The 57,671-nt window shown below is 64.5% G+C and carries 48 protein-coding genes and 1 pseudogene (1 of these 49 running past the window's edge); 18 read left to right on the forward strand and 31 right to left on the reverse strand.

The window, feature by feature from the left end; all coding sequences use genetic code 11:
- The 5 genes from DIE16_RS19120 to DIE16_RS19145 form a co-directional block, all read right to left on the reverse strand.
- On the reverse strand, nt 1–917 hold a 917-nt coding region (locus tag DIE16_RS19120; protein WP_148091649.1), incomplete at its 3' end, for a methyl-accepting chemotaxis protein.
- Nucleotides 918–1,040: 123 nt separating this feature from the next.
- Nucleotides 1,041–2,174, reverse strand: a complete 1,134-nt coding sequence (locus DIE16_RS19130) for a hybrid sensor histidine kinase/response regulator (protein WP_044847544.1) — start codon at nt 2,172–2,174, stop codon at nt 1,041–1,043.
- 506 nt (nt 2,175–2,680) lie between these two features.
- Nucleotides 2,681–4,264: a Na+/H+ antiporter gene (locus tag DIE16_RS19135; RefSeq protein ID WP_044847545.1), complete on the reverse strand. Its 1,584-nt coding sequence runs from the start codon at nt 4,262–4,264 to the stop codon at nt 2,681–2,683.
- Nucleotides 4,265–4,508: 244 nt separating this feature from the next.
- The gene (locus tag DIE16_RS19140) at nt 4,509–5,942 is read right to left on the reverse strand and encodes an aldehyde dehydrogenase family protein (protein WP_044847546.1); all 1,434 of its coding nucleotides are present in this window, start codon (nt 5,940–5,942) and stop codon (nt 4,509–4,511) included.
- 28 nt (nt 5,943–5,970) lie between these two features.
- Nucleotides 5,971–7,611 (reverse strand): acetolactate synthase large subunit, encoded by a 1,641-nt coding sequence (locus tag DIE16_RS19145; RefSeq protein ID WP_044847547.1) that lies wholly within the window; start codon nt 7,609–7,611, stop codon nt 5,971–5,973.
- A gap of 380 nt (nt 7,612–7,991) precedes the next feature.
- Between DIE16_RS19145 and DIE16_RS19155 the strand changes: the two are divergent.
- Nucleotides 7,992–8,310, forward strand: a pseudogene (locus DIE16_RS19155) (type II toxin-antitoxin system RelE/ParE family toxin).
- Between the two features lie 3 nt (nt 8,311–8,313).
- Nucleotides 8,314–8,613: an addiction module antidote protein gene (locus DIE16_RS19160; RefSeq protein ID WP_124893182.1), complete on the forward strand. Its 300-nt coding sequence runs from the start codon at nt 8,314–8,316 to the stop codon at nt 8,611–8,613.
- A gap of 48 nt (nt 8,614–8,661) precedes the next feature.
- On the opposite strand, the gene DIE16_RS19165 is transcribed toward DIE16_RS19160, so the two are convergent.
- From DIE16_RS19165 to andAc, 5 genes are all read right to left on the reverse strand, one after another.
- On the reverse strand, nt 8,662–9,948 hold the full coding sequence (locus DIE16_RS19165; RefSeq protein ID WP_124893184.1) for a DUF445 domain-containing protein: 1,287 nt from the start codon (nt 9,946–9,948) through the stop codon (nt 8,662–8,664).
- 164 nt (nt 9,949–10,112) lie between these two features.
- On the reverse strand, nt 10,113–11,333 hold the full coding sequence (gene andAa / locus DIE16_RS19170; protein WP_124893186.1) for an anthranilate 1,2-dioxygenase system ferredoxin--NAD(+) reductase: 1,221 nt from the start codon (nt 11,331–11,333) through the stop codon (nt 10,113–10,115).
- Complete coding sequence (gene andAb / locus DIE16_RS19175; protein WP_044847551.1) at nt 11,323–11,649, reverse strand: anthranilate 1,2-dioxygenase ferredoxin subunit AndAb; 327 nt, start codon at nt 11,647–11,649, stop codon at nt 11,323–11,325. The genes andAa and andAb overlap by 11 nt, the downstream gene beginning before the upstream one ends.
- A 25-nt stretch (nt 11,650–11,674) precedes the next feature.
- Nucleotides 11,675–12,160 carry an anthranilate 1,2-dioxygenase small subunit AndAd gene (gene andAd / locus DIE16_RS19180; RefSeq protein WP_044847552.1) on the reverse strand — a complete coding sequence of 162 codons (486 nt, stop codon included), beginning with the start codon at nt 12,158–12,160 and terminating at the stop codon, nt 11,675–11,677.
- A gap of 17 nt (nt 12,161–12,177) precedes the next feature.
- Nucleotides 12,178–13,449: an anthranilate 1,2-dioxygenase large subunit AndAc gene (andAc, locus tag DIE16_RS19185; RefSeq protein WP_044847583.1), complete on the reverse strand. Its 1,272-nt coding sequence runs from the start codon at nt 13,447–13,449 to the stop codon at nt 12,178–12,180.
- Nucleotides 13,450–13,659: 210 nt separating this feature from the next.
- On the opposite strand from andAc, the gene andR reads away from it, so the two are divergent.
- Nucleotides 13,660–14,616, forward strand: a complete 957-nt coding sequence (gene andR / locus DIE16_RS19190) for an anthranilate 1,2-dioxygenase regulatory protein AndR (RefSeq protein WP_124488772.1) — start codon at nt 13,660–13,662, stop codon at nt 14,614–14,616.
- Nucleotides 14,617–14,811: 195 nt separating this feature from the next.
- On the opposite strand, the gene DIE16_RS19195 is transcribed toward andR, so the two are convergent.
- Nucleotides 14,812–15,702 carry a LysR family transcriptional regulator gene (locus DIE16_RS19195; RefSeq protein ID WP_044847554.1) on the reverse strand — a complete coding sequence of 297 codons (891 nt, stop codon included), beginning with the start codon at nt 15,700–15,702 and terminating at the stop codon, nt 14,812–14,814.
- A gap of 91 nt (nt 15,703–15,793) precedes the next feature.
- On the opposite strand from DIE16_RS19195, the gene DIE16_RS19200 reads away from it, so the two are divergent.
- From DIE16_RS19200 to catC, 3 genes are read left to right on the forward strand one after another with little or no spacing between them, the layout of a single operon-like run.
- Complete coding sequence (locus tag DIE16_RS19200; RefSeq protein ID WP_124893188.1) at nt 15,794–16,927, forward strand: muconate/chloromuconate family cycloisomerase; 1,134 nt, start codon at nt 15,794–15,796, stop codon at nt 16,925–16,927.
- A 36-nt stretch (nt 16,928–16,963) separates the two neighbouring features.
- The gene (gene catA / locus DIE16_RS19205; protein WP_044847556.1) at nt 16,964–17,866 is read left to right on the forward strand and encodes a catechol 1,2-dioxygenase; all 903 of its coding nucleotides are present in this window, start codon (nt 16,964–16,966) and stop codon (nt 17,864–17,866) included.
- A 41-nt stretch (nt 17,867–17,907) separates the two neighbouring features.
- Nucleotides 17,908–18,198 (forward strand): muconolactone Delta-isomerase, encoded by a 291-nt coding sequence (gene catC, locus DIE16_RS19210; RefSeq protein ID WP_044847557.1) that lies wholly within the window; start codon nt 17,908–17,910, stop codon nt 18,196–18,198.
- A gap of 134 nt (nt 18,199–18,332) precedes the next feature.
- Here catC and tssJ read toward each other — a convergent pair whose 3' ends face one another.
- From tssJ to tssB, 15 genes are all read right to left on the reverse strand, one after another.
- A complete protein-coding gene (gene tssJ, locus DIE16_RS19215) occupies nt 18,333–18,866 on the reverse strand; it encodes a type VI secretion system lipoprotein TssJ (RefSeq protein ID WP_124893190.1) in 534 nt (177 codons plus the stop codon).
- Nucleotides 18,867–18,879: 13 nt separating this feature from the next.
- Entirely contained in the window at nt 18,880–20,037 is a 1,158-nt protein-coding gene (gene tssG / locus DIE16_RS19220; RefSeq protein ID WP_409364458.1) for a type VI secretion system baseplate subunit TssG, read from the reverse strand.
- The gene (gene tssF / locus DIE16_RS19225; RefSeq protein WP_124893194.1) at nt 20,001–21,815 is read right to left on the reverse strand and encodes a type VI secretion system baseplate subunit TssF; all 1,815 of its coding nucleotides are present in this window, start codon (nt 21,813–21,815) and stop codon (nt 20,001–20,003) included. The genes tssG and tssF overlap by 37 nt, the downstream gene beginning before the upstream one ends.
- 9 nt (nt 21,816–21,824) lie before the next feature.
- On the reverse strand, nt 21,825–23,408 hold the full coding sequence (gene tssA / locus DIE16_RS19230) for a type VI secretion system protein TssA (RefSeq protein ID WP_124893196.1): 1,584 nt from the start codon (nt 23,406–23,408) through the stop codon (nt 21,825–21,827).
- Between the two features lie 8 nt (nt 23,409–23,416).
- Complete coding sequence (locus DIE16_RS19235; RefSeq protein WP_409364459.1) at nt 23,417–27,082, reverse strand: ImcF-related family protein; 3,666 nt, start codon at nt 27,080–27,082, stop codon at nt 23,417–23,419.
- Between the two features lie 91 nt (nt 27,083–27,173).
- Entirely contained in the window at nt 27,174–28,475 is a 1,302-nt protein-coding gene (locus tag DIE16_RS19240; RefSeq protein ID WP_124893200.1) for a hypothetical protein, read from the reverse strand.
- Nucleotides 28,476–28,478: 3 nt separating this feature from the next.
- Nucleotides 28,479–28,736, reverse strand: coding sequence for a PAAR domain-containing protein (locus DIE16_RS19245; RefSeq protein WP_124893202.1), 258 nt, complete (start codon nt 28,734–28,736; stop codon nt 28,479–28,481).
- A 65-nt stretch (nt 28,737–28,801) separates the two neighbouring features.
- Nucleotides 28,802–31,039 (reverse strand): DUF2235 domain-containing protein, encoded by a 2,238-nt coding sequence (locus tag DIE16_RS19250; protein ID WP_124893204.1) that lies wholly within the window; start codon nt 31,037–31,039, stop codon nt 28,802–28,804.
- Nucleotides 31,040–31,056: 17 nt separating this feature from the next.
- Nucleotides 31,057–31,818: a DUF3304 domain-containing protein gene (locus DIE16_RS19255; protein ID WP_185735484.1), complete on the reverse strand. Its 762-nt coding sequence runs from the start codon at nt 31,816–31,818 to the stop codon at nt 31,057–31,059.
- A gap of 106 nt (nt 31,819–31,924) precedes the next feature.
- Nucleotides 31,925–32,689: a hypothetical protein gene (locus tag DIE16_RS19260; RefSeq protein WP_185735485.1), complete on the reverse strand. Its 765-nt coding sequence runs from the start codon at nt 32,687–32,689 to the stop codon at nt 31,925–31,927.
- A gap of 106 nt (nt 32,690–32,795) precedes the next feature.
- On the reverse strand, nt 32,796–33,560 hold the full coding sequence (locus DIE16_RS19265; RefSeq protein ID WP_124893210.1) for a DUF3304 domain-containing protein: 765 nt from the start codon (nt 33,558–33,560) through the stop codon (nt 32,796–32,798).
- Nucleotides 33,553–34,545: a DUF4123 domain-containing protein gene (locus tag DIE16_RS19270; RefSeq protein WP_124893212.1), complete on the reverse strand. Its 993-nt coding sequence runs from the start codon at nt 34,543–34,545 to the stop codon at nt 33,553–33,555. Before DIE16_RS19270 ends, DIE16_RS19265 begins: the two co-directional genes overlap by 8 nt.
- A complete protein-coding gene (locus DIE16_RS19275) occupies nt 34,545–36,896 on the reverse strand; it encodes a type VI secretion system Vgr family protein (protein WP_124893214.1) in 2,352 nt (783 codons plus the stop codon). Before DIE16_RS19275 ends, DIE16_RS19270 begins: the two co-directional genes overlap by 1 nt.
- Nucleotides 36,897–36,974: 78 nt before the next feature.
- Nucleotides 36,975–38,525: a type VI secretion system contractile sheath large subunit gene (gene tssC, locus DIE16_RS19280; protein WP_124893216.1), complete on the reverse strand. Its 1,551-nt coding sequence runs from the start codon at nt 38,523–38,525 to the stop codon at nt 36,975–36,977.
- Nucleotides 38,526–38,598: 73 nt separating this feature from the next.
- Nucleotides 38,599–39,111 carry a type VI secretion system contractile sheath small subunit gene (gene tssB / locus DIE16_RS19285; protein ID WP_124893218.1) on the reverse strand — a complete coding sequence of 171 codons (513 nt, stop codon included), beginning with the start codon at nt 39,109–39,111 and terminating at the stop codon, nt 38,599–38,601.
- A 575-nt stretch (nt 39,112–39,686) separates the two neighbouring features.
- On the opposite strand from tssB, the gene tssK reads away from it, so the two are divergent.
- The 6 genes from tssK (at nt 39,687) to tssE (ending at nt 47,404) form a co-directional block, all read left to right on the forward strand.
- On the forward strand, nt 39,687–41,036 hold the full coding sequence (gene tssK, locus DIE16_RS19290; RefSeq protein WP_124893220.1) for a type VI secretion system baseplate subunit TssK: 1,350 nt from the start codon (nt 39,687–39,689) through the stop codon (nt 41,034–41,036).
- Between the two features lie 80 nt (nt 41,037–41,116).
- Nucleotides 41,117–41,791: a DotU family type IV/VI secretion system protein gene (locus DIE16_RS19295; RefSeq protein ID WP_124893222.1), complete on the forward strand. Its 675-nt coding sequence runs from the start codon at nt 41,117–41,119 to the stop codon at nt 41,789–41,791.
- A gap of 98 nt (nt 41,792–41,889) precedes the next feature.
- Complete coding sequence (locus tag DIE16_RS19300; protein ID WP_260434417.1) at nt 41,890–43,551, forward strand: OmpA family protein; 1,662 nt, start codon at nt 41,890–41,892, stop codon at nt 43,549–43,551.
- A gap of 94 nt (nt 43,552–43,645) precedes the next feature.
- On the forward strand, nt 43,646–44,131 hold the full coding sequence (locus tag DIE16_RS19305; protein ID WP_006479553.1) for an Hcp family type VI secretion system effector: 486 nt from the start codon (nt 43,646–43,648) through the stop codon (nt 44,129–44,131).
- A 139-nt stretch (nt 44,132–44,270) separates the two neighbouring features.
- Nucleotides 44,271–46,985, forward strand: coding sequence for a type VI secretion system ATPase TssH (gene tssH, locus DIE16_RS19310; protein ID WP_124893226.1), 2,715 nt, complete (start codon nt 44,271–44,273; stop codon nt 46,983–46,985).
- Nucleotides 46,982–47,404: a type VI secretion system baseplate subunit TssE gene (gene tssE / locus DIE16_RS19315; protein WP_124893228.1), complete on the forward strand. Its 423-nt coding sequence runs from the start codon at nt 46,982–46,984 to the stop codon at nt 47,402–47,404. The genes tssH and tssE overlap by 4 nt, the downstream gene beginning before the upstream one ends.
- 10 nt (nt 47,405–47,414) lie before the next feature.
- Here tssE and DIE16_RS19320 read toward each other — a convergent pair whose 3' ends face one another.
- A complete protein-coding gene (locus DIE16_RS19320) occupies nt 47,415–48,200 on the reverse strand; it encodes an NAD(P)H-dependent oxidoreductase (RefSeq protein WP_124893230.1) in 786 nt (261 codons plus the stop codon).
- 86 nt (nt 48,201–48,286) lie between these two features.
- On the opposite strand from DIE16_RS19320, the gene DIE16_RS19325 reads away from it, so the two are divergent.
- Together DIE16_RS19325 and DIE16_RS19330 are read left to right on the forward strand one after the other, a co-directional pair.
- Nucleotides 48,287–49,180, forward strand: coding sequence for a LysR family transcriptional regulator (locus DIE16_RS19325; RefSeq protein ID WP_124520323.1), 894 nt, complete (start codon nt 48,287–48,289; stop codon nt 49,178–49,180).
- Nucleotides 49,181–49,499: 319 nt separating this feature from the next.
- Entirely contained in the window at nt 49,500–49,910 is a 411-nt protein-coding gene (locus DIE16_RS19330; RefSeq protein ID WP_044847560.1) for a DUF2471 family protein, read from the forward strand.
- Between the two features lie 25 nt (nt 49,911–49,935).
- Here the strand turns inward: DIE16_RS19330 and DIE16_RS19335 are convergent, their stop codons facing one another.
- Nucleotides 49,936–51,969: an NADPH-dependent 2,4-dienoyl-CoA reductase gene (locus DIE16_RS19335; RefSeq protein ID WP_124520324.1), complete on the reverse strand. Its 2,034-nt coding sequence runs from the start codon at nt 51,967–51,969 to the stop codon at nt 49,936–49,938.
- Nucleotides 51,970–52,045: 76 nt separating this feature from the next.
- On the opposite strand from DIE16_RS19335, the gene DIE16_RS19340 reads away from it, so the two are divergent.
- Complete coding sequence (locus tag DIE16_RS19340; RefSeq protein ID WP_124893232.1) at nt 52,046–53,128, forward strand: AraC family transcriptional regulator; 1,083 nt, start codon at nt 52,046–52,048, stop codon at nt 53,126–53,128.
- 63 nt (nt 53,129–53,191) lie between these two features.
- Here the strand turns inward: DIE16_RS19340 and DIE16_RS19345 are convergent, their stop codons facing one another.
- The 3 genes from DIE16_RS19345 to DIE16_RS19355 form a co-directional block, all read right to left on the reverse strand.
- Nucleotides 53,192–53,641: an aconitase X swivel domain-containing protein gene (locus DIE16_RS19345; RefSeq protein WP_124893234.1), complete on the reverse strand. Its 450-nt coding sequence runs from the start codon at nt 53,639–53,641 to the stop codon at nt 53,192–53,194.
- A complete protein-coding gene (locus DIE16_RS19350) occupies nt 53,634–54,881 on the reverse strand; it encodes an aconitase X (RefSeq protein WP_044847565.1) in 1,248 nt (415 codons plus the stop codon). Before DIE16_RS19350 ends, DIE16_RS19345 begins: the two co-directional genes overlap by 8 nt.
- A gap of 65 nt (nt 54,882–54,946) precedes the next feature.
- Nucleotides 54,947–55,375: a MarR family winged helix-turn-helix transcriptional regulator gene (locus DIE16_RS19355; protein WP_044847566.1), complete on the reverse strand. Its 429-nt coding sequence runs from the start codon at nt 55,373–55,375 to the stop codon at nt 54,947–54,949.
- A gap of 112 nt (nt 55,376–55,487) precedes the next feature.
- Between DIE16_RS19355 and DIE16_RS19360 the strand changes: the two genes are divergently transcribed.
- The 3 genes from DIE16_RS19360 to DIE16_RS19370 form a co-directional block, all read left to right on the forward strand.
- Entirely contained in the window at nt 55,488–56,408 is a 921-nt protein-coding gene (locus tag DIE16_RS19360; RefSeq protein ID WP_044847567.1) for a LysR family transcriptional regulator, read from the forward strand.
- A 107-nt stretch (nt 56,409–56,515) separates the two neighbouring features.
- Nucleotides 56,516–56,947: a MarR family winged helix-turn-helix transcriptional regulator gene (locus tag DIE16_RS19365; RefSeq protein ID WP_044847568.1), complete on the forward strand. Its 432-nt coding sequence runs from the start codon at nt 56,516–56,518 to the stop codon at nt 56,945–56,947.
- Nucleotides 56,948–57,008: 61 nt separating this feature from the next.
- On the forward strand, nt 57,009–57,671 hold the 5' portion of the coding sequence (locus DIE16_RS19370) for an HlyD family secretion protein (RefSeq protein WP_124520327.1). Its footprint extends 426 nt past the window's final position; only the first 663 of its 1,089 coding nucleotides appear in the window; it begins with the start codon at nt 57,009–57,011; its stop codon lies off the right edge, out of view.

A 57,671-nucleotide genomic window follows, 5' to 3' on the forward strand; every position in this document is an offset into this window, starting at 1 on the left:
GCGGTCGCCTGCTGCTCGCGCGACGTCGCCGCGATTTCGGCGACCGACGTCGTCACCTGCAGCGACGACTGCTGCGCGCGCGCGACCAGCTCGGTCAGCTCGTCGGCCATCCGGTTGAAGCCCGTCTCGAGCGTGCCGAATTCATCGCGGCGGCGCAGGTCGAGGCGGCGCGTCAGGTTGCCGGTACGCATCACGTCGTGCACCTCGACGAGCCGCGTCATCGGCACGGTGACGGAACGGTACAGCCCGTAGCCCAGCCCCAGCGCGGACAGCAGCACGATCGCCAGCGCGGTCGCGAGCACGACCTCGGTGTCCTGCACGGATTCGCGGATCAGCTTCGCGGACTGGTCGGCGAACTTGCGGTTCTCCTGCACCAGGATATTCGCGTTGCGCACGACCTCGGCCCATGAAGGCTGCACCTTCGCATAGGCGGCGACGGCCTCTTCGCGCGACACGCGACTCTTCTGCACCGCGTCGTTCAGCAGCGGCAGGTAGCGGTCGAAGGCGCCTCGAAACGTCGCGAAGCGCTGGCGGTCGTCATCGCGGAACGTCGTGTTCTGGTAGTCGACCGACAACGACTCGACCTCCTTGAGCGCCTCGCCGATCTTCGCGAAATCGCGCTGCACGAGTTCGGGATCGGTGTCGACGAACGTCGCCTGCTGCAGCGCCGTGAACGATTCGTTGACCGCGCCGCGCAGCGACGCCGCGAGATAGACGCCGGGCAGCGAATCGCGTTCGATGCTGACGGCTTCGCTGTTGATCGCGCGCAGGCGCTCGTAGGACACGCCGGCCATCACCAGCATCAGCACGAACAGCACGCCGAAGCTGATCAGGATACGGTTGCCGAGCGTCAGCCGGGCGGCGCCGCTCGTCGTGTGCAGGCTTTCATTGGTCGCGCGGGGCGTCACGGTGGCCATGTTCGTTATGGGCTTTCTAAAATCAGCGTTGAAAAAATCCGCGCCCGCCTGCGCGCCGGACGGCGCGCCACGAGCGCATCGGGGTCTGCGGGCAACGCGGCACCGGCGGGCCGCGCCGCGAAATCATCGCTCCGCTTGTGCCGGCAGCCGAAGCGCGACCATGAAGCCGCGCGCCGTATTGCGCATCAGGATCTGGCCGCGATGCCGCGCGGCCGTCGCGCGGACGAACGCAAGCCCGAGGCCGAAGCCGCCGCGCGCCGCGCCATGCGCGGATTCGAGCCGCACGAACGACTCGGTCGCGGCCGTGCGCTGCTCGGGCGCGATGCCGGAGCCGGCGTCCTCGACGCCGATCAGCCAGGCACCGTCGTCGTCGCTCAGCGTGCAATGCACGTCCGTACCGGCCGGGCCGTATTTCAGCGCGTTGTCGATCAGGTTCGCGACCGCGCGCGTGAGCATCATGCGGTCGCCCATCGTCACGCACTCGGTGCCGGGCACGTGGGCAACGACCCGGCTGCCGAATCCGGCCGCCTTCTCCCACAGCTGGTCGACCGCGTCGAGCACGATCTCGTTGAGGCTCAGGACCTCGTGCGCGCGGCGTTCCGACTGCGCGCGGGTCAGGTGGATGAAGCCGTCGGCGAGCGCGAGCGCGCGCCGGGCGTGGCCGGCAATGCGCTCCATGATCGCCGGCATGTCGCCGTGCTCGGTCCGGTAGACCTCGAGCAGCGCGAGAATCGAGGTCTGCGGCGAGCGCATGTCGTGCGACAGGAAATCCAGCGCTTCGTCGCGCTGCCGCGACATCAGGTACGAATTCGAGTGATAGCGGATGCGCGCGGTCAGCTCCATCGCGTCCGGGAGCTTCACGAGATAGTCGTTCGCGCCGGCGATGAATGCCTCGCGCTTGACGATCGGCTCTTCCTTCGCCGACAGCACGATGATCGGCACGCGTGCGGTGTCGGCGTTCGCGCGCCACGCGCGAACGAGGTCGAGGCCGTCGATGTCCGGCATCACGAGATCCTGCAGGATGACCGTCGGCTTCACGTCGCGCGCGACCGCCATCGCCCGGTGTGCGTCGGTGCACACATGCAGGTCGATATCGTGCTCGCTGCGCAGCGCGCGACGGATCACCTCGCCGACGAACGGCTGATCGTCGACGAGCAGAACCGATAGCCCCGATTCGAGACAATCCGGCGCATTTTCACCGCTGGATTCTTTCATAAATACCGTTTCAAACGCCAAATCTCCAATTGATTCTTTCATAGGAGTTGTTTATCCGACTTGGACGCCATCTTAAAACATGGCGGCAGAGAAATCCGCCTGTGTTGCCGATCTGGCCTGTCGGCATTGCCTCGCGGGGATCCGAACGTCGAATTCACCCCGACGACGGTCGCATTACCTCCGCGCGCTTTCTCTCAATAAAGATAACCGGCTGATTCTAAATGAAATTAGAACACAGCATCTATCTCCTTCCGGTTTAGTTTTGCCAAATATGGTGAGAGAGCGGAATTCAGATAAATCAGATCATTTCCTGGCGCGAAAGACGACAACGTTTGCGAAGCCGCCGCCATGAGGTTTGCATGCGCTGCAAGGCCGCCCGTCGAACGTATCGGGGCCGGATTTCGATGCGACGGAATGGGGGAAGGTGGAGAGGAGAAAAGCGCGCGCCGCCACCGGATCGGCCGCGACGCGGCACGCATCGAACGCCGCCGGCCGGCGCCGGTGGCGCAGCAAGGCGGCCGTGCGCTCACGCCCGGCCGCGCGGCCGGTTACCCGCGCGCGTGCTGCGCGGACACTTCCTGCAGGTCGAGATCGCGCTCGACCATGTGCAGCATCTCGTCGTGAATGCGGCCCGTACGATGCAGGCGCAGCAGCTCCGCGCGCCCGGCCTTGATCGCGGCCAGCACGACGTCGTAGTGCGCGACGCGGACCTCCGCCGGATATTCGGGCTCGTTCTTCGCCCGCTCGGTCAGCTCCGCACGATACGTGTATTGCTCCAGCAGGCGCGGATGAATCACGTTGCCGCTGTCGTCGCGCACCAGCGGCTGGATCGCCGCGAGCTGCGCTGCCTCGATATGCGCCCACGTCTGCGGCTCGGTCAGGTGATGCGCGGCGCGCTCTTCGCGTTGCGGCAGGCGCAGCAGCCGGATCAGCGGCCCGATGGTCGTGCCCTGCAGCAGCACGGTGACGAGGATCACCGCGAACGACGCGACCAAGATCACGTCGCGGCCCGGCAGCGCCTCCGGCAACGACAGCGCGATCGCCAGCGTCACGACCCCGCGCATGCCGGCCCAGCTCATGACCGTCGCGGCCTTCCAGTCGGGCGCGCCGCCGCGCCGCACGATCCCGCGCACCGGCCACTTCAGCACCTCGACGGCATAGATCCACACGAAGCGCGATACGATCACGGCCGCCAGCACCGCGAGCACGGCCGGCATCATCGTGGCGAGCACCTGCTCGAAGCCGCCGAGCCGGTGGATCGCGCCGCGCAGCGACAGCCCGATCAGCACGAACACCAGCGCTTCGAGCAGGAACACGATGACCTGCCAGAACGCGGTGCCGCGCGTGCGCACGGCCGCCGAGAACACCTCGTGCTGATGCCAGCCGACGATCATGCCGGTCGTGACCGTCGCGATCACGCCCGACACCTCGGCCATCTCGCCCGCGATGTATGCGATCCAGCCGGCGATCACCGCGACGGTGACCACCAGGTAGTCGTCGTCGAGCAGCTTCAGGAACCACACGACGAGCTTGCCGACCAGGAAGCCGACCACGACGCCGCCGAGCCCGAGTTCCGCGAAACGCACGACCGCGTGCTCGAGGCTGAACGCGCCCGTCAGCGCGGCGGCGACCGCGAAGCGGAACAGCACCAGGCCCGCCGCGTCGTTCAGCAGGCTCTCCCCTTCGAGCAGCACCATCAGACGGCGCGGCAGCGCGACGCGTTCGAGCACCGCCTTCGCGGCCACCGCATCGGGCGGCGACACGATCGCGCCGAGCGCAAAGCACGCGGCCCACGGCAGCGACGGCACGACCCAGTGCACGGCGAAGCCGACCGCGAACGTCGTGAACACCACCGCGCCGATCGCGAGCAGCAGGATGCCGCCCACATTGCGCTTGAACTCTTCCCACACGGTGAAATACGCGCCGTCCATCAGCAGCGGCGGCAGGAACACGAGCAGCACGAGCTCCGGATCGAGGTTGATCGGCGGCAGGCCGGGAATGAACGCGATGCCGATTCCGCCGATCAGCAGCGCGGCCGCTGGCGGCAACCGCAACCGCTTGGCGATGTATTCGAGCGCAACGATCGCGAGGAATGACAACAGAACCAGCTTGAATGCCGAGACGGGGGACATGAATCGACCTCGTGAGGAATGAATGCGCACGCCAGCCGGTGTCGTACCCCGGTTGGCCATTTCGCGCGATTACATCACGATGCGATGCGTGCAGTCGAGCGCGTTCGGCCGGCGCGGCCCGCATTGCCACGACGATGGCGCACGGCGGACATCGCCGCGATCCGTCGGTGTGCGCCGAAACGAAAACGGCACGCGGGCCGGCGCGATGCGCCCGCCCGCGTGCCGTCATGCGGCACCTCTCGCGCTAGCGGCGCCGCACGACCATCAGGCGCGGCTCGGTCATGTCCTCGATCGCGTAGCGGATCCCTTCGCGGCCGAGCCCCGAATCCTTCACGCCGCCATACGGCATGTTGTCGACGCGGAACGACGGCACGTCGTTGATCACGACGCCGCCCACCTCCAGTTCGTCCCATGCGCGCTGCGCATGCGCGAGCGAATCGGTGAACACGCCCGCCTGCAGGCCGAAGTCGCTGTCGTTGACGCGCGCGAGCGCATCGTCGAAGCGCTCGAACTTCTCGAGGATCGCGACCGGACCGAATGCCTCCTTCCGGTAGAGGTCCTGTTCGCGGCCGACGTTTTCCAGCAGCGTCGCCTCGAACATCGCGCCGTCGACCTTGCCGCCCGCGACGATCTTCGCGCCCGCCGCGACGGCCGCATCCATCCAGCCCGACAGGCGGCGCGATTCGGATTCCGAGATCATCGGGCCGACGAACGTCGACGGATCCTTCGGATCGCCCATCTTCAGCGAACGCGTCTTCGCGACCAGCTTGTCGCGCAGCGCGTCGTACAGGTCCGCATGCACGAGGATCCGCTGCACGCCGATACAGCTCTGGCCCGACTGGTAATACGCGCCGAACGCGAGACGCTCGACCACGTAGTCGAGCTGGTCGCGCTGGTCCGCGTCGACGATCGCCGCCGCGTTGCCGCCGAGCTCCAGCACGACTTTCTTCTTGCCGGCCTTCTCCTTCAGCGCCCAGCCCACGGCGGGCGAGCCCGTAAACGACAGCAGCCTGAAGCGCTCGTCGGTCGTGAACAGGTCCGCGCCGTCGCGATGCGCGGGCAACACCGAGAATGCGCCCTTCGGCAGGTCGGTTTCGGCGAGCACCTCGCCGATGATCAGCGCGCCGATCGGCGTGCGGCTCGCGGGTTTCAGCACGAACGGACAGCCAGCGGCCAGCGCCGGTGCGACCTTGTGCGCGGCGAGGTTCAACGGGAAGTTGAACGGCGAGATGAACGAGCACGGGCCGATCGGCACACGCCGCGTATAGCCGGTGTAGCCTTGCGCGCGGGCCGAGATCTCGAGGTTGATCACTTCGCCGTCGATGCGCACCGACTCCTCGGACGCGACGCGGAACGTATCGATCAGCCGCGTCACTTCGCCCTTCGAATCGTTGATCGGCTTGCCGGCCTCGATGCACAGCGCCTCGGCCAGCTCGTCGAAGCGCTCGCGAAAGCGCGCGACACAGTGGTCGAGCACCGCCTGCCGCCTGTAGGCCGGCAACTCGCGCATCGGCTTCGCGGCGTCGACCGCCGCGCCGATGGCCGCATCGATCGCCTTCGCGTCGGCCAGCGCGACGCGGGTCGCGACCTTGCCGCTGAACTTGTCGGTGACTTCTAGATCGGTGTTCGCGTAGACGGCCTCGTTGGCCAGATAGTACGGATAGGTATCCTTCAGCATGGAACGCTCCTTCCGGTGAACGGCGGATTCAGAGTTGCGCCGACAGGCGCTTGATTTCGCGGTTGAGCACGCGCTCGTTGTCCGAATAGTCGATCGGCACGTCGATCACGTGCACGCCCGGCGTCGCGAAGCAGTCGCGCAGCAGCGGCCCGAGATCGTCGGCCGCTTCGACGCGATGCCCGTGCGCGCCGTAACTCTGCGCATACGACACGAAATCGGGGTTCTTCAGCGTCATCGCGAAATCGGGGAAGTTCATGTTTTCCTGCTTCCAGCGGATCATCCCGAACGCATCGTCGCGCAGGATCATCACGACGATGTCGAGCTTCAGCCGCACGGCCGTTTCGAGTTCCTGCGAATTCATCATGAAGCCGCCGTCGCCGCAGACGGCGATCACCTTGCGCTGCGGATGCACGATCTTCGTCGCGATCGCCGACGGCAGGCCGGCGCCCATCGACGCGAGCGCGTTGTCGAGCAGCAGCGAGTTCGGTTCGTGCGCGCGCCAGTAGCGCGCGAACCAGATCTTGTACATCCCGTTGTCGAGACAGACGATCCCGTCGACCGGCAGCGCGTTGTACAGGTCGTTCACGATCCGCACCGGGTACATCGGGAAGCGCGGATCGTGCTGGCCCTTCTCGAGGTGCGCGTCGAAATGCGCCTTGATCATCTTGAAGCGCTCGAAATCCCAGTGCGATTGCGGCGTCACCGCTTCCTTCATCTGCCACACCGCGTTCGCGATGTCGCCGACCACTTCGATCTGCGGGAAGTAGACGGGATCGACCTGCGCGCCGAGGAAGTTCACGTGGATCACGGTCTTGTCGTCCGTGCGCATGAAGAACGGCGGTTTCTCGATCACGTCGTGGCCGACGTTGATGATGCAGTCCGCGTGCTCGATCGCGCGGTGCACGAAGTCGCCGTCGGACAGCGTCGCGTTGCCGAGCCACAGCGGATGCGTTTCGTCGATCACGCCCTTGCCCATCTGCGTCGTGAAGAACGGGATGCCCGTCTTGTCGACGAATTCGAGCAGCATCTTGCAGGTCGTCTTGCGGTTGCCGCCCGCGCCGATCATCAGCAGCGGGTGACGCGCGGCCTGGATCGCGTCGACCGCGTGCGCGACCGCCTTCTCCTCCGCCACCGGCCGCCGGCTGTAGCTGCGCGGAATCGGCTTGCCGTCGCCCTCCTCGTGCGCGATGTCTTCCGGCAGTTCGAGGTGCGCGGCGCCCGGGCGCTCCTCCTCCGCGCGGCGGAACGCCTCGCGCACCGCCGACGGAATGTTGCCGATCGACACGATCTGCCGCGTGAACTTCGTGAGCGGCTGCATCATGTCGACGACGTCGACGATCTGGAAGTGGCCCTGCTTGCTGGACTTGATCGGCTTCTGCCCGGTGATCATCAGCATCGGCATGCCGCCGAGCTGCGCATACGCGGCGGCCGTCACGAAGTTGGTCGCGCCCGGCCCGAGCGTCGCGAGACACACGCCGGTGCGGCCCGTCAGGCGACCGTAGGTGGCGGCCATGAACCCGGCCGCCTGCTCGTGCCGGGTCAGCACGAGCTTGATCTTCGAGCGCCGCAGCGATTCGAGCAGATCGAGGTTTTCCTCGCCGGGAATGCCGAACACGTACTCGACGCCTTCGGCTTCCAGCGCCTTCACGAACAGATCCGATGCTTTCATGGGGGACTCTCGGTTGATGCCGCCTGCCCGGCTTACGGGCGCGCGACGTTCAGAACGCGCGCCGGCCTACGGCACGCGGACGCTTTACCTACTGGACACTGACCACGGCACTGCCCGCCGTGCAACGCACGGCGGCGCCTCCCTGTGCAGGAGGACAAACGGATTCACCCGCGCGCGGCAAGCACGCGCGGGCGGCAAGGACGTTTTTGATTGTAGACGGATTCGCGGAATTCCGACTTCGGCCGAATGGCCGGGTCCGGCCGCGCGAAAGGGTCGGCTGACGGCCAATTCGACCTCAAGCGGCGCGCGCGGCCCTATCGTCGGGGGCAAGCCGATTTCATTCATCGAACATGTGAACCATGGTTTACATACCGAGATCCATGCCCTACAGTGCCCCTACGTTCAGTATCCGGACCACCGATGTCTTCGACGCGTGGTTTGCCGGCCTGCAGGATCGCGTCGCCAGGCGGCGCATCCAGGCCCGCATCGACCGCCTGTCGATGGGCAATCCGGGCGACTGGAAATCCGCCGGCTCGCCCGGTCGTCGAAATGCGTATCGACCACGGCCCCGGTTATCGCGTCCACTACGTCAGGCGCGAAACGATATGGGTGATCCTGCTCTGCGGCGGCGACAAGTCGACGCAACAGGCGGCCATCCGCGCCGCCCACGCGATGCTCGAGCGGCTCGATCTGGAGTAACCGATGGACAAGATCAAGACCCGGCCGTGGGATTCGGCCGAACACCTGAAGACCGACGACGACATGGCCGACTACTTCGAGGCCTGCCTGCGGGAAGCCGGCGACGACCCGGCCTTCATCGCGCATGCGCTCGGCGTGATCGCCCGCGCGCGCGGCATGTCGCAGGTCGCGCGCGACGCGGGCGTGTCGCGCGAAGGGCTGTACAAGGCGCTGTCGCACGACGGCAATCCGAGCTTCGGCACGATCCTGAAGGTGATCAAGGCGCTCGGCCTGCAACTGCACGGCGCGAAAGCGCACGCGTGATGCGGCGGCACACGATGCCGCGCCACATGCTCGACGCTCGGGGCCGCATCAATGCAGCCACTCCGCGGCCCAGCGCGGCACCAGCGACACCAGATACAGCCCGAGCCCGATCAGCCCGCCGACCAGCGTGCCGTTGATGCGGATGTACTGCAGGTCCTTGCCGATGTTCAGCTCGATCTGCCGCGACATCTCGCGCGCATCCCAGTTGCGCACCGTGTCGCGGATGTGACGCATTAGGAAATCCGCGAAATCCGGCGCCATCTCGTGCACGGCCTTCTCGATGTGCTCGTTCAGCGACGCGCGCAGCGCCGGGCTCTCCGCGAGCCGCGCGCCGAGCCAGCCGCCGAGCGTCGCGGCCTGCCGGTGCAGCGTCGAATCGGGCCGTGCGAGATCGGCCTTCAGCCATGCGCGCAACTGGTTCCACAGATCGCGCACGTAGTCGTTGAACGCGTCACCATCGCGGATGTAGCGCTTGATCTCGTCGCCCTTCGCGATGAACGCCGGGTCGTGCTTCAGCCGCTCGGTCAGCCGCACGACCGTGCGGTCGAAGCGCTGCCGAAGCTCGTGTTCGGGATCGGCCGCCACGCCCTCGAGCACGCGGCTCACCGCGCTCGCCAGCATGCGCGCACCGTTCTCGCCGAACCACTGCGTCGGCATGATCTTCTCGATCTTCGGGTATTGCGTCTTCAGCCATTCGACGATGAAGCCCGCGATCACCTCGCGGTTCTCCTCCTTGTCGAGCACGTCGACCACCTGTTCGATCGCGTCGTCGAGAAGCGCCTGGTGGCGGCCGTCCTTCGTCAGCGTGTCGAGGATCGCGCCGGCCGATTGCGACAGGTCGATCCGGTCGATCACCGCGCGGAACGCATCGTGCACGAACGACTGGATCCGCGCGTCGTCGGTCATGTCGAGCGCGAAGCTCATCAGCTTCGTCACGTAGCCGCCGAGCGCGTCGGTGTTCGCGGGCTCGCCGAGCCATGCGCCGAGCTTCCGCGCGGGATCGTGCTGGCGGATCTGCGCGGCGAGCGCGTCGGGGCCGAGGAATTTCTCGCGCACGAACACCGCGAGGTTGTCGGCGATCTTGTCCTTGTTCTTCGGGATGATTTCGGTGTGGCGCGACACGAACGGAATCGGCACGCGGCGGAACAGCGCGACGACCGCGAACCAGTCGGCGAGCGCGCCGACCATCGCAGCCTCGGCCACCGCCTTGAAGCCGTCGACCCACGGGCCGCGCGGCAGCAGGATCGTCGTGACGAATACCGCGACGGCGGCCAGCAGCAACCATAGCGCGCGGCGCTTGCTGCGTTTCAGTTCGAGGGCTTTGTCTGTCGTCATGGGCGACCGGTGCAACGGCAATGCCGCTAATATGCACCGATCGCCGGCCCGCGACAAACCCGAGCGCATTGCGCGCGCCGGGAATGTTGTCCCGAACGGGTTTCCTCCTGCGTTTGAGCGATCCGACGCGAACACGGCCGCCCCGGCCGCATTCGCGCGTTGCTTCAGAGAAACGTCTTCAGGTTCACCGCCGGATCGGCAAGCTTCGCCGGATCGGGCACGGCCCCTGCCGCAATCAACCGCCGCGACGCGCCGATGTCGCGCCCCAGGTTCGCCGCGGCCACCGCGACGATCTTCCCGTCGTCGCCCAGCCCGAACACCGTGAACGGCCCGCTCGCGGGATCGCCGCGCACGACGGTCGTCCGTTCGCTGCCGAACAGCCCGAGCATCTGCAGGTTGCAGTCGTACTGATCGGACCACAGCCACGGCAGCTCGGCATAGGTTTCGTCCGCGCCGAGCAGGTTCGCGGCCGCGACGGCCGGCTGGTTTTCCGCGACCTGCCACGACTCGATCCGTACGTGGCGACCGAGCAGCGGATTGAAGTGCATCGTCACCTCGCCGGCGGCGAAGATCGCGCGATCGGCCGTCCGGCATCCCGCATCGACACGGATCCCGTTGTCGACCTCGAGGCCGGCCGCCTGCGCGAGCTCGACATTGGGCACGACGCCGATCCCGACTACCACGATATCGGCCGGCACGTCGCCGCGATCGGTCTCGACGATCGCGCCGCCGCCCGGGGCGCGGCGAATCGCGCGCGGCAGCGTCGCCATCTGGAAGAGCACGCCGCGCGCGTCATGCAGTTGCCGCGCATACGCGCCGACGACTTCCGGCAACGCACGCTGCAGCAGGCGCGCAGCCGGGTCGATCACCGTCACGTCGCAACCGAGCTGGCGCGCCGCGGCCGCCACTTCGAGGCCGATGAAGCCGCCGCCGAGCACCGCCACGCGACGCCCCGGCGCGAGCTGCGCGCGCAACGCACGCGCGTCGGCCACGGTGCGCACGTAATGCGGGACGACGCCTTCGTCGACCGGCCCGCCGAACGCACGCACGCGCGAACCGGTCGCGAGCACGAGCCGCGTGTACGGCACCGTCGCATCGTTATCGAGCCGCACACGCTGCGCGGCGCGGTCGATCGCGTCGACGCGCGAGCCGAGCCGCAACTCGATGCGCTGCGCGTCGTACCACGCGGCGTCGCGGATGAACGCGCGCTGCTCGCCGCCGTCCGACAGCAGCGCGTCCTTCGACAGCGCGGGCCGGTCGTACGGCAGCTCGCGCTCCGCGCCGATCATCACGATGCGTGCGTCGGCGTCGCGCGCGCGCAGCGCCTCGGCCGTACGCCGCGCCGCGTGGCCGGCGCCGACGATCACGAACGGGTCAACCGACATTGACTTCCACCTGCCCGTCGACGATCCGGATCGGATAGGTCCGCACCGGCTCGGTGATCGGCGCGCATTTCGGCGCACCCGTGCGAATGTCGATCAGCCCCTGGTGCAGCGGGCATTCGACGCAGCCGTCTTCCACATAGCCTTCGGACAAGCGCGCGTGACCATGCGAACAGAGGTCATGCATCGCGAACAGTTCGTCGCCGATCCGGAACACCGCGATCGGCTTCTGGCCGGCGACGCGTGCCGCCGGTTCGTCTTCGGAGAATTCGTCGAATGTGCCCAGCGGGTGCCATTCGGCGAGCGTTGCTTCGGTCATGTCGTTTCCTTGGCTGTCGGATCGGTCAGATCGGGGTGGCGAGCAGCGTCTGCACGCGCGACGTGTCGTAGATCACGCGCTTGGTCTTGTAGCGCAGCCCGTCGGGCGTGCGCACGACCGTGTCGTAATACTTGCCGGCCTGGTACACGTTCGATTCGCCGTTGCTGCGCGTCTGCACGACCACGTAGTTGCTCTCGGTGTCGATCTCGCCGTCGCGTTCGGCGACGATCGTGAGGCCCGACGTCATGTGCCGGTACGTGTGCTCTTCGAAGATGTTCGCGTGCCGCAGCGACACCACGCGGTCGCGCAGCATCCGCTGGTTCGTGCAGTGGACGATCCCGACCGGCAGCCCGAGATCCGCGTTCTCCTTCGGCACGATCTCGTACGTGCAGTCCTCGGTGAACATCTCCGGCCAGCGTTCGAGCCGGTCGTTGTCGAGGTGGCCGATGTAGCGGTTCTGGAGCATGTAAATCTCGAACCACGTCTTCATGTCTTCCGTCAGGTTTTCCATCGTTCCGCGCTCCCGCTTCAATAGCCCATCAGCTTCTGATAACCGACCCAGAACTTGCGGATCAGGCTTTCGGTGATCACCGTGTCCTGCTGGTCAGGGTTGCCGCGCGACATCTCGATCACCGACGTCGCATCGGCGTCGCGCACCGTGCCACGCTGCACGAGTTCGGTCGCCTCCGTGTCCTCCATCGAGATGTAGCCGGCCGGCCCGACGAGGTTCGCCTGCTTGATGCGCAGCGCGCGCAGCTCGGGCGTGTCGTCCGCATAGCCGAAGAAGTGGAAGATCAGCTCGAAGTTGTCCGGCCCCTTCGGCAGGATCTGGCGCGCGACCAGCGTGTTGTGGATCTGCTGGATCACGAGCTGCGGGAAGATCGGCTGGATGTGGTTCGTGCAGTCCTCGTCGTATTCCGACACGAGATCGAGGATCGACTCGTCTTCGAGATGGAAACCCTCGTCGAACGAGCGGATGTTCTGCTGCTTGTACGCGGCCGACGTGTCGTCGCCCGTCTTCGTCACCGTGATGATGCTGTGCAGCCCGTGGTTCGCATCGGGAATCGAGCGCGCCTTCATCCCGACGCGGAAGATGTTGAAGGTCGTATGGAACAGGTGCAGCATGCTCGCGTGATACGGATCCTTCACGTTCTCCATGTACAGCTTCCAGTTCGACTTCGAATACTGGCGCGTGCAGCCGAGATACTCGATCGGCTTGTGGAAGATCCGGTCGATCCACGGACGCATCTGCTCGCCCAGGTATTCGGGCAGCGGCGCCACGTCGTCGCTGAAGGTTGCGAACACGAGCCCGCGATAGCTGTCGACGCGCAGCTTGCGCAGCCCGTGCTGCTTCGGGTCGAAGTCGGCCGGCATCCCGGTCATCCCCTTCTGGCCGCGCCGGAACGGCACGCCGAGCAGGTTGCCCTGGTTGTCGAAGCTCCACTGGTGGTAGACGCACGTGTGCGAGCTCGCGTTGCCGCGCGACTTGCGGCAGACCTGCGCGCCGCGGTGCGCGCAGCGGTTCACCCAGGCTGACAGCGTGCCGTCCTCGGTGCGCGTGACGACGACCGGCGTATCGCCGACGAACGTGCTCTTGAAGTCGCCGGCGTTCGGGATTTCCGCTTCCAGCGCGACGAAATTCCAGGTCGGCCCGCGGAAGATGCGTTCCTGCTCGCGATCGTAGACCGCGCGCGAGCTGAACACCTTGTACGGCACGCGCGAACCGTCTTCGTGCGGAAAGCGCACATCGGACGCGTCGTCACGCGTGGCGAATACGACGGGCGATTCTGTCTGCTCCATGTCGGACTCCTTGTGGTTCCGTTTCGTTGATTCGATGGAGCCGATTTTTGAAAAGCTAATATTCGGCGTCTATCCGGAAAGTGTGATTGCGGCGGCGCAATATCCACTTTCGGCGGATTTCTGCGCTAGCATGGCGACACACGCGACCCGGCGCACGATCGCGACCCATTCGTCGGATCGAAGCGCGCGTCCACACCAAGGCCGATGCCCATGTCCCCAACGTCGTTCGAGCCGCTTGCGCTGCGCGCGCACCGGCTGTTCGAATCCCGCGATCTCGACGAGACGCGCGAGCGGATCTCGCGCGTGATGCAGCCGCACGCGCTGCTGCCGAGCGGGCGCGTGCAAGGCGCATCGCATATGGATTTCGTCCGGCTCGGCGGCCTCGGGATCGGCACCATCGCGTTCGGCGACGCGATGCGCGTGCAGGTCGACGCCGTCGACGGCTATTACCTGCTGATGTTCTGCCTGTCCGGGCAGGCGGAAGTCCACGCGATGGGGCGCCGGCTCGGCGTCGACGGGCAGACGGGCGTGCTGTGCGCGCCCGGCGAGCGCTTCGACGCGGTGCTCTCCGCCGACTGCGAGCAGTTCGTGCTGCGCATCGATGCCGCGACCGTCGGCTCGCTGACCGGCGATCCGCGCGCGATGCTCGACCCCGTGCTGCACATCAGCGATGCCGCGCTCGCCGCGTGGCGCCAGCAGCTGATGCTCGTCGCCCGCTCGCCCGAGCTGCTCGAACGTGCGAATGCCAACCCGCGCGTCGCGTCGCAGCTCGAGCACCTGCTGATCGATCTGCTGATCGAAGGCCACCCGCCGTCGGTACCGAGCGCGCGCCTCGATCCCGCGCCGGGGTTCGTGCGGCGCGCGCAGGAGTTCGTGAACGCGCACTACGCGCAACCGCTGCAGCTCGCCGATATCGTCCAGGCCGCCAACGTGCCGGAGCGGACGCTGCGCGACGCCTTCCTGCAGTTCCGCGGGATGAGCCCGATGCAATACCTGCGCGCGACGCGGCTCGAGCATGCGCGGGAGTTGCTGCGCGGGTCGGCGTCCAAGCGACGGATCGCCGATATCGCGCTCGATTGCGGGTTCACGCACCTCGGGCGGTTCGCGATCGCGTACCGGGAGAAATTCGGCGAATCGCCGTCGGAGACGCTCGACGGGATGCGGTAGGCGGGTGCCGGGCTTGTCGGGCTTGTCGGGCTCGGCTGCCTTGCTGCCTTAGCGCCTTAGCGCCTTACCGGCCTTATCGGCTCGCTCCGCGCCTGCATCTACGGCAAATGACATCGCATCGCGATGCCCTCTCCGCATTTGGCGTAGCGTGATGAAATTGACCGTTAGTTGCAATCGATACGGAAACGACCGGCCCTACGCCGCCGGCGCGATCATCGCCCGCGCGATCGCGCAGAACGCGGTCGTCGCGGCGCTTTCGCCATGCAGCCGGCGGCTCATGATGATCGGCGACGTCGCCGTGGGTTCCGGCAGCCGCCGGTAGACGACGCCCTTCACGCGCACGCCTTCCACGCTTTCCGGCACCAGCGACACGCCCACCTGCGCGGCGACGAGCCCAAGCGCCGTCTGCAGTTCGCGCACCTCGTGCACGGCCGCGGGCACGAGCGCGCCGTCGCGCAGCGCGGACAACTGCTGGTCCGCGAAGCTCGGCCGCGGCGTGCTCGGATAGACGATCAGCGTCTCGTTCGCGATGTCCGCGAGCGTCAGCGGCCGGTCCGGATCGGCGAGCGGATGGCCGACCGGCAGCGCCGCGATCAGCTTTTCCTCGATCAGCGCCTCGCGCACGAGCTGGTCGTCGTCGAAGCGCAGGCGGCCGAACCCGACGTCGATCCGCCCGCCCTTCAGCGCGCCGAGTTGCTCGAGCGTGAACATTTCGATCAACGACAGCTCGACGTCCGGCTGCGCCTCGCGAAACGCGCGGATCACGTCCGGCAGCGCGCCATAGAGCGTCGACGGCACGAAGCCGATCACGATCCGCTCCGACAATTGCGCGAGCCGCCGCGTCAGCGGGCCGAGCTCGTCGGCCTGTTCGACGACCCGCGTCGCCTGCGCATAGAACACGCGGCCCGCGTCGGTCAGTTTCAGCGGCCGCGCGCCGCGCTCGAACAGCGGCAGCCCGACCTCGTCCTCGATCGCCTGGAGCTGGCGGCTCAGCGGCGGCTGCGTCATGTGCAGCCGCTCCGCGGCCCGCGTGATGTTCATTTCCTCCGCGACGGCGATGAAGTAGCGGAGCTGGCGCAATTCCATTTCATGCCTCAAAGGTATGGAAGTAGTCGGAAAGAGTGTTGGACGACGCCGGGCGGGAATTCCTACCATGTGCACCAACAGGAGGAATCGCATGATAGCAACTGCCGCCACCATCGAACGCATCGACACGCTGCTCGTCGACGTGCCGACGATTCGGCCCCACAAACTGTCGGTCGCCACGATGAATTGCCAGACCCTCGTACTGGTCCGCGTTCGATGCACGGACGGTATCGAAGGCGTCGGCGAGGCGACCACGATCGGCGGGCTCGCGTATGGCGAGGAGAGCCCCGAGAGCATCAAGGTCAACATCGACACCTACTTCGCGCCGCTGCTGCAAGGCATGGACGCGACGCGTCCGGGCGCTGCGATGGCGCGTGCGCGCAAGCTGTTCCAGGGCAACCGGTTCGCGAAGTGCGCGCTCGAAACCGCGCTGTTCGATGCGCAGGCGCGCCGCCTCGGCGTGCCGCTGTCCGAGTTGTTCGGCGGCCGCACGACCGACGCGGTCGACGTCGCGTGGACGCTCGCGAGCGGCGACACGCAGCGCGACATCGCGGAAGCCGAAGCGATGCTCGACGCACGCCGCCATCGCGCATTCAAGCTGAAGATCGGCTCGAACGCGGTCGACGACGACGTCGCGCACGTGATCGCGATCAAGCGCGCGCTCGGCGAGCGCGGCGACGTGCGCGTCGACGTGAACCAGGCCTGGACCGAAACCGACGCGATCCGCGCCGGCGCACGACTCGCGGACGCCGGCGTGAGCCTCGTCGAGCAGCCGATCGCCGCAACCAATCGCGCGGGGCTGAAACGCCTCACGCAGCTCGCGCACATTCCGATCATGGCCGACGAGGCGCTGCACGGCCCCGTCGATGCGTTCGCGCTCGCACAGGACCGCGCGGCCGACGTGTTCGCGGTGAAGATCGCGCAGTCGGGCGGCCTGCTCGGCGCGGCGAGCGTCGCATCGATCGCGTCGGCGGCCGGCATCGACCTGTACGGCGGCACGATGCTCGAAGGCGCGGCCGGCACGATGGCGTCCGCGCAACTGTTCAGCACGTTCGGCTCGCTGAAATGGGGCACCGAGCTGTTCGGCCCGCTGCTGCTCACCGAGGAAATCCTCGTCGAGCCGCTGCGCTACCAGGATTTCAAGCTGCACCTGCCGGCGACACCCGGCCTCGGCATCACCTTCGACTGGGCCCGCATCGAACGGATGCGACGCGACGCCCGCTGATCCCGCACGACACGACAACCGAAACCGGAGACACAGATGAACAAGCAAGCCATCGACGCCCTGCTGAAAACCTTCGACGACGCCGCGGAAAAGCCCGGCAACCCGCGCGTGCGCGCGATCGTCAACCGGATCGTGAAGGACCTCTGCTACACGATCGAGGATTTCGACGTGCAGCCGAGCGAGTTCTGGACCGCGCTCAACTACCTGAACGAAGCCGGCCGTGAATTCGGGCTGATCGCCGCGGGCCTCGGCCTCGAGCGCTTCCTCGACGTGCGGATGGACGAGGCCGAGGAGAAGGCCGGCTTCCACGGCGGCACGCCGCGTACGATCGAAGGGCCGCTGTATGTCGCGGGCGCACCGGAATCGGTCGGCCATGCGCGTCTCGACGACGGCACCGATCCGGGCCAGACGCTGATCATGCGCGGCCAGGTGCTCGGCCAGGACGGCACGCCGCTCGCGAATGCGCTCGTCGAGGTATGGCACGCGAACCATCTGGGCAACTACTCGTACTTCGATCAGTCGCAGCCGGCGTTCAACCTGCGCCGCTCGATCCGTACCGACGCCGAGGGCCGCTACAGCTTCCGCAGCGTGCTGCCGGTCGGCTACAGCGTGCCGCCGGGCAGCAAGACCGAGCAACTGCTCGACCAGCTCGGCCGCCACGGCCATCGTCCGGCGCACATCCACTTCTTCGTTTCCGCGGACGGATATCGTAAGCTGACGACGCAGATCAACATCGAAGGCGATCCGCATATCTGGGACGACTTCGCATTCGCGACCCGCGAAGGGCTGATCCCGAAGATCAGGCAGGCCGAGGGTGCGGAAGGCAAGCCGTATGGCGTCGACGGGCAGTTCGCGCTGATCGACTTCGATTTCTCGCTGCTCAAGGACAAGCAGGACGTGCCGGCGAGCGAAGTCGAACGGGTGCGGGCGCAGGCCTGAGCGGCCGTCCCGTTCGCCGAATCGACAACAAGGAGCGCAGGATGCTGTTTCATGTGGAAATGACCGTCCGCCTGCCGGCGGACATGGATCCGGTCAAGGCGGCCACGCTGAAGGCCGAAGAGAAGGCGATGTGCCAGCGGCTGATGAACGAAGGCGTCTGGCGGCATCTGTGGCGGATCGCGGGGAAGTATGCGAACGTCAGTATTTTCGACGTCGAAAGCGTGCAGCAGCTGCACGACCTGTTGAGTCAGCTGCCGTTGTTTCCGTATATGGAGATGGAAGTGCGGGCGCTGTGCCGGCATCCTTCTTCGGTGCGGGAAGATGATCGGTAACTCCCGCTGAGGCCCATATGCCGGCTACCCGGCATATGGGCCCGCGCCGGGCGGAGTGTCGCAGCGATGCATGTGCGCCCGCATTTCGGACGTGTGCCCGATCGACATCAACTCTCCAGTACCATCTCCGCAGCTCATCGGGAAGACGCAGACTTCGCGACTTCTCCTGCCATCTGCAGTCCGTTCAGCGACAGATCCATTCGGAGCGGCTTATCGGGGTCGAGCTTCTTTTTCTCGATCACCCGCTTCCAGTCTCCCGACGCTCCTGGGACGCGGTACAACGCAACGACCGCCACATACTTCGTCTCGCGTTGCATGGGCTGCGACAAACTCGACGACGCGCCCGGATTCACGACCGTTGAAATATCTGCTTGCAGATCCTGTGCGAGAACGGTCCGATCGTTCTTCAACAGGTTCTCATATGTTGCTTCATCGAACATCTTGCGATCCTTCAACTGATACACGCGAACCGCCACCGATGTCGCTCGCCCCGCCTCGTCCGGATTCAGTGAAGCCCGTGCAGTGAAATCGACATTCAGCACCTTCACCTGTTTGAAAAACACCGCACGATAGGCGTTCGACGATGCATCCGAGACGGACTGCCAGGCGCCGCAGCCCGACAGAAGCAATGCTGCGGCAACGGTTGCCACGCTCATTCGTTTGAACATGAAGACTCCGGAGTCAGATTGTGCGTGGCACAAGATGCGGGTTCGATTGGGGCGTCGGAAACGCTTCGTAGATGCCGAGCGCGATATCGATCATGCGGGCGTCCGGCGACGGCAATACCGTGGTCCAGCCAAGACGCGGCGCAGAATCTGCACGCCCGGCCCCGACAACCGGACTCGGAATGAAACGGGACGACACTTCCAATCGCAAATGCACATCGGCTTTCACGCCGACATACAACCGAATGAACGCCATCAACTCGCGGTGCAGCGCCGCACCCGGCAACAAATCGTGTGCTTGCTGCACATCGACGGGTTGCAGCGTCACTCGCACGGCCCGGCTTCGATACGCGATGCGCCTGCCGAGCACGTAACCACAGCCGAGACCGATGCGCCGGACATCGCGAGACTCGACGACGCCCGGACTCGACGACGTCAGCGGCCTCGGCTGACCGGCGCTCGTCGTCACAGCCCAGAACTCGTCGACACGAACACTGACGCGGGGCGCGGCCAGCGCGATGACGCCGGCCAGCCCTTCTGACGTCCGCGTGCGCTGAATCAGGAGACCGAGCAACGCGAGCATTCGCGATGCCGGCAAGCCGGCCCGCAATGGCTTGTCGCCCCATCCGAATCCTGCGAGACACAGCAAGCTCCGGGAATAATCGTCGACACCGCCGGCCTGAAAACGCTCGGGATAGCGGTACTTCTTCCACGCTCGATACAACAGCGTCGCGATGCGATGATTGAACGGGTCGAGAAATGCCTCGACAGCTTCGTGCCCCTCTTCGCGCAGCGCGATCTCGTCGATCGTATGCGACGGCATCGCCGCATCGACCCCGTACAACCCCATGAATGTCGTGCGGATGGTCGGCGGCGCATCGCAATCCTCGTCGTCGATCTCGACCGCCGCCACCTCACCGGCCGGAAAGCCCAGGCGAGGACGCGGCCGGAATCGCACCGGCTCATGTTCCGGCGTATCGCGCGTGCCGAATCCTGGCGTGTCGGGATTACACACTTCCATCAGCCGACAGAACTGCATGAAGCTCATCTTCGGCGCACTCGCCAGCAGGGCCCCGACAATTGCCGGAAGCTCCTGTACATCGGTCGCTTCGACACCCGCCCGATTGAATGACCGTCTCATAATGCCGCCCTCTGCACCTTGCCGCGCGGCCACTCCGTCCGAAGCTGCGACGGCAGGCTAACGATCGCCAACTTCGTAAACAGGTTGATTTCCGCGTACGCCTCGAAGAACCGGTGCAGCAATTCCCCGAACAGCATCACGTCGCCTTCTCCGGAAAAAGCGTGCGAGTCGAGCGTGACCTCGATCAGCACGCCTCGCTCGACCGCGCCGCCCGACACCTCCTCGATCAGTTCCTGCGACACATGCAGAATGCCCGCGAGCCGTCGACGGTTCAGCTCGTCGCAGGTCCAGTCGTAAAGCGCCAGGGCGCCGCGCAGCACTTCCGCGTTCATCATCGACAGGAAGTTCGGCGCCAGATGCGACAGCACGCGCCACTGGAAGCGATCCTCCGTCGGCGGATACAGCGGCAACGTCGGCGACACCAGATTGCGTACGCCGGCGACGCTCTGCGTGCTGACCGCGATCTCGTTGAGACTTGCCTCGCGCAATCCCTTGCGCGGCAGCATCCCGTTCGTGCCGGTCACGCGCAAGGACAGGCTTTCTTCGGGAAGCGTGCCCATCGTTTCCCACGCATGGCCGCCAAGAATCACCCATGTTTCATGCAGGCCTGACATACCGGGACGCACCCGCGTGTGGAAATAACGCTCCGGCGCTTCGTGCCGAAGCATGCCACCGCGGTGGCGGAACGTGGCGAACGGCACATATTCGTATCGCTCGGCCGTGTCGTGATCGAATGTCGCGATCGCGTCGACCGAGTACGTCTCGACATGTTCGCCCTGATGGCCGGCCGGCACGACGCGATATTCGGTTTCGTGGTAGTCGATCTCGATCGGCTCCGCGTCAAGTTCGAACAGGTTGATGACCAGTGTACAGAACAGTCGGAGGTTCTCGGCACTGAAACGCTGATCCGACGGATACGCATGCTTCAGCACGATTTCCAGCTCGAAACGGGTGGCGCTTTCCGGGAGCTGCGTGATGTCGAGCCCACACAGGTCGACAAACAGAAACTTCTCGCGAAACGTGAAGTACTCGAGCAACAGCTGATACCCGGAAAATGCCGCGTCGGCCTTGGGCCACAGACGCTCTTCCGTGGAGAAGCCCGCGGGCTCGATGGCCACGCCCGCGAGCGGCACCGGTTCACCGTCGCGAACTTCCGGGATGCGCCAGTGGATCGCGTCAACCTGCCGCGTGAGCGCTAGATGCATCGCGAATGCGGTCGGCAAATCCGCATTCAAATGCAAACGCAGGCGCGACAGGTTCGTCTCGTTGCGGAGTGCGGATCCTTCCAACGCGAAGCCGATCCTGATCACCGACCGGCCGTCATGGCGCGTGGCAGGACCGGCGTGGGTAATCGCAACCGGCTGAAGCGCGACGGGTTGCGTGGTCCGGTACAAGCACTGGATCGTTCGTGGCGCCGAACCGTCGACACCGCCCGGCGACAGGACATTGATCGGTGCCGACCTGACGGGTGCGCCGGGCGGCACCACTTCAGTCTTCTGCAGTTTCTCCGCGAACGGCGTCAGCTCCACTATCGACAGCGACGGAATCATCCGCAGATAGTGCGGCCACAGCAGGCTGACGAGCCCCTCGGTGAGTTCGGGCAATTCGTCGTCGAGTTTTTGTCGAAGCCGGCCGGTCAGAAACGCGAATCCTTCGAAGAGCCGCTCGACATACGGATCGCGATCGCCTACGCGATCGAGATTGAGCAGGCGCGCACGATCGGGGTGTGCCTTCGCGAACTCCTTGCCGGATTCGCGCAAATAGCGCATTTCCGCTTCGTAGTAGCGCAGGATGGAATCGTTGTTGTCCATGAGAATCCGTTATGAAAGGGTCAACGCGCGCGCGGGATCGAGTACGGTCAGTTCGGCCTGCAGTTCCGCAACACGACGCATGAGCGCCGGTTTGTCGGCGTCCTTGCGGCTGCTCATCGCCTTCAATGCCTTGACGAGTTGCTGCTTGACTTCGAACGTCAGCGCCGGCTCCCAGCGCATCAGCGGCATCGATCGAGTCGACGCATCGAGCTCGGCAAGCAGCGCGAGCGCCGCATCCGGACGGCCGGCATGATCGGCCAGCCGCGCCATTACGAGCCGCTGCAAGTAGCGATGCCGATCGGTTTTCATGCCGGGTAGCGCTTCAAGCCATGCGAAGGCCGTCTCGATACCTTCGCGCGCGGCCAGTTCGCGCGCCTGGGTCTCGATTTCAGGCCAGTCGCCGGTGGCATCGCCGTCGCTATCCGCGGAGATCGGCAGCGGCGCCACCGTCTCGCCCGCCTCCAGGTCGCGCACGACCGCGTGCCGGGCAATCCATTCGAGCGTCGTATCGTCGGCGAACGGCGTGCCGTCGCTGAATGCAAGTCGTTCGATACCCGGCAACCGTTCGAGAAACAGCGCGAAGTCGGCACGCAGCAGTTCACGCCACGCGCTGTAAGGCGTGCCGACGTGATCGAGCGCGACATGCTGGAAGTACTGCAGATCGAACCACAGGTGATTCACGCCTTCCATGAACGCACCCTCGACACGCTCCAGCAACTCGTGCCAGTGCTTTTGCAGCACAAGGCGCTTCATCTGCTGGCGCAACTCGGCGCGCGGCGGAGCCAGACGCGTATGCGACGCGGCATCCGCCGGCGGCACGTCGTGCAAGGTGTCCCAGCGAACGCTGCGCACGAGGCGCACCGACGGCAAGTAGCCGTTTTCCTGATCACGCACCCACGCCGACATCGCACGCGCCTGATCGAGCAGGTCGCGCGCCGACGCGATCGCCCCGCTCGACGCTGGAACCGAAGCAATCTTTTGCGGAGGGACCACGCCCGAATTCACGCCGCGAGTTGGCTCCTCCTTGCGCTCGAAACGGGCAACCAGCGGCTGTAAATTGGGACGCGCGGCTTCCGGCCAGTTTCCCGTTTGTTCGACGAGCATATCGAGCGCGGCAAGCGCACGTTCCAGATCGGCAGGCGCGAAGTCGCCGCGGCTGTCCAGCGTCTCGATCAAGCGCGACGTCGCCAGCATGTCCAGCGCCGCCCGCTTCGCCTCGGCCCGCGCGGGCAGTACGGCCTCGCCGAACCGGTCGACGAGCGAAGCGGCCAGTTCGAGTCCGTCGGCGAAGCCGGCCGGACCGTCCTGCCGCAGCCTCGCAAACGTGTAGTAACCGACCAGACGCAGATCTTTCCCGGTTTCCTTGAGCAACTGCTCGCAGCTGTGGACGATCAGTCCGTCGTCGATTCCCGACAGCCTGTTCGCCTCGTCCTTCAGTTCGAAGAACGCATCCTCGTAGCCCGGATCGCGGCCGCACGCGTGCTCCCCGGGTATCGGAACCAGCCATGCCGCCCAGGTGGCCTGTCGGGATGCCTGCAGCGAATCGACGCGCGGACCGCCGACGAGTGTCTTTACAAAATTGGCAAGCGTCATGGCAAGTCTCAGAACGCAAATGCATCGCCCAGCAAACGGAGGGCGTGTCCGAACGGTCTGATGGGGGCATCGGAAGATGCGGAATTCGTCGCCAACGACGACACCGCCATCCGCGGATCGCTCGTCGGCGATTGCTCGACGGGCGTGTCCGGTCGTGCTTCAGCTATCGCGGCCATCTGACGGGACGCCTTCCTGGACTCCACCGGCATCGCTTCATCCGGCCAGGTCATCGCACCCGGCAGCCCCGGTGGCAACGGCACGGCAGCGTCCCTGGCCGCGGCAATCGCCGCAGCCGGCAACGGCGGCGGACTGGCCGTCGACACCTTCGGCCCGGCGCTCACCGCCCCGGTCATGAAAATCCGTGCAGGCAGCACGAAGTTGCGTAACTGGAGAACGTCGAGCGGACCGGCGCCCGCCTCGCTGCGCAGTTGCACCTTCAGCGGGATGCCCTGGCCCGTATCGGGCGTCCAGGTCAGCAGGTAACGTGCGTTGTCCTGTTGCGCGACCTTCGCTCGCTCGAACAGGCGGATCAGGCCGAAGCGCCCCTGCGAATCGAGCGCCGTCCGCAAGCCGCCCTGCTCGGTCTGCCATTCGATACGCGACAGGTTTTCGAGCGCCTGGCCGGGCCATTCGAACGGCGTCCATTCCTGCTTCTGGTTGAAGTAGTGCAACTCGCGGCCGGACAACACGAATCGCATGTCGGTGACACCGGGCGTCGGCACCGCCTGCAACTCGTAGCGCACGCGCGCGTCGCCGGACGGGAACAGCACCGTCGAAATGCGCGTGAGTTTGTTCAACCCGCTCAGGAAGCCCGGATCGATCGTCAGCGCCCCGGAATCGGTGCCCTGTGCGGGCACCCAGCGGTCGCCCTGCCGTTCGATGACGCCGGCGAGCTGCGTCGTCACGAATTGCGCAATCACGCCTCCATCGGGGCGCATGAAGCGCGCCATTTCGGGCAGCGACGCGTCGTTATCCGAATCCGCGAACGGATAGCGGCCGCCGAACGACTTGTTCCAGTCGGCTACGATCGCCGCACGCCAGATCTCGTTCAGGCTCGACGCGGCCGGCTGCACGATGACCTGCCATGCCTGATCGAACGGCGCCCGGAACAGTGCGCCGAAGCCGGACCACTGTTCGCCAAGGCTCGCGGCGAGGCGACTTGCATAGTCGCGGCTGTCGGCGATGTCGGATGTCTTGCCCTGCAACACCGACTGGGCAGCCAGTCGCGCAACCGCATCCGGATCGGCGCTGGAGACGATTTGCGACGTCTTCAGGCGCATGGCCGTGATGCGCTCCAGATAGCGGGCGAGGCTCAGGTCGCCTGTTGCGGCCATTTGCGCGGCGGCGGCTTTGCCGTTGGCCGGCGCGCCGGAAACGAGATCGCTGCCGGTCAAGCGCAGGATCGGGCCGAACGCGGCCACCAGCGGCGCAAGCTGCGACTTGACCTGCTTCGACGGGTCCTTTTCGTCGGCGCCGACGAGCTGCTGCGCCTTGCTGATCAGCGTGTCGGACAGCGACTGCGCGTTGGCTCCCGTTCCCGCCTGATAGACGATCGCGTTCATCAGCGCGACGAGCGGCGAGCGTTGCGGATCGCCGAGCAGGGTCAATTGATCGGCCGTGGCGGAAAGCGTCGGCGCCGGTTGCCAGCGTACGCTGTTGAGGAACTGTGCCCAGGCGCGCGCATAGTCGTCGAAGTAGCGTTGGCGCAGTTCGTCCTTGAGTGTCGACGGAGACTTGCCGGCGGCTTTGGTGTCGGAGAGCACCCAATCACCTGCCACGTCATGTTGCTCACCGGCTTCGTCAATGGCCTTGGCGATCCGTTCGTCCCATGCCGCGCGCGTGAATACGCCCGGCACGGTCATGGTCGTGTTGAACAAGCCACGGCTTGTCGCGCCACCTGCACCGGCCTGGGATGCCGCATCACCCAACAGCGTGGCAAGCGATACTTGCGGGTATTTCGGCGCCGCTTCGTCGAGGATCTGCTGGTAGACCGCGTCCCGCGAGTTCTGAATGCCCCGAACACCGATCACCGTCTGGCGAGTCGCTGCGATCAAGGTACTGTCCGGAACGATTGCCAATGCAGCCGCCGTCGACTTCGCACCGGGTCCCAGATGGTTCGTGAAGAATGTAATGGCTTGCTGCCGCAAGTCCTCCCATCTTCCTGGCGACAACGACGAACCGACGGGGCGCGCCGGCATGGACATCGCGACGAGCTGGGGTGTCAGGAATGCGGCGACCGCGCGCTCCGGTTTCGCGAGCATCAGATAGGTCTTGAGCGTGTCGTATGCGGCCTGCACCTGAGCGTCGCCTCCGCTGGCGATTTCTGCGTCGGACAGCGATGCCAGTTGATGCAGTCTCGCTTCGAGCTGCCGGCGAATCGGGCCGACGAGAATGCGGCTTGCCGCATCGGCATAGTGCGGCCAAAGGGCATCGAGCAATGCGTGGTCGCGATTCAGGCCGAAGCGGGTGGTCAGCGGTGCGCGGGTGCGCTGGTGGATTTCGAGCGTGTCGATTTGCCGATCGAGGTCGGTGAGCGTTTGCAGCGACTTCGCCGGGGTTGAGGCCCCGGCGAGCTTCGCAACTGTAGCGGCAGCGCTCCCGATCGTCGCGCGGTTGGCAAAGCCGGACAGCATCGTGCCGACAAACCAGCAGCCGATCGCGGCAGTCGTCATCCAAGCCGCCGCAGTCGGCAGCGAAAAGCCCATGCGACGGCCGCTAACCTTGCGGCTGTGTTCGGCGATGGTATTCCAGATGGTTCGATGACGAGGACCGAGCGGCGCCTCACCATCATTCGAATCGCCACCGGGCGATTCGAGATCCTGAGAAATCGGCGCTCGATTCTTGAATAGAGGCGCAAACATCAACCCGTAAAGCGTGTGTCTCGAAGCGGCGGGTTCAGCGGTGCGACGAAGCAGGTCAGATAACGCTCCGTGTAACCTCGAAATGTACCGCGCCAGTTCGGCAGGGTATCGATCATCGGCATTCGCGGCGAGGCGCACGACACCAACGTCCGAGAGGTTGTCGGCGAGATTCCGCAGCGATTCGTCAATCACCTCCCCGCTCGCGCGTGTGTCGGCCCATGTGAGGCCAATCGCCTCGTCCGGGCTGGCCCGCTCGCTACCGAAATCCGTCACATCCAGAAGATACGCCGGTGCGATCCAACGCAACGCGCGTGCGTGACGAGCAAGCCGCGCGGCGAGTTCATCCACGTCAAACGACGCATCGCCGGCACTTCGGTGACGGGTGATGGCCGCAATCGCGTCGATCGGGCGGCGACGGCGCAGACGACGAATCCGATCGAGCCATTCCGTCTCGAGTTTTTGGTCAATTTGACGCGCATACAGCAGGACCGTACCGCCGAGAATCGCGTAGCCGGTATCGGCCAACCCGGGCGCGAGCCGCCGGACGAGCGGATAGTCGCCGGCAACCAGCACCCAGCGATCGCGATAGCGCCATCGCCAGCCGTACCTCTCCTTCAGAACCTGCTTAAGCGATTCGGCTCGATTCTCGGCATTAACCGTCGACCCACTTCCCGATGGAGCCGGCATGCGACGCGTGTGATCGTTGACCCACCTCTTCACGGCACGCCAGCCATTGGCCGGCCGAGACGAATCACTGAAGCTGAAAATCAACAAGAGTGCCACGAAGACGGCGCACAGAACGACGAGCGCCAATCCTCGATTCGCCTCGGATAGTCCCACCCAGTGCGGTCGCGCCCATACGATCCCTCCAGGAAGAACGACAAAAACAAGGGTCCCAAACAGGTCAAGTTTGAATATCCGGTTCATGCGGAAGTGCGTGTGTGGTTGATGCGTTATCCATGTTCGTCACGACAGCGACGAACATATGGTCTTCGTCGCGCTGTACGACCAGTTGCGGCTTTGCCGATAGACCGGCCACGTATGTTGCGCAAGCCGCGGCAAGCCATCCTGCCGAAGCTCCCGCCTTGCCGACGATCCGATCGAGTTCAAACTCCAGCAGCACTTTGCCGTTCTCCCCTTCGGGATTGCCCGCGCTTAACGCCGTGCGCAAGGAACCGGCCGCTCGGCTGTCGAACCCGCTCATCCACAGCGCCCCGACGTCATCCGGCGCGGCGCCGCCCCAACGGAGCCCGTAGGTAAGTGCATGGTCAGGATCGTCATTACCTGCTCGCCGGGGACGGTGGAACGCAGCGATCGGTCGCAATTCGAAGCGCGACGCAAGCGCCCCCGAAACCAGCAACAATCCGACCCCGGCCTCGGCTGAACCGGATTCCGGCGGTTCGGCAATTACCTTGTTGAACGCCACGGATACGAGTAACACCGCATGCTGATGCAACGGCCCGTTCCGATCGTCAAGCCACGAATCGACTGCCATCAAATCGAGCGATCCGGGCTCACGGTCCGTTCTCGCGAAGCGCAACTTGTGACGCCTCCATTCCTTCCGCCACTGCTCGACCACGTCGGACACGCCGATATACCCGGAAACATCGAGCAAAACGCGCAGCGGCAGATCCGCAGGAAGCGTGGCCAATGTTTTCTTCAGGTCGTCCAGCAGTCGTTTGTACAGCCACGCAAGAACCTCGTCATGACGTTCCGCATCGTCAACGGCCAAGCGAGCTTCAATCGGCTCAAACCATCTCGCCGAAACCGATTCGTTAGCTTTCTGCTCCGAAGCCCTCGCACGCAGCTTCATCGTTCCATCGATGATCTGGTCGATACCGTTTTCCGTATCGTCGGCGGTCACGCGTGCAGCCGCTGCCAGGACAAGCATCGGCACGCTTTCCCGCGCAAAAGCCTGCGCGTTGTACTTCCTGCTTGCATCGTTCCAGGCCTGAACTTTCGCGCGTTCGAGTTCGTATGCCCGATAGCGCCGGGACACGACGAAGGCGGAAAAACCAGCCGGATAGATGGACACGCATATCCAGAACCACGGCGTGCGAGTCGGCTCACCCTCCGGCCAGAGCATCAGCACGGCCAATATGCCGACCGCCGTCAGCACAACGAACACCGCGCCCCAGAGAAACCGCGACGGCGGCTCATCAAGAACCGGCTTCTCCGGCGGGAGGGACAAGAGATCCAGTGCCATTGTTCAACGACGCCCGCTATTCGGAAGAGAAGAAATCAACCGGCACCCGCACTCGCACAAGTCATCGTGCTGGGCCACTTCGCGATCGTCATCGAACGCCCCCGAGGTTGCGGTTGCGATGCGGTTGTCGCCGTGTCGCGGGCAGGTCACGGGATCGTGGAGCCGAGCAAGCGGACGACCCATGAAAAAGCGCGAATCCGAACCGGCCGTTACGTGGCCGCCGCCGGTATGGCTGTCGCCGACGCGAACGATGCCCCCCATATGCCCCCCGAAAATAAACTGACGTCGTCACTGCAGTTCGACAGTGCGCGATTGATATTGGGTTATTAACGCCCCGGCAACCGGGCAGCGGGCGTCATCGCCTCGCTGGCTTGCCTGACGCGCTCGCCATGTTTTTCGTCGCGCTTGCGCTTCTTGTCCTCGTCGACGTAATCGCTGCTTCCGAATGTGTCGATAGCACGCGTCTGGAAGTACAGATTCGACGACAGCACGTGGTCATGCCAGCTCGTCAGCATCGTGTCGTGAACCAGCAGGTCGAACAGCGCCATGACTTTCGGCGGCAGCGGATTCTTGCCGCTCAGGCCCAGCTTCCACGCCTGGATCAGCGTTTCCTGCTCCGGCGTCATCATCCAGGCCTCGATCGTCGCCGCGCTGAACTCCGGGTCGGCGTCCCATGGCAATGAGCTGTCTTGAGCCATTTCGCGAATGCGATCGGCCGATTTCTGCAGCGCGGGTTGCCGGGATTCACGTCGCATCAGTTCTTCGGATTCGCTTTGGATGCGTTCCCAGACGCTTACGGAGGGACGCGCTTTCTCGATACCGGCGTCGCGACTGGAAAGCATCTCCGGCAACATCGAGTTCTGCCAGCGTGCAAGCGCTTTGCCGAGCGTCACGCTATCTGCCGGCGGCCGCTGGTTGCGCAGTGCGAGATACGCTGCCTCGGCGTCGTTGCGTTCCTTCAGGAGCTCCCGATGCCGGGCAGCAAGGTCGTCGAAGCGGTTCGTCACGGTTGCGCGAAATGCCGGGGATTGGTAGCGAACTGCCATCCAGCGCAAAAATACCTGCATGTGTTCGACAAAGTTCAGACGCGCGACGTAGGGAACTATCTGGCGGTAGGCATCAATCAGTTCTCCGATTTTGTAGGAGGTTTTTCCGTCGGATATGGGATTGGCGAGGGTGAATCTCCGAAACACGTCTGGCTTCCATTTCGCCAAGTCCTCCATCGTATCCAGCACCACACCATGCGATACCGCTTCATTGAGCATGTCGCGCAAAACGACACGCTGCAGTTCCGCGCGTGCTCCGAGCGTTCCTGCAGGTGCCCCACCGGTAATGTCCTCGCTCGTTCCGGGATAGAGGTATTGAAGCCCGCGCGTGTTCTCGAGGCTATCGAGCCGCTGATAGAAACGCAGTTCATGCGCCGCGGCAAAATGCACGCATCGCTGCACCGACGCCGGCACCGCCAGATCGCGGTCTCCGTAGTTCTGTTTGAGCAGGCCAAGAACCGGCACGATCCCCAGCAGCTTGTTCTCTTCCATCAACGAAGACACCGCATCCAGCAGCCCCAGGAACTTGATTTCGATCGGAATAGCCGTTTGGTTGGGATCTTTCGAATCGACAAAGGCCAGCTTCGTATCGCTCGGACGCTTGTATCGCCGGGTCAGTTCATTCGCCAGCGCCCGAGCAAGAACACAGCCACGATCGGCACCGAAGATCGATACCTGGATCCGCTGAACCTTCGGCGTCGTCTGCTTGGCGTCGGCAATTGACTTTTCAAACTGCGTCATCGCGGCCGCCAGCCGGTCCTCGACGCCTGTTCCAAATACACGGGCGACGGCGCGGTTGTCACGAAACCATGGAATCGAATCGATCAACACGCCAAAGAACACCGACTTGGCGGCGCTTTGGGCGATTGATGGAAAATTCTTCTTTGCGTCGTAGAGAATTGCGCGAGTGGCGGCGCGGCCGCGTCGAACCCAGCGGTTTTCACGCTGCAGTTGCAACACTCGGCCGATATTGCGCGGCACCGATTCGACTGAATCGACCAGGTCTTTGAAAGACTGCACGACCGGCCGGAACGAAAATTCCTTGAGACCCTTCTTGAGTCCTTCCGTGACAGTGTCTTTCGGGCTGATGGGAAGCCGTTTCACGCCGGTTACGTTCTCGCCGACGCTGACTGCTATCGAACCGGCTGCCTTGGCACCTTGATTTCCAAGTTTAAAGGCTGCGGAGACGATCTGCCCCTCTCGTGCCTCCTTGTTCAACTCCGTGCCAAGCCCGGAAAAGTATGAGCGATACCAAAACTGATTCGGAAAATCCTTACGTCTTGAGTCTCGATTTTCGCGATGCGCCTCCCAAAGGCGGCAAATATTTGAATATCTCGACGTTTGAGGATCATCATAATCGCGATTCCGACCAAATCCATCGAAAAAGAAACCCATGTGCACTATGGCACCACACGGAACACAGACATCACTCGGATATGCCTTGCGATTCTCGCCGATTTCCACACGCACATTGAGCGGCGTCTGATCAGCAGAATCCAGACGATTAAGATCAGCCATCCACCCTCCATTTAAACTCAGTTCGACCGACTGCCATTAATATTCTTCACAACGGAATTGGGTAAATTTCGCATTGCGATCGCGAACGCACCGGGCTTCCCTTTTGTTTCACCCAAAATACGCTTGACATCCAAATTTTCATCAAATTTATCATTAAGCAAATGATAATAACAATATTGCTGAAGATCATCCGTATTTGTTAACCCATATTTCATCCAGCCTTGGGCTGCAAGCCTAGCCACACGCCTAAAGATAATAGAATTATCTTCATTCATAGGATCAATCAATTGTTTGTGATTTTTCCTCATCCAGTCCCACACGTCGGCATACTCAATTCGAGTTCCACTTAAATCGTTTCGAAATTCCAACTCAACGTGGTCATCTGGATAGAAATGCACCGCAAGCACATCCTCACCCGCTCCGCCGTTGACTTTTGTCGGCGGAAATTTGACCTCGGTCCTCTTGTGGATCTTCTTGATCGGCGCGTACAGATCCTTGATGGCTTCATCCGCGTCATAGACTTCCCAGTCAACCGTGAAATCCGTCCCCTTCAGCTTGTAGCAACAAGTCAGGCTTCCGGCACCCGAACCCGGCGGCAAATCGCCCCCTCCGCTCGCTCTGTTGCCATATTTGTCTCGAATCGTGAACTCGCTCAGATTGAACGGCGTGTAGTTGAGCCCCATGACGCTGACCCCGCGGTAGGTCGGCTCGGACGAAAACGCGTCGCAGCCGGCTAACGTCAGTACGACGGCGAACAAGATGACAACCCGTTTAATCATTGCTGGAATACCTCAAACTCAAGAACACAATCCGTCATGCCAACCTCGTTTCGCACACTCGATCCCGGTGTCGACCTGGATGATCGTCGTCCATCACTAAAGATGCCTAATCAAAACGACCTCGCTTGATTTCTCGCACAACGGCATCCGGCAAGCTCGCCATCGCCGCACCGAACGCACCCGGCTTGCCTTCCGTCTCCTTCAAGATCCGCTGCACCACCGGATGCTCATCGAATTTCGGATTGACCAGCTGCGTGTAGTACACGTACTGCTCCAGGTCCTTCGTGTCAGTCAGCCGATATTTCAGCCACCCTTGCGATGCGACACGTGCCGTGCGCCTATAGGCCACGGCCATGTCGGCATCGTCCGGATTCGCCGCCTTCCCGTACTTGGTCTGAAACCAGTAATCCACTTCCGTGTAATCGATCCTCGTCCCGCTCATGTCGTTACGAATCTCAAACTCGATGTGATCGTCCGGATAAAAGTGCACCGCAAGCACATCCTCCCCCGCTCCGCCTCTGACTTTTGTCGGTGGAAATTTGACCTCGGTCGTCTTGTGGATCTTCTTGATCGGCGCATACGGGTCTTTCATGAACTCGTCCTGGTCATAGACTTCCCAGTCAACCGTGAAATCCGTTCCCTTCAGCTTGTAGCAACAACTCAACCTCCCGGCGCCCGCACCCGGCGGCAGATCGCCCCCTCCGCTCGCTCTGTTGCCATATTTGTCTCGAATCGTGAACCCGCTCAGATTGAACGGCGTGTAGTTGAGCCCCATGACGCTGACACCGCGGTAGGTCGGCTCGGACGAAAACGCGTCGCAGCCGGCTAACGTCAGTACGACGGCGAACAAGATGACAACCCGTTTAATCATTGCTGGAATACCCCAAACTCAAGAACACAATCCGTCATGCCAACCTCGTTTCGCACACTCAATCCCGGTGTCGACCTGGATGATCGGCGTCCATCATTAAAGATGCCTAATCAAAACAACCTTGCTTGATTTCTCGCATAACGGCATCCGGCAAGCTCGCCATCGCCGCACCAAACGCGCCCGGCTTGCCTGCCGTCTCCTTCAAGATCCGCTGCACCACCGGATGCTCATCGAATTTCGGATTGACCAGCTGCGTGTAGTACACGTACTGCTCCAGATCCTTCGTGTCGGTCAGCCGATACTTCAACCAGCCTTGTGCGGCAACACGGGCCGTGCGTCTAAACGCGACAGCCATGTCCGCATCATCGGGGTTGGCCGCCTTCCCGTACCTGGTTTGAAACCAGTGATTGACTTTCGCATAGGAGATCCTCGATCCACTCATGTCGTTACGAATCTCAAACTCGATGTGATCGTCCGGATAAAAGTGCACCGCTAGCACATCCTCCCCCGCGCCACCTCTGACTTTTGTCGACGGAAATTTGACCTCGGTCGTCTTGTGGATCTTCTTGATCGGCGCATACGGGTCTTTCATGAACTCGTCCTGGTCATAGACTTCCCAGTCAACCGTGAAATCCGTTCCCTTCAGCTTGTAGCAACAACTTAACCTCCCGGCGCCCGCACCCGGCGGCAGATCGCCACCTCCGCTCGCTCTGTTGCCATATTTGTCTCGAATCGTGAACCCGCTTAGATTGAACGGCGTGTAGTTGAGCCCCATGATGCTGACACCGCGATAGGTCGGCTCGGACGAAAACGCGTCGCAGCCGGCTAGTGCTAGCACTACAGCCAATATGACGAAGAACCGCCTAATCATGCGAGGCTCCCTCAGAATCCTCGGATTCCGACCTGATGCGAGACGCCTCGCGCAAGACATCAGCATCGATGCGGCTCAACGCGTCCCGATACGTCTGCTCACCGTTCATCGCGCTGGCCAGCCGCTTCCGAATCAGCGGATGTTCATCGAATCTCGGCGAAATGACGACGCCCTTTGAAACGTAGTTCAACAGATCGTCATGGTCAGCTATACGGTATCGGTCAGCACGTTCCAGTTGTTCCGAAACACGTTGGTAAAGCGTCAAATCCGTGAAATCGTCGAGCATTGCTCCATACATCGTGCGCAGTTGCATCACGAGCTTGTCGACGCGACCGAGCCGCAGCAACGCCACGTGCTGCTCCACTGCCATCACCTGTTCCCCCTCGACGATTGCATCGGCCACACCCGCATCGTTGCGCCATACGATCTCGTTCGATTCGCGATCGCGATACCAGATCTCTGCACACGGCGCGAGAAACGTTTGTGCCTGCTCTCCGCTCCAGACCATCCGTAACCTGGCGAGAATCCGGTTATCGTAGAAATGCAGGAAATACGCACGCTTGTCTGGCGTCGAATAACAACAGAACGATCGAAAATGCTCAACCAGAGACTGCATCGGAAGCGGAGACCATATCCACGTCAACATGTGCAGTCCGCTCGACTCTTTCCAGAGCCGCCGGACAAGCCGGCTCTGCAGCTCGTGCGGATCATCCAGTGCGAAACGGTCGATCGCAATGAGATAGGGGGCGATGTCCGTGTAGGACTCTATAACGGTGCCATCCCACAGCGAGCGCCATTCCAGCCTTGGAACCTGAACCAGCAGTTTGTCGAGATCCGGATTGGCGCGCGTATCGGCGAGTATGTACAGGTACGCCGACACATCGCCGGCTTCGAATGCGTCGAACTGCGACAGCAATCGATTGCGCCACACCTCCCACGCCGCATCCGAATCACCGGCTGACATCGCACGCTCGGATCCGCTCATCAAGCAACCTCCGTCATTGCTTCGACACCTCGGTGCGCATCCAGCAAGCACTCCTTGCATGGCCCAATTGGCATGCTCGGCAGCGGAGCCGAAAGCGAGGCGGGGCCGGTCCAGTAGAAATTTCCGCACTTGAGCGTGATATCTCCCGGGCATCCGAGTTCGATGTTGCCGCCGTCGATCTTGAGGTAGGCACCCCCACTGGTCAGCGTAAGGGCTCCCCGCGAGGCAGCGAGAATCGCGCCATCGGCACTGGTGAAGTTCATGTCCTTCGACGCCGACAGCGCCATTGCACCCGTACGGGCCTGGACAACAACATCCTGCTTGGCTGCGGTGACCCGCACCCCCTGTGCCTGCGCGAAGAGCGACACCTGCCTTCCCGCCGCAACGGTGAAGTTCCGCATAATTCCGATGTCAAAATTTCCGCCGGCAGTCGCAATCAGATTCCGGTCCGCATTGATCTGCAAATGCTCCCCGGACGTGAGTCCGATACCTGACGGCGCACTCACGAGAACTGCCGCGCGCTTCAAGCCGTCGAGCGCTTCCGCATAGAACGACTTCTGTTGCTGCAGCTCGGCGACAGTCGCCTCCGCGGCTCGTACTGCCTCGGAAAGCGACGCCATGCGATCGATCGCCCGCTGCAACTGCTCCTTGGCGTCTTTCATGTCGAGTTGGTGACCCGAGGCGCCAACCTGCGCTTCGGTACTCAGCAGCATGCCCTTCGGGCCGCGCGCCGCTAGATGTCCATCGGTACGTAGCTCTGCACCCCGCCCTCGTTCGCTGCGGGCGTTGTCGACCATATGCCCCAGATTCAACTCGCTGGTCTGATTCGGCGTGGTCAGGTGAATATGCTCGACACCCTCCTTATCCTCCATCCGCAACTCATTCCGCGCCGCCGTCCGAATCAGGTTCCGCGTATGGTTCAGGTTGTTGACCAGATCCGGATGCACGCTGTCATGCATCGCCCCGATGATCACCGGCCGATTCGGATCGCCGTCCGTATGGACAATCGCCACTTCCGCGCCATCGATCAGCGGAAAGTGATGCCCATAGTTGTCGCCGCTATACGGCTTCGCAAACCGCACCGGCCGGCTCGTCCCACCCGGGCTCCATTCATCGAGATCGAACGGCAGCTTGATCACGTACCAGCCCTGCTCGGTCAGATACGCGTACTTGTAATTGCCCGGCGACGTAATCCGCGCCGGCAAGATCCCGTCGACCACCGGCCGCGCAACCGACGCCATCGGCGTGCGCCACACCCGATCCGACGGAATCCCCTCGAACGCGACCCAATACGCCTCACTGCGCCCGCCGTGCGACTCGACCGACGTCACGAAAATCCCGTGCTTCGCATCGACCGGATTCGGCGCGACCCGCATCACCTCCCCAGCTTCGAGCCAAAACGGATTGCCCGTCCCCTTGAAGACGATCTGTCCGGCCAGATAAGCCTCGTGCCGCAACCGGGCCACGCGCTTGCCTTCCTCCGGCGTCTCGTAATGCTCGCCCCAGAGATAATCGACCGAGTTCGTCGTCTTGTCGTCACGCGCGGCGTTTTCCTCGACCAGCAGCGACACGCCGGCCTGCCGATGGTTGTAGTCATGCAATCGCACCGTTTCCGGCACACGCTGCATTTCGCGCCCAAGTGTCTTGATCGCATCGGCCCCGACACTCTCCAGCCCCGAATCACGACGATACGGAACCGTGCGCTGCTTGCGCGCATAGGCATCCAGATCGTCACCGAACACGATCACCGCACGATCCTTCTTCTGTTCCCATCGGAACCAGATCCCTGCCTCGGCACAAATACGCCGGATGAACGCGAACGTGGTCTCGCGATACTGCGTCACGTATTCGCGACGCTTGTACTCGCCTCGCAACTGGAACTGAAAATCGACACCCGCGCGATACCCGTAATGCCGCAACGTGTCGGTCACGATCTCCTCGACCGACTGCTTCTGAAACAGCCGGCTGGTCACCCCGCGATCGAGATCCGCCAATGTCGGCTCCAGCACGACCCGATAGCGCGTTTCGTCAGCCGACGTCTCGAGCTCGTCGAACCGGGTGATGATCCCGTGCACCGTATACGCGGGCGGCTTCGTGCTGAATTGCCCGGCGTTCTCCCCGAACATCTTCTGCAGATACCCCATGTCCGGATCGACCGGATCGACGATGAACTTCGCCGGCCGCCCTAGCACCTGATTCATCGGAATGCCCGCGACGGGGCTCGTGAATTCGATCTCGTACCGGTAAAGCTGGCTGATGCGATCCAGCCCGGTGAATGACAGGATCGACAACGGTGCCGGTTGCGGCGCCAGCTTCAATTCATAAGCCTGCGAAGGCAGAATCATCGACATGAGGTCTCTCGGTTGCACGCACACAACACGCCGGGGACGACTTTCGACACCCCGGCGTCTGATGCACTCAGCGTCTGATCAGTTCTTGGCCTTCGGCATCTGCGACACGAGCGACAGCCCGATATCCATCCCTTCGACCTGGAAGTGCGGCACGATGAAGAGCTTGATCCGGAAGAAGCCCGGGTTGTCGTCGATATCCTCGACCGTCACCTTCGCGTCGCGCAGCGGGTGCGATGCCTGCAACTCGTCGCCCGGATCCTTCATTTCGGTCACGAGCCCCTTGATCCAGCCGTTCAATTCGAGTTCGAGCAGACGGCGATCCTTGGTCGTGCCGATGTTTTCGCGCTGGATCAGCTTCAGGTAGTGCGCGATACGCGACAACAGGAAGATGTACGGCAGCCGCGCATTGATGCGGCTGTTCGCCGTGGCTTCCTTTGTCTCGTACAGCGCAGGTTTCTGCGTCGAGCTCGCGGAGAAGAAGCACGCGAAGTCGTGGTTCTTGTAGAACGACAACGGGATGAAGCCGAGATTCGCGAACTCGAATTCGCGCGTTTCCGGAATCAGCACTTCCGTCGGAATCTTCGGCTGATAGCCGGTGCCGAGGTCGTACAGGTGAACCGGCAGATCCTCGACCTTCCCGCCCGCCTGCGGCCCGCGAATCTGAACGCACCAGCCGTTGCTCACGAAGCTGCGCACCATGTTCGCCGCGAACGCGAACGATGCGTTCACCCACAGATACTTGTTGTGATCGGGGCCCTTGACCGCTTCCTCGTAGTTGAATGCCCGCACCGGCGCCGTATCCTTGCCGTACGGCAAGCGACCGAGCACGCGCGGCATCGTCAGGCCGACGTAGCGCGCGTCGTCGGTGTCGCGGAAGCTCTTCCACTTGATGTATTCGGCACGGTCGAAGTAGTTGCCGATGTCCTGGATCGCCGCCACTTCCTCCATCGACTGCTTGCCGAAGAACGCCGGCCCGACCGAGCCGATAAACGGCATGTGTGCGGCGGCGGCCACCTTCGATATGTTCCGCAACAGCGCAACATCCATCGGCGAATTCGCAAACTCGAAGTCGCTGATCATCGCGCTGATCGGCTGGCCGCCCGGCGTGTCGTATTCCTCGATGTACGTGAGGCGATACAGGCCGCTCTGGATCAGTTCGGGCGTGTCCTCGAAATCGCGCTGCAGCGCATCCTTCGACACGTCCAGCACCTCGATTCGCGCGTTCTTGCGGAAATCGGTACGGCTCACGAGCATCTTCAGGCCGCGCCAGCGTGCTTCGAGCGCCTGGAATTCCGGTGCGTGCATCACCGCGTCGAGCTGGCGGCCGATCTGCCGGTCGATCTGGCCGATATGGAAGTCGAGCAGCGACTTGTCCAGCAGGTCGACGGGCTGGCTCGCCTTCGCGACGAGCTCGAGGAACGCGCCCATCCCGCGCGCGATGCGCTCGTCGGCCGACGCCTCGGACAACATGTCGTTGTCGCGGAACGCCTCGAGCGGGCGCGCTTCGTTGACGGGCTTCAGGTTGATCTTGCTGCACAGCGATGCATAGACGCTGTCGATATCCCCGTGCGGGGCGTCCAGCACGACAGTCTCGGTCACGCCGGCGTGCTGCGATTCAGTGGGTTTCATCTCGGGTCCTGTCTGCGATCGAATCGCTACGATGTTGCGGAATGCGCTGAACGCGCGCTTTGCCCAGCGTCGTTCACGCATGCCCTTCCGGGTGCGTCGCGGCGGTCGCGATCTGCGCGAGTTCGCCACGGAGCTTCGCGGACAGGCGGTCGTCCTTCAGCACCTTCTCGAACTCGCGACGGAACGTGCCGTTGTCGAGCAGGTTAGATTTGAGGTCGCGCAGCAGATTGCGCATCGCGAGCAGCGCCTGAAGCTCGGGAATCTGGCGCGCCACCTGCTCGGGCTCGAAATCCTTGATCGACCGGAACGACAGGTTGACGGGCAACTCCGAACCGTCGCCGGCCAGCGTGTTGTCGGCAGCGATCCTGAGATCCGGCGCGTAATCGGCCAGTACGGCATCGAAGTTGTTCCTGTCGATGTTCACCTTCTTGCGCTCGGCCAGCGGCGCTTGCTCGCGGCCAGCGCTGAAGTCGCCCGCCACCAGCAGCTTCAACGGCAGCTCGACCTTCTTTTGCGCCCCGCCCGTATGCAGATCAAGGGTGATCGACACCCGGCTCTTCGGGATCTCTCGCTGAAAGCTATCCAATTCGTTCTCCTTATCTCAGGAAGCTTGAAGACTCCGCGATGTGCACCCGCAACCGCTGGTGCACCGTCGTTCACGTCACCTTTGCTCAACCCCGCAACACGGATTGACGAACGACCGATTCGGATATTCGCGGCACGACATCTGATTCAGGCGGCAAAAAATATCACGCACTTTCGCATGAAGTAAACCATCAAAATCAAAAATCGATCACCAACCACACATGCAGTTTCAAAAATAAGACTAGTACGAATACAAAATTCGTTCACCCACCATGCCCAGCCGAGATCGATCGATATGCAAGACCAATCTCAAATACCGAAACACATCACCCAAGTGATTGATTTTTATTGAAAATACTCAATCTAAATAGCCGCACAAATCTCAATAAAATCACGCGCCATGAATCCACCAATTATAAAAACCCATTCGATCACACAATCTCAAAATCGATCACTCGCATATCTCGATACCAATGAAACAGTTGTCAACGATTCGCCGAAGCATGGGGTATACGAAATCGGAAAACGATGGTTAGAATCGTCGCCTCATAATTCCTAATCGATATAGACCAAACCATGCGGATCGAAAAGCCGCTCTGGCATGAAGGGCTGATTCTTACGCAGCAGCATTTCCAGCAGCAGGACCGCTGGCACGGGTTCGCGCTGCAACAACTGGCGTCGGCCATCGCCGTATCGCCCTGGGGAACGCTGAACGTCGACGTCGACGAAGAAGCACTGGCCTCCGGCCGCCTGAAGCTCACGCGGCTGCAGCTACGCTTCCCGGATGGCACGCCGGTCGACACGACCGTCGCTGACGCACTGCCGCCGGCTCGCGACCTCGTCGGCGAAATTCCCGCCGATACACAGACCGTCGATGTGCTCGCCGCACTGGCGCTGCCCGATGCGAACGGCAGCAACTGCCGTTTCGACGAAACATCGCTGGCCCGCCCACGTCGCGCGTACCGCGAATTCGTCAAGGTGACGGACCTGAATGGAACGGCTGAAACCGAAATTGCAGTCGAGCGCCATGCGGTCCGGTTGCTGTACGGCTACGAATCGCACGCGGACGATACGGCATGCGCGATAGCCCGCTTGACGCGCACGACGAGCGGCCAGTTCCAGATCGATCGCGGATATGTGCCGCCCTGCCTGTCGCTGTCGGGGCATCCACTGCATATCGAGCGCATCCGGCGGCTTGCGGATATCCTCGCCGCCAAAAGCGCGCTCCTCGGCGCGCGCCGCAGCGAACGGATCGAACAGGTGGCCGAATACGGCGTCGCCGACGTCCAGCTCTTCTGGCTCCTGCACTGCATTCATCAAGCGTGGCCGCAACTGCGCTTCCTCGCGTCGCATCCGGCGCAGCCCACGGATCGCCTGTACCAGGTACTCGCCCAGTTGGCGGGATCGTTGACCACGTTCTCGACGCGCGTGTCGCTGACCGACATCCCGCCTTACGATCACGCCGCCGCACATGAGGTATTCGCAACGCTCGAATCGCTGATCCGCGATCTGCTCGACGCGATCATCCCGTCGCGCGTCGTGTCGATCGGGCTTTCACACACGACGCCGACAACCTGGTCCGGCCAGTTCCGTGACGAGCGCATCGTCGAAGACGCGGCGGACTGGTACCTGTCCGTCAGCGCGGCGCTGCCGGCATTCGAGCTCGTCGAACAGTTTTCGCGCCTGTGCAAGATCGGCGCGCCGGACGACGTCGAGCACATCGTCAATTCCGCGGTGGCCGGCATTCCGCTCAGGGCCGTGCAGCGAGTGCCGGGCGCCATCCCGGTTCGGCTGGACAACCACTATTTCGCGCTCGATGCGCATGACGCCGCGCATGAGCGGATGCTCGCCGCACGCGCTTGCCAGATCTACCTTCCCGCGTCGATTCCGGACGCGTCGATCGAACTCTATGCGGTGCTGCGCTGATGAATGCCATCGTCTCCACTCGTCACGAATCCGCGCTGCTGGCGCGGGAGCCATCGTCCGGCCGCTCGCCCCGGCCTTCGATGCGGGCACTGCTGCGCGATACGGCGCTGCTCGTTACCCACCTGTCGAACGGCGGGCAGGTCGACAGCCAGGAAAATCTGCATCAGCAGTGCGTCCGGCTCATTGCGCAGTTCGCGACGGCACTCGATGCGCAAGGGATCGCCGCCGACATCCGGGACGACGCCGTTCTCGCCCAGTGCGGGCTGATCGATGAAGCGGCACTGCGGTACCTTCCCGCATCGGACAAGGGAAACTGGGAGTCGCGACCGCTGCAGGTCGAGCGCTTCGGCACTCACGATGCGGGAACACGCATCTACGAGCGCCTCGATCACCGGATGCGCGAACCCGCACCGAACGTCGACCTGCTCGAATGCTATGCGGCCGTGCTCGGCCTCGGGTTCCGCGGCCGTTACGCTGCCCGTTCGGGCCTTTCGACGGAAACCCACGACGGCGAAGCGAAACGTCAGGCCGTGATCGCTGCGCTGGTCGCACGGATCGATCAGTTGCGACCGGCCGCGCAGCCGGGGTTCGTCACCGACCGCTCGAACACGCGGCTGATCGACCGGCTCAGACGCCTGTCGCCGTGGGCGATTGCGGGAACGGCATGCGTGATCGCGATTTGCGTGTGGTTCGCGTGGGATCGCGTCCTCGATGCGGAACTAGCACAACTCGTCCAACAAGCGAAGCGGCCGTGACTTCCGATACCGCTCTCCCGCCGACGGCAGCACGCACCGACTCCGAAGCCGCGCACGCGGCCCTGTCGGGCCTCGGCTACCCGCTGCGCACGGTCGTGATGGTATCGGCCGCACTGGCGCTTGCCGTCATCGGATGGATTTTGCCTGTCGACCGCGGCGTCATGTGGGGATTGATTGCGGTCGTCGTCGCGCTTTCAGCGCTGATCGTCTGGTTGAATTCGCACCGATTGGCGCGTGCCCGCGAACGAAACGTGCACGTGATTGCGCAACTCGGCGCGGCGACCGCCGATCTGCCCGTCGCGCTGCGCACCAGGATGCCGCTCGCCCTCGTCACCGGCGACGGCCTGCCAGCGTTGTTCGATCGCGACGCAACCCGGCCGCGTTTCGTCCACGTCGGCGACGGCGCCATCTGGTTGCGTGCCGATCGCCCCCAGGATCTTCCCCGCCTTGCCGTCGCCGTCCGCCAGTGGCGGGACGGTCAGGCACCCGATTGCGTCGTGCTGTCGGTCGCGCCGGGACTTCATGCGAACGACGATGTGTTGTCGCAAACGCTGCGCGTCATCCGGCAGGCGGTTGCAGACACGTCGCGCATGCTTGGCGTGTCGCTGCCGGGCTACGTCGCAATCTATCAGCGTCTCTCCGAAACAGTCGCTTCAGCAGGGCCCGCGGCCCAGTGGTATGGCATATCGGCCGGCTCTCCGATCGCGGACATGCACCGGTTCGACTCCGCGATCGACACAGCCGAATCCGATGCCCTCCATGCCGACGGAAGCCGCGCAGTCGCGGCACGCGCCGCCGGGATCGGCGCAATGATCGGATGGACTCGCCGTATCGTGTTCGACACGCTGACGGACCGACGCCAGCCTGCGTCGCCCTGGCCGTTGTTCGGCGCCGGCTGGATCGACCATGGCCCCGCGACGAGCCCCGGCAAACCATGGGAACGAGAAGTCCGATCGCGCATCGGTATCGCGCCGGCCGCGCTGCCTGCGTCGCCGTCCCCATGGCCGCTGCCGCAGCCGCTGATCGACGCGATGCCGCGCCGGTCGCAGCGATCACCGCGCGTCACCGCAGTCGCGCATGTCGTCGCGATCGTTGCTTGCGCGGCCACCGCCGCCATCTGCGGCGCTGCGAAAAACAACGAAACGCTGATGACCCGAATCGGCGAACACGTCGAGCGCTACAACCGTCTCCCCGCTGCGCAAGACGCCGCAAAGCGCGACGCGCTCAGATCCCTTTCGTCGGACCGCGACCAACTCGACCGGTATGCCCGCATCGGCGTTCCGCTCCGACTGTCGTTCGGCACGTATCACGGCGCGCAACTGCTGCCGATGCTCGACGACGCGATCGCGTCCTACGAACCGCCCGCGCCGCCACCCGCCGTCATCACGCTCGACAGCATGTCGCTGTTCGACAGCGGCAATGCACGGCTGAAGCCTGGCACCACGCGCGCGATGGTCGATGCGCTCGCACTGATCAACGCGCATCCCGGCAAGCGCGTGCTCGTCGCTGGTTATGCGGACGACCAGGGCCGCCCCGACCGCAACCTGAAGCTGTCGATCGACCGCGCGACCGCCGTGCGCGACTGGCTCGTCGATGCATCGGGATTGCCGACGACGCAATTCGCGATTCAGGGCTACGGCGATACGCGGCCGGTGGCGGACAACGCGACCCCCGAAGGACGGGCGAAGAATCGCCGGGTCGAAATCACGCTGGTGCCCGATATGCCGGCGTCGGCCGCGTCGATCCGCATCGCGATGTAAGACGCGTTTTGGTTCCCGGGGCATCCGCCCCGGGTTTGTCAGCGCCGGGCTCCGGTTCCGGCGATTCGCAGTACGAAGAAGAAGGAGTGAAGAAATGGCAATTCCGGCCTACATGTGGCTCAAGGACGACGGCGGTGCGGACATCAAGGGTTCGGTGACCGTACAGGATCGCGAAGGCAGCGTCGAACTGGTCGCGTTCGATCACGGCGTGCACATCCCGACCGACGGCAACACGGGCAAGCTCACCGGTACGCGCGTGCACAAGCCGATCACGCTGACGAAGGAGACGGACGCGTCGACGCCATACCTGTACAAGGCCGTGACGAGCGGCCAGACGCTGAAGTCGGTCGAGATCAAGTGGTACAAGATCGACGACGCGGGCAAGGAGAAGGAGTACTTCAACACGAAGCTCGACAACGTGAAGATCGTTGCCGTGAAGCCGAAGATGCTCGACATCAAGAACCCCGACTACGAGAAACACAACCATCTCGAAGACGTCGAACTCCGCTACGAGACGATCACGTGGTCGTACAAGGACGGCAACATTATCCACAAGGACACGTGGAACGAACGTTCCTGATGCGTTGACCGACCGGCGGAATCCGGCACGCCCGCGCGCCGGGTTCCGCTGCGCCGGTCGCCGATTCGTAGTCGCGCCCCTCGGTTCGCATGGGCATCGACGCATGCACGCACTTCTCCCTTCCTGATCCGCTATCGACATGACGCCGCCTCTCCGGGACGCCTCCCAACTCATTCGCCGCCTCAACCCCCATTGCACGCGCGCGCTCGAAGCCGCCGCGAACCTGTGCCTGACCCGGCTCGCGGACGAAATCGCGGTGGAGCACTGGGTGCTGAAACTGATCGAAGCGGATGACGGCGACATTCCGGCGATCCTGCGCCACTACGATCTCGATATCGATGCGGTGTGGGACGCGTTGATCGACGTGATCGACCGCATGCCACGCACGTTGCGCGGCATGCCGGCGCTGTCACGGCAGCTCGCCACGGTGATCGAGGATGCGTGGACGCACGCGGTGTCGGACGATTGCGACGGCACCATTCGCTCGGGCCACCTGCTGCAGGCGATCGTCGATGCGCCACACGTCTTGCGCACGCAACGTGCGTGGCCGCTGCTGTCGGTTTCAAGCGCGCAGATCCGACGCGTGCTGCCCCGGATCGGACGACGTTCATCCGAGAACGCGTCCGATGAAATGACGTTGCAGCCGAAAGCTTCGCCAGCCGTCGATCAACGCGATAGCGCAGCGACTGAAGCCTCCCCCGATTGTCGCGATCGGCAGGCACCATCTCGCACCACCAACGACAACGCCCTCGCGCGCTTTGCGCTCGACCTGACCGAAAAGGCCCGCCGTGGCGAGATCGACACCGTGCTCGGCCGCGACCGGGAGATCCGGCAGATGATCGACGTGCTGGCGCGCCGCCGCAAGAACAACCCGATCCTCGTTGGCGAGCCGGGCGTCGGCAAGACAGCGTTGGTCGAAGGACTCGCGTTGCGCGTGATCGAAGGCAGCGTCCCGGAAACGATCCGCGACACGCGCATCCTGACGCTCGACCTCGGCCTGCTGCAGGCCGGCGCAGGCGTGAAGGGGGAATTCGAGCAACGACTGAAGAACGTGATCGACGAGGTGCGGACATCGGCGACACCCATTCTACTGTTCATCGACGAAGCGCACACACTGATCGGTGCGGGCAACGCGGCGGGCGGCGCCGACGCGGCCAACCTGCTCAAGCCGGCGCTTGCGCGCGGCGAGCTGCGCACGATCGCGGCGACCACGTGGGCCGAGTACAAGGAATATTTCGAACGCGATGCCGCGCTCGAGCGGCGCTTCCAGGTCATCAAGGTCGATGAGCCCGACGACGACACGGCCTGCCTGATGCTGCGCGGGCTCGCAAGCCGCTATGCGCAGCATCACGACGTCCACATCCGCGACGAAGCGATCGTCGCGGCCGTGCGGCTGTCGCGCCGCTACATTCCGGCCCGGCAACTGCCCGACAAGGCCGTCGATCTGATCGACACGGCGGCCGCGCGCGTGCGCATGGCGCTCGACGTGCCGCCGGTGGAGCTGCAGCAGGCACGCGCGACGCTGACGGCACTCGAACTGGAACGCGCCGCACTGGATGCGGATTCCCGTGCCGGGATCGGCGACGTCGTCGAACGGCGCGCCACGATCGGCACGGAACACGACGCCATGCGCGACACCGTCGACATGCTGCTCGGCCAGTACTCGCGAGAACGCGAACTCGTCGACGTCTTGCGCGCCCTTCGCGGCGCGGCCGGCCCGGCCCCCGATCAGGCGGCCATTTCCAATGCCATCGATGCGCTGTCGACCGTTCAGGGCAAGGCGCCGATGATCGTCGCCGACGTCGATGCGCAGTCCGTCGCGCGCGTCGTCGCCGAATGGACCGGTGTGCCGGTCGGCAATCTCGTCGACGATGAACTGCGAAGCCTGCTCGCGCTCGAAACGACGCTCGCCGCGCGCGTGATCGCGCAGGACGATGCGATCGGTGCGCTGGCGGAGAGCCTGCGTACCGCCAAGGCCGGCCTGAAGAACGAGCACGCACCGCTCGGCGTGTTCCTGCTCACCGGGCCGTCCGGCGTCGGCAAGACCGAAACCGCACTGGCACTCGCCGACCTGCTGTTCGGCGGCGAAGCCGCGCTGACGACGATCAACCTGTCGGAATACCAGGAAGCGCATACGGTATCGCAGCTCAAGGGCTCGCCGCCCGGCTACGTCGGTTACGGACGCGGCGGTGTGCTGACCGAAGCCGTGCGTCAGCGTCCGTACAGCGTCGTGCTGCTGGACGAAGTCGAGAAGGCGCATCGCGACGTGCTCGACATTTTCTATCAGGTGTTCGACCGCGGCACGATGCGCGACGGCGAGGGACGCGAGATCGATTTCCGCAATTGCGTGATCGTGATGACGTCCAATCTCGGTAGCGCGCAAATCGATGATGCAACGGCCGAGGATCCGGCGATCGCGCACGAAGCGCTGCGCGAAGCCGTTCATCCTCAACTGGTCGCTCACTTCCAGCCCGCACTGCTTGCGCGCTTTCAGACACTCGTCTATCGGCCGCTCGACGCGGCGGCGCTCGCGTCGATCGTGCGGATCAAGCTGGACAAGATCGCCGAGCGCCTCCATCGGCAACACGCGGTGGCATTGACGTACGCGGACGACCTGATCGAATCGATCGCACAGCACTGCGTGTCACGCGAATCCGGCGCACGCAGCGTCGACGCGTTCCTGAACCAGCGCGTGCTGCCGGTCATGTCCCGCGAACTGCTTGGACGAATGGCATCGGGCACTACGCCAGGGCAGATCCTGTTGTCGGCCACCTCCGATGGATCGTTGACGATAGACCTCGTCGACGCGCCGGCGGCCAGCGATACCGGCATGACGCGATGGAACGACCGATGACCGCCGGCCCCTCCCTCTACGACATGCTGCTCGGCCAGATCGGCGGTGCACCGATCGGCGCTTACGACGACCGGACGCTCGAATGCCTGAGCGTGCAGCAGAACGTACACCGCATTCTCAATACGCGGGCCGGTGCGCTCAAGCACCTGCCCGACTACGGGCTACCCGATCTCACGAACATCTACAAGGCACTGCCCGCATCCGCACACTTGCTCAAGCAGCAGATGGAAGCGACGCTGCTGAAATACGAGCCGCGCATTCGCTCGATCGACGTCGGGATCGTCGACAACCGCGATCCCGGTATTCTGGTCAGCTTCGAGATGACGTGCCGCCTGAAGAATGCCGGACTCGTGCGTTTCGGCACCTACTTCGAGCCGCCGGGCCGCCTGCGCATCGAACGACGCGTCGATCGATCATGATTGCGCGCCATCAGCGCTCATGCGCCAGATGCGCCGCAAACCCCACCTTCTCCGGCGCGATCTCTTTCTTGAGCGTCAGCGCCGGAATCTCGTAATCGCCCGCATTCTGCCGCCGGAACGGGATCGGCGGCGTGGTCCACAGATCGTCGAGGCGCTTGCCGAGCGCCGCGCGCGTTGCGTCGAAGCGCTCATCGTTCATCTTTCCCGTCCGGTAAATCACGAACGGCGGCAGCACGTCGAACCCCGGGTAGTACAGAATCCCGTGCTGGATCGGGAACAGCACGTCGTCGATCGGCCCGTTGATGCCGCGCGCGCTGTAATGCGACTCCCAGCCGCCCGTCGTGACGATCACCATCGCCCGTTTGCCCGCCAGCGAACCTTCGCCGTAACGGTCGCCCCAGTGCAGGTCGGAATGCTCGCCGACGCCGTATGCGAAACCATACGCATACACACGCTCGACCCAGCCCTTCATGATCGCCGGCATCGAGAACCACCACAGCGGGAACTGCAGGATCACCGCATCGGCCCACTTCAGCTTGTCCTGTTCGCGCGCGATGTCGTCGCGCTGCGTGCCCGTCTCGAACGCATGCTTCGAATCGAGCGCAGGATCGAAACGCGCGTCGGGTGCACGGACGGTCACATCGTCCGCGTCGAACGCGGCCTTCCAGTTCATCGCATACAGGTCCGTCACCTGCACGCTATGACCCGCCGCTTCGAGATGCTCGACGGCAAAGTCGCGCAGCGCGCCGTTCAGCGAACGCGGCTCCGGATGGGCATAAACGATCAGCACATTCATGTTCGTCACTCCGTTGATTGAATGACTGCAGGATGCCGTCGCCGAAGGTATATTAGAAATGAATTCCCGATATTCCAGGTATAGCCGTGAACAATCTCAGACGACTGGATCTGAACCTGCTGGTCACCCTCGACGTGCTGCTCGCCGAGCACAACGTCACGCGGGCGGCCGAGAAACTGAACATGTCGCAGCCGTCGGTCAGCGTGCAGCTGCAGAAACTGCGCGACCTGTTCGGCGATCCGCTGTTGCTGCCGGGGCCGCGCGGGATGCGGCCGACCGCGCGCGCGGAAACGCTGCGCGAGCCGCTGCGAGATGCGCTCGAAGCAGTCGAACGCGCGGTGCTGACGGCCACGCCGTTCGATCCGGCAACCGCGACGAACACGTGGCGCGTGGCCGCAACCGACTATGGCGAATCGACGATCGTGCTGCCCGCGCTGAACAGGCTGCGCTCGGCCGCGCCCGCGACGCGCCTCGCCGTCGTCGAACTCGTGCCGCCGCGCATCGAGCAGGACGCCGAGCGAAACGGTATCGACCTGGCCTTCCATACGACCGAAGGTTCGCCGGAAGGGATGCGGCGCCTGCCGCTGTTCGTCGAGCGTTACGTGCTGGTCGGCCGCGCCGGTCATCCGAAACTGAAGCGCCGCCCGACGCTCGCGCAGTTCGGCGCGCTGGAACATGTGATCGTGTCGCCCGACGGCGGCGGCTTCTTCGGCGTGACGGACGAAGCGCTCGCCAAAGCCGGCGCCACGCGGCGCGTGGTGCTGTCGGTGCCGCATTTCCTGTTCGTGATGACGGCCGTCGCCACAACCGACCTCGTGGCGATGCTGCCCGAGCGGCTGGTGCGCAACACGCCCGCATTGCGCGTCGTGGAGGCGCCGGTCGACGTGCCCGGCTATGAAATGTCGATGCTGTGGCACGAGCGCGTGCACCGCGATCCGGCGCATCGATGGTTGCGGGAGACGATCGCCGCGTCGGTGTAGATCGCCAGACGAGCGGTCGGCGCAGTGAGGCCACCGCGAGGTTCCGAGACATGACGTGCGCAGCGCGATGCAGCGAAGAGCACGGAGCAGAAACGCGCTTCTTGCTTATGCGGCTTCATGCGTCGGCCGCCCTCGCCGGTCGCCCTTGCCGGTCGCCCTTGCCGGTCGCCCGAATCCGCTCACCCGAATCCCGGTCGCCCCACGAACACATTCATTCAGTACTTGAAACCGCCTCGAACACTGTATATATTTACAGTGCTTTTGTGCCATTTGACCCGAATTCCGTCACCCATGACGGACGGACTTTTGTGAGGCGACCATGTTCCAGTCATCCGCATTCGATCCCGAGCAACCCGGCTTCAACCCCGTCCACTTCGAGCGTGCCGCGCGGCAAGCGGTCGTCGATCTTCAGCGTGTCGTCGGCGGCCCCGCGCAGCGGGCGCTCGGCTTGCGGCGCCGCAGCCATCCGGCCGCCGTCCGCACGATGAGCTGGCAGGCGCTGCTGAATGTCGAGGAGCTGGCGTTCTCGAACACCGGCTTCCTAAACCGCAACGATCCGATGGTCGTCGACGCCTTCATCCGGCTGCGCGACAGCCGGATGGTCGCCGCGGACGTCGAGGAAGCCGTCGACTGGAAGCGCGACGACGACGATCTGCCCGCCGTCTATCTGATCGTCAAGGCGATGCTGGAAGCGGAAGAGCGCGAGACACAACGCGTCGAGATGGAGTGACGGCGGCGCCTCGCGCGCTGTACCGTTACAGCCGCGCCGCGAGCCGCGCGCCCTGATCGATCGCACGCTTCGCATCGAGCTCGGCCGCCAGTTCCGCGCCGCCGATCAGATGCACGGAGCGTCCGGCCGCCTGCAGCGGCGCGAACAGCGCGCGCTGCGGCTCCTGCCCCGTGCACAGCACGATCGTGTCGGCTTCGATCAGTTCGTGATCGGTGCGCTGCTCGCCGTACGACACGTGCAGCCCGCGCGCATCGATCAGTTCGTAGTTCACGCCGCCGATCATCTTCACCTGCTTCATCTTCAGCGTCGCGCGGTGAATCCAGCCGGTCGTCTTGCCGAGCCCCTTGCCGAGCGGCGCGGCCTTGCGCTGCAGCAGCGTCACTTCGCGAGCGGGCGCCGCGACCTGCGCGCGCGTCACGCCGCCGCGCGTCGCGGCCGGATCGGTCACGCCCCACTCCGCCTTCCACTCTTCCAGATCGAGCGTCGGCGACTCGCCGTCCTGCACCAGATACTCGGCGACATCGAAGCCGATGCCGCCCGCGCCGACCACCGCGACACGCCGGCCGACCGGCTGCCTGCCGGCGAGCACGTCGATATAGCTGAGCACGTTCGGCCCGTCCTGGCCGGGAATCTTCGGGTCGCGCGGCGCCACGCCGGTCGCGAGCACGATCTCGTCGTAGCCGCCCGCGATCAGTTCGCTCGCATCGACGCGGCGGTTGAGGTGCAGATTCACGCCGGTCAGCTCGACCTGACGGCCGAAGTAACGCAGCGCTTCGTCGAACTCCTCCTTGCCCGGAATCCGCTTCGCCATGTTGAACTGGCCGCCAATCTCCGGCGCCGCGTCGAACAGGTCGACGTGGTGGCCGCGCTGCGCGAGCACGGTCGAGCATGCAAGCCCGGCCGGCCCGGCGCCGACCACCGCAATGCGCTTCGGCTGCTGCACGCGCGTATAGATCAGCTCGGTCTCGTGGCAGGCGCGCGGGTTCAGCAGGCACGACGCGATCTTGTTCCTGAACGCGTGGTCGAGACACGCCTGGTTGCAGCCGATGCAGGTGTTGATCTCGTCGGCGCGGCCCTGCGCGGCCTTGACGACGAACTCGGCATCCGCGAGCAGCGGGCGCGCCATCGACACCATGTCCGCGCAGCCGTCCGCAAGGATCTGCTCGGCCACTTCCGGCCGGTTGATCCGGTTGGTCGTCACGAGCGGAATGCCGACCTCGCCCTTCATCTTCTTCGTCACCCACGCGAACGCGCCGCGCGGCACCGACGTCGCGATCGTCGGCACGCGTGCCTCGTGCCAGCCGATCCCGGTGTTGATGATGGTCGCGCCCGCGCGCTCGACGGCCTTCGCAAGCTGCACGGTCTCGCTCCAGTCGCTGCCGTCGGGAATCAGGTCGAGCATCGACAGCCGGTAGATCAGGATGAAGTCGCGCCCGACCGCTTCGCGCGTGCGCTCGATGATCTCGATCGGCAGGCGGATCCGGTTCTCGTACGAACCGCCCCACTGATCGGTGCGCTTGTTCGTATGCATCGAGATGAACTGGTTGATCAGGTAGCCCTCGGAGCCCATGATCTCGACGCCGTCGTAACCGGCCTCGCGCGCGAGCTGCGCACAGCGGACGAATGCACGAATCTGCCGCTCCACGCCGCTTGCGCTGAGTTCGCGCGGCGCGAACGGCGAAATCGGCGACTTGATCTTCGACGGCGCAACCGCGAACGGGTGGTAGCCGTAGCGGCCGGTATGCAGGATCTGCAGCGCGATCTTGCCGTCGTCCGCATGCACGGCGTCGGTGATCACGCGATGGCGCCGCGCGCCGGCCGACGTCATCAGCGTGCCGCCGAACGGCTTGGTCCAGCCGGCCACGTTCGGCGCGAAGCCGCCGGTCACGATCAGGCCGACGCCGCCGCGCGCGCGTTCGGCGAAATAGTCGGCGAGCCGCGGCAGCGTCTTGCGGCTGTCCTCGAGGCCCGTGTGCATCGACCCCATCAGCACGCGATTCTTCAGCGTGGTGAAGCCGAGGTCGAGCGGCGCGAGCAGATGGGGAAAGGAGGTCGTCATGATGATCCTGCCGGTAAGCGATGCGTGTCATCGTAGGCCGCGCGCCGCCTTGAACGTGAGGGGGCAAACAGCCATAATGCTTGTCATTTCCGGCCAAATCGACATGACCTCCCCATCACGCAAGGACCACCTCGGGCTACGCCGGCCGACGATTCCGGTCGCCTATACGCGCCTGCTGCTGCAGGCGCTGGCCGCACGCGGCGTCGACCTGGCCGCCGTGCGCGCGGGCACCGGGCTGCGCGATGCGGTGTTGGCCGAACCGGACGCGCGCGTCGCGCCGTCGCAATGGGGCCGGCTCGTGCTCAACGCGATCGAGATCGGCGGCGATCCGGGCATCGGGCTGGCGTTCGGGCTGCTGCTGAAGCCGACCGTGCACGGCTTCCTCGGCTATGCGACGCTGACCGCGCGGGACATCCGGGAAGCGCTGGTCGTCACGCAGCGCTACTTCCGGATGCGCAACCGCCAATATCGGCTGACCTACGCGGAGGACGCGCACGGCGCGACGCTCGAGCTGCACGGCGTGCAGGCGAGCCCCGTGCTGCAGCATCACGTGATGTTCGAGTTCGTGCTGACGGGGCTCGCGCAGAACATCTCGCAGTGGTCCGGACGCGCGTCGCCGCCGATCGTGCTGCGCTTCACGTGGCCCGAGCCCGGTTATTTCGCGCGTTATCGCGACCAGTTGCCGCCGGTCGAATTCGGCTGCGCGGCGAACGCGCTGTGGATCGCGCACGACGTGCTCGACTGGCCGCTGCCGCTCGCCGACGAAGTCGCGCACCGGCAGGCGCTGGTGCAGGTCGAGCGCGAGTATGCGCAGGTACGCCAGGAGGAAGGCGATCTCGTCGAGCGCGTGCGCGCGGAACTGGCGCGAACGGCCAGCGACTATTCGAGCCCGGAGGCGCTCGCGGACGCGCTGCTGGTATCGACGCGCACGTTGCGGCGCCGGCTCGAGGACGCCGGGTCGAGCTATCGGCAATTGCTCGACGAAGCGCGGTTTCGCGACGCGAAGCAATTGCTCTGCGCGTCGGACCTCGACCTGAAGACGATCGCCGAGCGGCTGCAGTTCACCGACCCGGCGAATTTCACGCGCGCATTCCGGCGCTGGGCCGGGCAGACGCCGAGTGCGTATCGGGAAGCGGCCGGCGCCCCGGCGAGCGAGTGAGCCGGAAAGCGCGCGCGCCCCGTCGCCCGCATCGCCGACGTGAACAGAACCAAGCGCTGCCCGTCAACCGCCGACGAAGATCCACGCGCCGCCATCGCCCTCACCCGCCTCGATCCGCACCTCGCCCGTCGCGGCGACGATCGCGTCGTACACGTCGTCCGTCACGCACACCACCGGCACCGCGATCGCATACAGCTCGGCGGCGACGATCGCGCCGATCGAGATGATCAGGTCGCGCTCCTTCAGCACGATCCCGACCGGCCCCGTGCCGTTGCGCACCGCTTCCGCGAGCACGCTGCTGCTCGAACTCGAGCCCTTCGCGTGCGGCATCACCATGATCCGGCCGGCGAGGCTCGCGCCCGCCTGCGGATGCCCGCGATCGACGATCCGCCCCGCCCCCGAGTCGTAGCCGCCCCAGAAGCTGAGCGGCTTGTCGAGCACGATCGTCTTCGCGCATGCGCTGCCCGGCACGAGCGTGTCGCCCGTCAGTTTCCCGATCGTTGCATCAGTCATCGAATCGCACCTTTCCTTCGAACGCGGAACGCACGCATTCGCGCATGCTGCCGTACGCCACCGTGACGCCGATGTTCGCGGGCGCATACGACGCCCACTTCCCCGAGTTGGTCATCACCAGGCCCGACAGCTGTTTCATGACCGGCGTGATGTACGTGCAGGTATCGACGACGATCTGGATGCCGCGCGCGTCGAACTTGCCGGCGAGCCCGAGCTCGCCCAGCTCCCACAGGATGAAGCGGCTCGTGTTCACGTAGAAATCGCACTTCGGCCGGCCGTCGAACTGATCGAGCAGCGCGTCGAGCGTGCGGAACTCGGCCAGCGAGAAGTGCGGCGTGCCGAGCGCAACCGCGACGAGCGCATCGCCGGCCGCGCCGTGGTTCAGCGTGCGGCGGATCTCGTCGAGATCGGCCATCGCGACATCGACCGTGCGCTGCGCCGCCCGCCCGTGCAACGCGGCGTCGAGCGTCGGCGCCTCGGGCGTGACGCCCACCGCATGGAACAGCGCAACCGCCCCGCTGGATGCGGCAGCCGCGCCGAGCGCCTTGAGTTCGTCTTCGGTGGTGTCCGCGGGCAGCCCGACGATCGCCGGCACGGTCGCGCCGGCGATCCGGCCGATCAGAAGCCCAAGCGCCGCGAAATAGATGTCGCGCGAGGGCCGCTTGCCGAAGTCCGGCGCGTTGAACACGATCCGCGCCGCGCGATTCGCTTCGACGTGCAGCCCCGCATACGGCGCACGCCCGGTGATCGCGGCGGCCAGGTCGAGAAAGTCGCCGTAGCGGCTGGTACGCGCACCGAGCACCGAATTGGCGAACACGATCGCATTGGATTCCGCCCACGCGATCTGCTCGCCCAGGCGCGGACGATTCTTCAGCTGATACGGCGCGCACGTGAAGCTCGATTCGCAGCCGAGCTGCAGATGCGCATCCATCAGGCGCTGCGCGTCGCGCTGGATCGCGCGGTCGCCGTGATACAGCTCGGGATGGATCAGGTCGAGCGACCCGACGTTCAAAGTGGTCGGCACCGCGACCCGCGCGCCGGTGTCGACGAAATACTCGACGAAGTCGAGGCTGGTCCGGCCGTGGTAAAGACAGCCGTCGATATGCGCGGACGTGATGTCGATCAGGTGCGGCGCCGACATGACCTCGGCCGTGCGCGCGACGATCCGCATCGCGCGCGCGACGCCGTCGCCGAATGCGCCGCGCAACATCGCGTCGTCGCGTTCGCTCAACTGCAGCATGGGGGGCTCCTCGTGTCTCGTCCGGTGGATCCGGATCGCTTTTGTCATACTACCGCGCGTCGCGCCTAGCGCTGCGCCGTCAGGCTGAACAACTCGTCGCGCAACGCCTGGGCGCGACCCTGGCCGAATTGCGTCTCGAACTCGTCCTGCGCGGCTTGCCACGCGACCTTCGCTTGCGCGTAGGTGCGCTCGCCGAGCTTCGTCAGGCTGAGTGCATGCGCGCGGGCGTCATGCTCGGACGCGGCCGCGGCGACGAAGCCGTCGCGCTGCAGCGGCTTCAGCGCGCGCAACAGCGTCGTGCGGTCCATCACCAGCCGGTCGGCGAGTTCGCTCATCAACAGGCCGGGCCGGCGCGACAGGTTCGCCATGATCGAGAACTGCGCGGCCGTGACGCCGACGGGGGCCAGATGCCGCTCGTAGAGTTGCGTGACGAAGCGCGCCGCCTGACGCAGCGCGAGGCAATTGCAGGCCTGGGCCATCTGGATGTCGTTCATGACCGGCAATTTATATGTGCATATGCATAAAGTCAATGTACACTCGGCCGTAACAAGGGCCGGCGCCGGCCGCGCGCATCCGGCGCCGCGCCATCGCTTCGAGGAGACGGACATGGACTACATCGACAAGCTGCGGATCTTCCGGTCGGTGGTGGAAATGCGCAGCTTCACGCGCGCGGCCGACATGCACGGCCTCGCGCGGCCGGTCGTGTCGCGGGCGGTCGCGGATCTGGAAGCGCGCTTCGGCAGCCGCCTGCTGCACCGGACCACGCGCCAGGTCTCGCTGACCGAAACCGCCGAGCGCATCTACGAGCGATGCGCGGCGGTGCTCGACGAGCTCGACTCGCTGGAAGCGCAGGCGCAGTCGTACACGCGCGAGCCCGAGGGACTGCTGCGGCTCGTCGCGCACACGACGGCCGCGCTGAACCGGCTCGTGCCGCTGATCGCCGGTTTCAAGGCCGCGCATCCGAAGGTGCGGCTCGACGTCACGCTGACCGAGCGCCCGGTCGACCTCGTCGGCGAAGGCTACGACATCGGCATCGTCGTGCCGTACATGCTGACGAGCGAGACGACCGTCGTGCGGCTGATCGAACGCATTCCGGTGGTGATCGTCGCGACGCCCGCCTACCTGCGCGCGCATCCGCGTCCCGAAACACCGGCCGAGCTCGCCGGCCACATGTTCGTGCCGATGTCGCCGTCGCTGCGCCGGCCCGCGCTGTCGTTCCGCGTCGACGGCGACACGCTGACCGTGCCGTTGAGCTTCGACGTTTCGTCGAACAGCCCCGTCTTCAACCGCGAAATGGTGATGCACGACTTCGGCATCGGCGTGGTGCCGAGAGCGCTCGTCGAAGCCGAACTCGCGTCGGGTGCGCTCGTGCAGTTGCTCGAAGGCGCCGATCTCGTCGACGCGTTCGTGGAAATCAAGCTCGCCTACGCGAACCGCGCGCTGCTGCCCGCGAAGGTCAAGGCGTTCATCGACTACACGGCCGCGTACTACGACCGCGAAGGCTCGATTGTTCCGGCCGCGGCCTGATCCGGCGCGCAAACGCACCTTTCCACCGCCGATTGGTACAGCCACGGCACCAATCTGATCCTGTCTCGCCGCTCGCTTCGCATCGCGTGGGCACCTAATATGTGCACATGCACAAGTCCACGCTTATCGATGACGATTGTTTCGCGGTCCGGCAAGCCGCCCGGCGAATCTCGCAGTTCTACGAGCGCTACCTGTCGCGGGCGGGCGTCACGCCGTCGCAGTACAGCATTCTCGCGCTGCTGCGGGAGCGTCCGGGCCTGACGATGGCGACGCTGTCGGCCGTGCTGGTGATCGAGCGCACCGCGCTGTTGCGCGCGCTGAAGCCGCTGGTCGGCGCGGCGCTGGTCACGGGCCGGCTCGAGCCGCGTTGCCGGCGCCAGACGTTCGCGCTGACCGCGCACGGCGAAACGAAGATCGCCGACGCGCATGTGCACTGGCTCGCCGCACAGGAAGCGTTCGAGCAGCGGTTCGGACCGGCGCAGGCGGCCCGCCTCAGAGACGAATTGTTCCGGATCACGCACAACCTGCCGGAACGCTAACTTCCCCGATCGGCGACGCGTCGTCGGTCGTTTCAATAAGTGCATATACATAGGTGAATCGATGGAAACGACCCAAGCCGCTGCCTCCCGCGAGGCAGCCACAACCGACCGGCCGGCAAAGCAGCGCCGCGTGCCGTGGATGCGGATCGCGGTGGCCGCCGTCGTCGTCGCGGTCGCGGCCGCGGCGCTCGACTGGCTGTTCGTGCTGCGTTTCCAGGAGAGCACCGACGATGCGTATGTCGGCGGCGACGTGACGGTGCTCGCACCGAAGGTGAACGGTTTCGTCGACAAGATCCTCGTGACCGACAACCAGCGCGTGAAGGCCGGCGACGTGCTCGTGCAGCTCGATGCGCGCGACTACGATGCGAAGCTCGCGCAGGCGAGCGCGGAAGTCGACAGCGCGCGCTCCGCGGTGGCCGAACTCGAAGCGAAGCAGCAACTTCAATACGCGGTGATCGGCCAGCATGCGGCGGACCGGAATGCGTCGTCGGCCGAGCTCACGCGCGCGTCGTCCGATCGCGTGCGCTACCGCGAGCTCGTGAAATCCGATGCGGTATCGAACCAGATCGTCGAGCGCGCGGACGCCGATTACTCGAAGGCGGATGCGGCCGTCGCACGCAGCGACGCCGCGCTGCTAGCGTCGAAGCGGCAGCTCGACGTGCTCGGCGCGCAGCTCGCCGATGCGCGGGCCCGCGTGAACACGGCACTCGCCGCGCAACGCGTC

Source organism: Burkholderia sp. Bp9090 (assembly GCF_003857985.1).
GTDB lineage: Bacteria > Pseudomonadota > Gammaproteobacteria > Burkholderiales > Burkholderiaceae > Burkholderia.

Coding starts and splice junctions, on each gene's coding strand:
- DIE16_RS19165 (WP_124893184.1), bottom strand. CDS start 9,948: ATGACGACAGACAAAGCCCTCGAACTGAAACGCAGCAAGCGCCGCGCG.
- DIE16_RS19275 (WP_124893214.1), bottom strand. CDS start 36,896: ATGTCGATGATTCTGCCTTCGCAGGCTTATGAATTGAAGCTGGCGCCG.
- DIE16_RS19305 (WP_006479553.1), top strand. CDS start 43,646: ATGGCAATTCCGGCCTACATGTGGCTCAAGGACGACGGCGGTGCGGAC.
- DIE16_RS19240 (WP_124893200.1), bottom strand. CDS start 28,475: ATGGCACTGGATCTCTTGTCCCTCCCGCCGGAGAAGCCGGTTCTTGAT.
- tssC (WP_124893216.1), bottom strand. CDS start 38,525: ATGAAACCCACTGAATCGCAGCACGCCGGCGTGACCGAGACTGTCGTG.
- DIE16_RS19330 (WP_044847560.1), top strand. CDS start 49,500: ATGTTCCAGTCATCCGCATTCGATCCCGAGCAACCCGGCTTCAACCCC.
- DIE16_RS19345 (WP_124893234.1), bottom strand. CDS start 53,641: ATGACTGATGCAACGATCGGGAAACTGACGGGCGACACGCTCGTGCCG.
- DIE16_RS19355 (WP_044847566.1), bottom strand. CDS start 55,375: ATGAACGACATCCAGATGGCCCAGGCCTGCAATTGCCTCGCGCTGCGT.
- tssF (WP_124893194.1), bottom strand. CDS start 21,815: ATGGACAACAACGATTCCATCCTGCGCTACTACGAAGCGGAAATGCGC.
- DIE16_RS19140 (WP_044847546.1), bottom strand. CDS start 5,942: ATGCTGAAGGATACCTATCCGTACTATCTGGCCAACGAGGCCGTCTAC.
- DIE16_RS19245 (WP_124893202.1), bottom strand. CDS start 28,736: ATGGGGGGCATCGTTCGCGTCGGCGACAGCCATACCGGCGGCGGCCAC.
- tssE (WP_124893228.1), top strand. CDS start 46,982: ATGACCGCCGGCCCCTCCCTCTACGACATGCTGCTCGGCCAGATCGGC.
- tssK (WP_124893220.1), top strand. CDS start 39,687: ATGCGGATCGAAAAGCCGCTCTGGCATGAAGGGCTGATTCTTACGCAG.
- DIE16_RS19250 (WP_124893204.1), bottom strand. CDS start 31,039: ATGGCTGATCTTAATCGTCTGGATTCTGCTGATCAGACGCCGCTCAAT.
- DIE16_RS19145 (WP_044847547.1), bottom strand. CDS start 7,611: ATGAAAGCATCGGATCTGTTCGTGAAGGCGCTGGAAGCCGAAGGCGTC.
- DIE16_RS19135 (WP_044847545.1), bottom strand. CDS start 4,264: ATGTCCCCCGTCTCGGCATTCAAGCTGGTTCTGTTGTCATTCCTCGCG.
- DIE16_RS19255 (WP_185735484.1), bottom strand. CDS start 31,818: ATGATTAAACGGGTTGTCATCTTGTTCGCCGTCGTACTGACGTTAGCC.
- tssA (WP_124893196.1), bottom strand. CDS start 23,408: ATGACGCTTGCCAATTTTGTAAAGACACTCGTCGGCGGTCCGCGCGTC.
- DIE16_RS19160 (WP_124893182.1), top strand. CDS start 8,314: ATGGACAAGATCAAGACCCGGCCGTGGGATTCGGCCGAACACCTGAAG.
- DIE16_RS19335 (WP_124520324.1), bottom strand. CDS start 51,969: ATGACGACCTCCTTTCCCCATCTGCTCGCGCCGCTCGACCTCGGCTTC.
- catC (WP_044847557.1), top strand. CDS start 17,908: ATGCTGTTTCATGTGGAAATGACCGTCCGCCTGCCGGCGGACATGGAT.
- DIE16_RS19260 (WP_185735485.1), bottom strand. CDS start 32,689: ATGATTAAACGGGTTGTCATCTTGTTCGCCGTCGTACTGACGTTAGCC.
- DIE16_RS19300 (WP_260434417.1), top strand. CDS start 41,890: ATGGTATCGGCCGCACTGGCGCTTGCCGTCATCGGATGGATTTTGCCT.
- DIE16_RS19130 (WP_044847544.1), bottom strand. CDS start 2,174: ATGAAAGAATCAATTGGAGATTTGGCGTTTGAAACGGTATTTATGAAA.
- DIE16_RS19270 (WP_124893212.1), bottom strand. CDS start 34,545: ATGAGCGGATCCGAGCGTGCGATGTCAGCCGGTGATTCGGATGCGGCG.
- DIE16_RS19200 (WP_124893188.1), top strand. CDS start 15,794: ATGATAGCAACTGCCGCCACCATCGAACGCATCGACACGCTGCTCGTC.
- DIE16_RS19295 (WP_124893222.1), top strand. CDS start 41,117: ATGCGGGCACTGCTGCGCGATACGGCGCTGCTCGTTACCCACCTGTCG.
- tssH (WP_124893226.1), top strand. CDS start 44,271: ATGACGCCGCCTCTCCGGGACGCCTCCCAACTCATTCGCCGCCTCAAC.
- DIE16_RS19350 (WP_044847565.1), bottom strand. CDS start 54,881: ATGCTGCAGTTGAGCGAACGCGACGACGCGATGTTGCGCGGCGCATTC.
- andAa (WP_124893186.1), bottom strand. CDS start 11,333: ATGTCGGTTGACCCGTTCGTGATCGTCGGCGCCGGCCACGCGGCGCGG.
- DIE16_RS19360 (WP_044847567.1), top strand. CDS start 55,488: ATGGACTACATCGACAAGCTGCGGATCTTCCGGTCGGTGGTGGAAATG.
- andAd (WP_044847552.1), bottom strand. CDS start 12,160: ATGGAAAACCTGACGGAAGACATGAAGACGTGGTTCGAGATTTACATG.
- DIE16_RS19265 (WP_124893210.1), bottom strand. CDS start 33,560: ATGATTAGGCGGTTCTTCGTCATATTGGCTGTAGTGCTAGCACTAGCC.
- andAc (WP_044847583.1), bottom strand. CDS start 13,449: ATGGAGCAGACAGAATCGCCCGTCGTATTCGCCACGCGTGACGACGCG.
- DIE16_RS19365 (WP_044847568.1), top strand. CDS start 56,516: ATGCACAAGTCCACGCTTATCGATGACGATTGTTTCGCGGTCCGGCAA.
- andR (WP_124488772.1), top strand. CDS start 13,660: ATGTCCCCAACGTCGTTCGAGCCGCTTGCGCTGCGCGCGCACCGGCTG.
- DIE16_RS19320 (WP_124893230.1), bottom strand. CDS start 48,200: ATGAATGTGCTGATCGTTTATGCCCATCCGGAGCCGCGTTCGCTGAAC.
- DIE16_RS19195 (WP_044847554.1), bottom strand. CDS start 15,702: ATGGAATTGCGCCAGCTCCGCTACTTCATCGCCGTCGCGGAGGAAATG.
- catA (WP_044847556.1), top strand. CDS start 16,964: ATGAACAAGCAAGCCATCGACGCCCTGCTGAAAACCTTCGACGACGCC.
- DIE16_RS19340 (WP_124893232.1), top strand. CDS start 52,046: ATGCTTGTCATTTCCGGCCAAATCGACATGACCTCCCCATCACGCAAG.
- andAb (WP_044847551.1), bottom strand. CDS start 11,649: ATGACCGAAGCAACGCTCGCCGAATGGCACCCGCTGGGCACATTCGAC.
- tssJ (WP_124893190.1), bottom strand. CDS start 18,866: ATGTTCAAACGAATGAGCGTGGCAACCGTTGCCGCAGCATTGCTTCTG.